At 45.5% G+C, this 57,671-nt stretch carries 50 protein-coding genes and 2 pseudogenes; 29 read left to right on the top strand and 23 right to left on the bottom strand.

Annotated elements, in window-relative coordinates; genetic code table 11:
• Window positions 1-91: 91 nt before the first annotated feature.
• The gene (locus tag QUB08_RS07920) at window positions 92-280 is read right to left on the bottom strand and encodes a hypothetical protein (protein WP_333224226.1); all 189 of its coding nucleotides are present in this window, start codon (window positions 278-280) and stop codon (window positions 92-94) included.
• A 202-nt stretch (window positions 281-482) separates the two neighbouring features.
• Between QUB08_RS07920 and QUB08_RS07915 the strand changes: the two genes are divergently transcribed.
• The 6 genes from QUB08_RS07915 to QUB08_RS07890 all read left to right on the top strand — a co-directional run bounded on the left by QUB08_RS07915 (window position 483) and on the right by QUB08_RS07890 (window position 7,482).
• Window positions 483-626, top strand: a complete 144-nt coding sequence (locus QUB08_RS07915) for a hypothetical protein (RefSeq protein WP_333224225.1) — start codon at window positions 483-485, stop codon at window positions 624-626.
• A gap of 44 nt (window positions 627-670) precedes the next feature.
• Window positions 671-1,258, top strand: a complete 588-nt coding sequence (locus QUB08_RS07910; RefSeq protein WP_333224224.1) for a Uma2 family endonuclease — start codon at window positions 671-673, stop codon at window positions 1,256-1,258.
• A gap of 371 nt (window positions 1,259-1,629) precedes the next feature.
• A complete protein-coding gene (locus QUB08_RS07905) occupies window positions 1,630-2,961 on the top strand; it encodes a class I SAM-dependent methyltransferase (protein WP_333224223.1) in 1,332 nt (443 codons plus the stop codon).
• A 108-nt stretch (window positions 2,962-3,069) separates the two neighbouring features.
• Window positions 3,070-3,612, top strand: coding sequence for a type IV pilin-like G/H family protein (locus tag QUB08_RS07900; protein WP_333224222.1), 543 nt, complete (start codon window positions 3,070-3,072; stop codon window positions 3,610-3,612).
• 196 nt (window positions 3,613-3,808) lie between these two features.
• Window positions 3,809-6,055, top strand: a complete 2,247-nt coding sequence (locus QUB08_RS07895) for an O-linked N-acetylglucosamine transferase family protein (RefSeq protein ID WP_333224221.1) — start codon at window positions 3,809-3,811, stop codon at window positions 6,053-6,055.
• Window positions 5,974-7,482: an FkbM family methyltransferase gene (locus QUB08_RS07890; RefSeq protein ID WP_333224220.1), complete on the top strand. Its 1,509-nt coding sequence runs from the start codon at window positions 5,974-5,976 to the stop codon at window positions 7,480-7,482. Before QUB08_RS07895 ends, QUB08_RS07890 begins: the two co-directional genes overlap by 82 nt.
• Here QUB08_RS07890 and QUB08_RS07885 read toward each other — a convergent pair.
• Both QUB08_RS07885 and QUB08_RS07880 read right to left on the bottom strand, forming a co-directional pair.
• On the bottom strand, window positions 7,466-9,109 hold the full coding sequence (locus tag QUB08_RS07885; protein ID WP_333224219.1) for a glycosyltransferase family 2 protein: 1,644 nt from the start codon (window positions 9,107-9,109) through the stop codon (window positions 7,466-7,468). The two genes, QUB08_RS07890 and QUB08_RS07885, sit on opposite strands and share 17 nt — an antisense overlap.
• A 64-nt stretch (window positions 9,110-9,173) precedes the next feature.
• On the bottom strand, window positions 9,174-9,599 hold the full coding sequence (locus tag QUB08_RS07880; RefSeq protein ID WP_333224218.1) for a tetratricopeptide repeat protein: 426 nt from the start codon (window positions 9,597-9,599) through the stop codon (window positions 9,174-9,176).
• A 69-nt stretch (window positions 9,600-9,668) separates the two neighbouring features.
• Here QUB08_RS07880 and QUB08_RS07875 point away from each other — a divergent pair, with 69 nt between their 5' ends.
• On the top strand, window positions 9,669-9,830 hold the full coding sequence (locus QUB08_RS07875; protein WP_333224217.1) for a hypothetical protein: 162 nt from the start codon (window positions 9,669-9,671) through the stop codon (window positions 9,828-9,830).
• Between the two features lie 217 nt (window positions 9,831-10,047).
• Here the strand turns inward: QUB08_RS07875 and QUB08_RS07870 are convergent.
• From QUB08_RS07870 to QUB08_RS07860, 3 genes and pseudogenes are all read right to left on the bottom strand, one after another.
• Window positions 10,048-10,801: pseudogene (locus QUB08_RS07870) on the bottom strand (Uma2 family endonuclease).
• A gap of 194 nt (window positions 10,802-10,995) precedes the next feature.
• The gene (locus QUB08_RS07865) at window positions 10,996-12,474 is read right to left on the bottom strand and encodes an MlaD family protein (protein WP_333224216.1); all 1,479 of its coding nucleotides are present in this window, start codon (window positions 12,472-12,474) and stop codon (window positions 10,996-10,998) included.
• A gap of 100 nt (window positions 12,475-12,574) precedes the next feature.
• Window positions 12,575-13,357, bottom strand: a complete 783-nt coding sequence (locus QUB08_RS07860; protein WP_333066584.1) for an ATP-binding cassette domain-containing protein — start codon at window positions 13,355-13,357, stop codon at window positions 12,575-12,577.
• A gap of 164 nt (window positions 13,358-13,521) precedes the next feature.
• Here QUB08_RS07860 and QUB08_RS07855 point away from each other — a divergent pair, with 164 nt between their 5' ends.
• Both QUB08_RS07855 and tsaE read left to right on the top strand, forming a co-directional pair.
• Window positions 13,522-14,922 (top strand): gluconeogenesis factor YvcK family protein, encoded by a 1,401-nt coding sequence (locus QUB08_RS07855; RefSeq protein ID WP_333224215.1) that lies wholly within the window; start codon window positions 13,522-13,524, stop codon window positions 14,920-14,922.
• Window positions 14,923-14,998: 76 nt separating this feature from the next.
• The gene (gene tsaE, locus QUB08_RS07850) at window positions 14,999-15,448 is read left to right on the top strand and encodes a tRNA (adenosine(37)-N6)-threonylcarbamoyltransferase complex ATPase subunit type 1 TsaE (RefSeq protein WP_333224245.1); all 450 of its coding nucleotides are present in this window, start codon (window positions 14,999-15,001) and stop codon (window positions 15,446-15,448) included.
• 80 nt (window positions 15,449-15,528) lie between these two features.
• On the opposite strand, the gene QUB08_RS07845 is transcribed toward tsaE, so the two are convergent.
• The 3 genes from QUB08_RS07845 to QUB08_RS07835 form a co-directional block, all read right to left on the bottom strand.
• Window positions 15,529-15,861: a DUF5615 family PIN-like protein gene (locus tag QUB08_RS07845; RefSeq protein ID WP_333224214.1), complete on the bottom strand. Its 333-nt coding sequence runs from the start codon at window positions 15,859-15,861 to the stop codon at window positions 15,529-15,531.
• A gap of 3 nt (window positions 15,862-15,864) precedes the next feature.
• Window positions 15,865-16,206 carry a DUF433 domain-containing protein gene (locus tag QUB08_RS07840; RefSeq protein ID WP_333224213.1) on the bottom strand — a complete coding sequence of 114 codons (342 nt, stop codon included), beginning with the start codon at window positions 16,204-16,206 and terminating at the stop codon, window positions 15,865-15,867.
• Between the two features lie 61 nt (window positions 16,207-16,267).
• A complete protein-coding gene (locus QUB08_RS07835) occupies window positions 16,268-17,590 on the bottom strand; it encodes a dihydroorotase (protein ID WP_333224212.1) in 1,323 nt (440 codons plus the stop codon).
• An 89-nt stretch (window positions 17,591-17,679) separates the two neighbouring features.
• Between QUB08_RS07835 and lepB the strand changes: the two genes are divergently transcribed.
• Window positions 17,680-18,288, top strand: coding sequence for a signal peptidase I (lepB, locus tag QUB08_RS07830; RefSeq protein WP_333224211.1), 609 nt, complete (start codon window positions 17,680-17,682; stop codon window positions 18,286-18,288).
• A 179-nt stretch (window positions 18,289-18,467) separates the two neighbouring features.
• On the opposite strand, the gene QUB08_RS07825 is transcribed toward lepB, so the two are convergent.
• Together QUB08_RS07825 and QUB08_RS07820 are read right to left on the bottom strand one after the other, a co-directional pair.
• Window positions 18,468-20,003 carry a peptide ligase PGM1-related protein gene (locus QUB08_RS07825; protein ID WP_333224210.1) on the bottom strand — a complete coding sequence of 512 codons (1,536 nt, stop codon included), beginning with the start codon at window positions 20,001-20,003 and terminating at the stop codon, window positions 18,468-18,470.
• A 459-nt stretch (window positions 20,004-20,462) separates the two neighbouring features.
• Window positions 20,463-22,079 (bottom strand): glycosyltransferase family 39 protein, encoded by a 1,617-nt coding sequence (locus tag QUB08_RS07820; protein WP_333224209.1) that lies wholly within the window; start codon window positions 22,077-22,079, stop codon window positions 20,463-20,465.
• 316 nt (window positions 22,080-22,395) lie between these two features.
• Between QUB08_RS07820 and recA the strand changes: the two genes are divergently transcribed.
• The 3 genes from recA (at window position 22,396) to QUB08_RS07805 (ending at window position 24,378) form a co-directional block, all read left to right on the top strand.
• The gene (recA, locus tag QUB08_RS07815; protein WP_333224208.1) at window positions 22,396-23,532 is read left to right on the top strand and encodes a recombinase RecA; all 1,137 of its coding nucleotides are present in this window, start codon (window positions 22,396-22,398) and stop codon (window positions 23,530-23,532) included.
• A gap of 332 nt (window positions 23,533-23,864) precedes the next feature.
• Complete coding sequence (locus QUB08_RS07810; RefSeq protein ID WP_333224207.1) at window positions 23,865-24,119, top strand: type II toxin-antitoxin system prevent-host-death family antitoxin; 255 nt, start codon at window positions 23,865-23,867, stop codon at window positions 24,117-24,119.
• Window positions 24,112-24,378: a Txe/YoeB family addiction module toxin gene (locus tag QUB08_RS07805; RefSeq protein ID WP_333224206.1), complete on the top strand. Its 267-nt coding sequence runs from the start codon at window positions 24,112-24,114 to the stop codon at window positions 24,376-24,378. The genes QUB08_RS07810 and QUB08_RS07805 overlap by 8 nt, the downstream gene beginning before the upstream one ends.
• A gap of 719 nt (window positions 24,379-25,097) precedes the next feature.
• On the opposite strand, the gene QUB08_RS07800 is transcribed toward QUB08_RS07805, so the two are convergent.
• On the bottom strand, window positions 25,098-25,817 hold the full coding sequence (locus QUB08_RS07800) for a hypothetical protein (RefSeq protein WP_333224205.1): 720 nt from the start codon (window positions 25,815-25,817) through the stop codon (window positions 25,098-25,100).
• Between the two features lie 613 nt (window positions 25,818-26,430).
• Between QUB08_RS07800 and QUB08_RS07795 the strand changes: the two genes are divergently transcribed.
• The gene (locus QUB08_RS07795; protein ID WP_333224204.1) at window positions 26,431-26,640 is read left to right on the top strand and encodes a hypothetical protein; all 210 of its coding nucleotides are present in this window, start codon (window positions 26,431-26,433) and stop codon (window positions 26,638-26,640) included.
• A 293-nt stretch (window positions 26,641-26,933) separates the two neighbouring features.
• A complete protein-coding gene (locus tag QUB08_RS07790) occupies window positions 26,934-27,158 on the top strand; it encodes a response regulator transcription factor (protein ID WP_083888111.1) in 225 nt (74 codons plus the stop codon).
• 117 nt (window positions 27,159-27,275) lie between these two features.
• Here QUB08_RS07790 and QUB08_RS07785 read toward each other — a convergent pair whose 3' ends face one another.
• The 3 genes from QUB08_RS07785 to QUB08_RS07775 form a co-directional block, all read right to left on the bottom strand.
• Entirely contained in the window at window positions 27,276-28,172 is an 897-nt protein-coding gene (locus tag QUB08_RS07785) for an alpha/beta hydrolase (protein ID WP_333224203.1), read from the bottom strand.
• Window positions 28,173-28,389: 217 nt separating this feature from the next.
• The gene (dacB, locus tag QUB08_RS07780) at window positions 28,390-29,862 is read right to left on the bottom strand and encodes a D-alanyl-D-alanine carboxypeptidase/D-alanyl-D-alanine endopeptidase (RefSeq protein ID WP_445300901.1); all 1,473 of its coding nucleotides are present in this window, start codon (window positions 29,860-29,862) and stop codon (window positions 28,390-28,392) included.
• An 81-nt stretch (window positions 29,863-29,943) separates the two neighbouring features.
• A complete protein-coding gene (locus tag QUB08_RS07775) occupies window positions 29,944-30,270 on the bottom strand; it encodes a (2Fe-2S) ferredoxin domain-containing protein (protein WP_333224201.1) in 327 nt (108 codons plus the stop codon).
• 245 nt (window positions 30,271-30,515) lie between these two features.
• Here QUB08_RS07775 and QUB08_RS07770 point away from each other — a divergent pair, with 245 nt between their 5' ends.
• The 4 genes from QUB08_RS07770 (at window position 30,516) to QUB08_RS07755 (ending at window position 33,778) form a co-directional block, all read left to right on the top strand.
• The gene (locus QUB08_RS07770) at window positions 30,516-30,977 is read left to right on the top strand and encodes a CBS domain-containing protein (RefSeq protein ID WP_333153921.1); all 462 of its coding nucleotides are present in this window, start codon (window positions 30,516-30,518) and stop codon (window positions 30,975-30,977) included.
• A 145-nt stretch (window positions 30,978-31,122) separates the two neighbouring features.
• Entirely contained in the window at window positions 31,123-31,797 is a 675-nt protein-coding gene (nblB, locus tag QUB08_RS07765) for a phycobilisome degradation protein NblB (protein ID WP_333224200.1), read from the top strand.
• Between the two features lie 259 nt (window positions 31,798-32,056).
• Window positions 32,057-32,230: a hypothetical protein gene (locus QUB08_RS07760; RefSeq protein WP_333224199.1), complete on the top strand. Its 174-nt coding sequence runs from the start codon at window positions 32,057-32,059 to the stop codon at window positions 32,228-32,230.
• Window positions 32,231-32,587: 357 nt separating this feature from the next.
• Window positions 32,588-33,778, top strand: a complete 1,191-nt coding sequence (locus QUB08_RS07755; protein ID WP_333224244.1) for a CAP domain-containing protein — start codon at window positions 32,588-32,590, stop codon at window positions 33,776-33,778.
• A 70-nt stretch (window positions 33,779-33,848) separates the two neighbouring features.
• On the opposite strand, the gene QUB08_RS07750 is transcribed toward QUB08_RS07755, so the two are convergent.
• On the bottom strand, window positions 33,849-35,495 hold the full coding sequence (locus QUB08_RS07750; RefSeq protein WP_333224198.1) for an EAL domain-containing protein: 1,647 nt from the start codon (window positions 35,493-35,495) through the stop codon (window positions 33,849-33,851).
• Window positions 35,496-35,857: 362 nt separating this feature from the next.
• On the opposite strand from QUB08_RS07750, the gene QUB08_RS07745 reads away from it, so the two are divergent.
• A complete protein-coding gene (locus tag QUB08_RS07745; protein ID WP_333224197.1) occupies window positions 35,858-36,388 on the top strand; it encodes an adenylate kinase in 531 nt (176 codons plus the stop codon).
• A gap of 126 nt (window positions 36,389-36,514) precedes the next feature.
• Here QUB08_RS07745 and murQ read toward each other — a convergent pair whose 3' ends face one another.
• Window positions 36,515-37,429: an N-acetylmuramic acid 6-phosphate etherase gene (murQ, locus tag QUB08_RS07740; protein WP_333224196.1), complete on the bottom strand. Its 915-nt coding sequence runs from the start codon at window positions 37,427-37,429 to the stop codon at window positions 36,515-36,517.
• A 249-nt stretch (window positions 37,430-37,678) separates the two neighbouring features.
• Complete coding sequence (locus tag QUB08_RS07735) at window positions 37,679-38,053, bottom strand: DUF3110 domain-containing protein (protein ID WP_333153925.1); 375 nt, start codon at window positions 38,051-38,053, stop codon at window positions 37,679-37,681.
• A gap of 497 nt (window positions 38,054-38,550) precedes the next feature.
• Between QUB08_RS07735 and QUB08_RS07730 the strand changes: the two genes are divergently transcribed.
• The 4 genes from QUB08_RS07730 (at window position 38,551) to QUB08_RS07715 (ending at window position 48,235) form a co-directional block, all read left to right on the top strand.
• Entirely contained in the window at window positions 38,551-45,255 is a 6,705-nt protein-coding gene (locus QUB08_RS07730; protein WP_333224195.1) for a translocation/assembly module TamB domain-containing protein, read from the top strand.
• A gap of 56 nt (window positions 45,256-45,311) precedes the next feature.
• Complete coding sequence (locus tag QUB08_RS07725; RefSeq protein ID WP_333224194.1) at window positions 45,312-46,541, top strand: clostripain-related cysteine peptidase; 1,230 nt, start codon at window positions 45,312-45,314, stop codon at window positions 46,539-46,541.
• Window positions 46,542-46,706: 165 nt separating this feature from the next.
• Window positions 46,707-47,072 carry a hypothetical protein gene (locus QUB08_RS07720; protein ID WP_333224193.1) on the top strand — a complete coding sequence of 122 codons (366 nt, stop codon included), beginning with the start codon at window positions 46,707-46,709 and terminating at the stop codon, window positions 47,070-47,072.
• A 140-nt stretch (window positions 47,073-47,212) separates the two neighbouring features.
• Window positions 47,213-48,235 (top strand): Rpn family recombination-promoting nuclease/putative transposase, encoded by a 1,023-nt coding sequence (locus QUB08_RS07715; RefSeq protein ID WP_333224192.1) that lies wholly within the window; start codon window positions 47,213-47,215, stop codon window positions 48,233-48,235.
• A 71-nt stretch (window positions 48,236-48,306) separates the two neighbouring features.
• Here the strand turns inward: QUB08_RS07715 and QUB08_RS07710 are convergent, their stop codons facing one another.
• From QUB08_RS07710 to QUB08_RS07700, 3 genes are all read right to left on the bottom strand, one after another.
• Window positions 48,307-48,810, bottom strand: coding sequence for a DUF2243 domain-containing protein (locus tag QUB08_RS07710; protein WP_333224191.1), 504 nt, complete (start codon window positions 48,808-48,810; stop codon window positions 48,307-48,309).
• A 169-nt stretch (window positions 48,811-48,979) separates the two neighbouring features.
• A complete protein-coding gene (locus QUB08_RS07705; RefSeq protein ID WP_333224190.1) occupies window positions 48,980-49,336 on the bottom strand; it encodes a type II toxin-antitoxin system PemK/MazF family toxin in 357 nt (118 codons plus the stop codon).
• Window positions 49,330-49,578: an AbrB/MazE/SpoVT family DNA-binding domain-containing protein gene (locus tag QUB08_RS07700; protein WP_015174616.1), complete on the bottom strand. Its 249-nt coding sequence runs from the start codon at window positions 49,576-49,578 to the stop codon at window positions 49,330-49,332. Before QUB08_RS07700 ends, QUB08_RS07705 begins: the two co-directional genes overlap by 7 nt.
• Window positions 49,579-49,782: 204 nt before the next feature.
• Between QUB08_RS07700 and QUB08_RS07695 the strand changes: the two genes are divergently transcribed.
• Both QUB08_RS07695 and QUB08_RS07690 read left to right on the top strand, forming a co-directional pair.
• Window positions 49,783-50,013, top strand: a complete 231-nt coding sequence (locus QUB08_RS07695; RefSeq protein ID WP_333224189.1) for a prevent-host-death protein — start codon at window positions 49,783-49,785, stop codon at window positions 50,011-50,013.
• A gap of 74 nt (window positions 50,014-50,087) precedes the next feature.
• A pseudogene (locus tag QUB08_RS07690) lies at window positions 50,088-50,402 on the top strand (type II toxin-antitoxin system VapC family toxin); the annotation flags it as partial.
• Window positions 50,403-50,505: 103 nt separating this feature from the next.
• Here QUB08_RS07690 and QUB08_RS07685 read toward each other — a convergent pair.
• Window positions 50,506-51,933 (bottom strand): serine/threonine-protein kinase, encoded by a 1,428-nt coding sequence (locus QUB08_RS07685; protein WP_333224188.1) that lies wholly within the window; start codon window positions 51,931-51,933, stop codon window positions 50,506-50,508.
• A gap of 294 nt (window positions 51,934-52,227) precedes the next feature.
• Here QUB08_RS07685 and ispG point away from each other — a divergent pair, with 294 nt between their 5' ends.
• Together ispG and ctpC are read left to right on the top strand one after the other, a co-directional pair.
• Window positions 52,228-53,448: a (E)-4-hydroxy-3-methylbut-2-enyl-diphosphate synthase gene (ispG, locus tag QUB08_RS07680; protein ID WP_333224187.1), complete on the top strand. Its 1,221-nt coding sequence runs from the start codon at window positions 52,228-52,230 to the stop codon at window positions 53,446-53,448.
• A 325-nt stretch (window positions 53,449-53,773) separates the two neighbouring features.
• Complete coding sequence (gene ctpC / locus QUB08_RS07675; protein ID WP_333224186.1) at window positions 53,774-55,129, top strand: carboxyl-terminal processing protease CtpC; 1,356 nt, start codon at window positions 53,774-53,776, stop codon at window positions 55,127-55,129.
• 327 nt (window positions 55,130-55,456) lie between these two features.
• Here ctpC and QUB08_RS07670 read toward each other — a convergent pair whose 3' ends face one another.
• On the bottom strand, window positions 55,457-55,663 hold the full coding sequence (locus QUB08_RS07670; protein ID WP_332982785.1) for a DDE transposase family protein: 207 nt from the start codon (window positions 55,661-55,663) through the stop codon (window positions 55,457-55,459).
• A 300-nt stretch (window positions 55,664-55,963) separates the two neighbouring features.
• Between QUB08_RS07670 and QUB08_RS07665 the strand changes: the two genes are divergently transcribed.
• Window positions 55,964-57,671 (top strand): cation-translocating P-type ATPase (locus tag QUB08_RS07665; protein ID WP_333224185.1); only part of this gene is annotated, 1,708 nt, incomplete at its 3' end.

The raw sequence follows: 57,671 nt of genomic DNA, 5'->3' as shown, positions 1-57,671 counted from the left end.
GGTTGTGATAAGCTGTACGGGGAATTAAGATTTTGGCAAAAACATAGTCTTTAGACCTAGTGTAGATCGATCGCACTTTTTGATTGAGTCTCTACTGCTGCTGTTGGCGCGATCGCCAGCCGAGGATAGCAGCTAGGATGATACTGGGGGTAAAGACGGCGATTAGGGCGTTGAGGTCGGTAGAGGGGATGGATAAGCTAGGCCCTGCGTATTTGATGGCCAGGGAAAGGGCGGCGGAGAGGGTGAATACTTTGAGGATGGGTCTGATGTTGGTGCTCATGGAGGTGGTAGTTGGTTGTATAATTAGGCATTGAGATTATTATTATGCCAAGTCTCTGCCGTTATTGCGATCGGACATTACATTTTTTAACATAAAACTGACGATGAATGTTGTTTTAAACTCAGAATTATAACAGTTTATCCAATCTGAGTTAGATACGGGAAAATATGAAAATGTAGAAGCGGTGATCAGAGAAGCGTTAATGATTTTATCTGATCGAAAATGTCGCCAAATCCTTGCTCGAAAAGTAAATGATTTATTGGCTAAAACGCAAGCGATACCAGAAGCTCAAGAAATTACTGAGGAGGAGAATGCATTAGAGATTGAAGCTTACCTGGGAGGTTGATGAGGATTGTTTTAAAATGTTTCAGTAGTTTGATGGAGGTTCCCATGATGGCACAGACACTCTTACAGCCACTAGACCAAAGGTTCATTCAGTCCGGGATTAGCTGGGAACAGTTCAAGCTAATTGAACAGGGGTTTTCTGACTCCCCAGGGACGAGGTTGTTTTATTACAAAGGAGAGGTAGAAATATTGGCAGTTTCCCCAGAACACGAATTTTTTAGTCGGACAATTTGTACGCTGCTGGCTATCTACTGCGCCGAAAATGAAATTGAGTTTTTACCTACGGGAAGTTTTACCCAAGAAAAGGAAGGGGTAGTGTCTGCACAAGCTGATGAATCTTACTTTATTGGCCGACGCATAACCCCAAATTCTCCCCCAGATTTATGTATCGAAGTTATCTTCACTAGCGGTAATGTCAAAAAATTGCAGCGCTATCGAGTATTGGGAGTTTCTGAAGTCTGGTTCTGGGAGGATGGTGTATTGGCTATGTATCGCTTGGGCTCTGAGGATTATGAAAAAATTTATTCAAGTGTGGTTTTGCCAGATTTAGATATTAACTTATTGTGTCGCTGCTTGCTGATGGCTTCGAGTGTGGAAGCCATGAGGGAGTTTAGGAGAAGCATTTCTGGTTAGGGCGATCACACCTATTTTTTTTATGTTTAACTTGATTTGATTAGGTTGGGGCGATCGCCAGCTTAGCAGTGCGGCAAGGATAATAGTACGGGTAAACACGGCGATTAGAGCGATCGCAGCCGTTGAGGGTATGGATAGAATGGGGCCGCCGTACTTAATGGCGAGGGAGAGGGCGATCGAGATCGGGAATACTTTCAGGATAAATCCGGTGTTGGTGTTTATAGAATAGGTCTTTGGTGATACAATATGGCAGGAGGTGGGAAAATTTGGGGGCCATAGATTTTGCCCCAGACGGCGCGGCTCGAATACCTTTCTATTTTAGAAGAGGAATTTCCCACCAGGTAATTTGGTAATATTAGGCTTGATTGAGAATGGATAACCAAGAATCAGAGTTAATCGAGAAAATTCGTCAACAATTTGACAAAGCTCCTTACCCTAAAATTCCCCTCGACCACTCTCCCAAAACAGACTATCAATCTCTCTATATTCATAATCTGGTAACAGCTTACTATTTAAGAAATCAAAAAGTTATAGATACTGAAGGTAAAGTTATTTTAGATGCGGGCTGTGGCAGTGGCTACAAATCCCTGATGTTAGCAGAAGCAAACCCGGGCGCCAAAATTATAGGAGTAGATCTATCTGAGGAGTCGGTCAAGTTTGCCAGACAGCGGTTACAATATCACGGTTTCAATAACACTGATTTTTATGCTCTACCCATCGAGGATTTACCCGATTTAGGTTTAAAGTTTGACTATATCAACTGTGATGATGTCCTTTATTTAGTACCCGATCCTGTGGTCGGTCTTCAGGCAATGCAAGCCGTTTTAAAGCCCGATGGCATCATTCGCGCTAACCTTCATAGTTCTCTCCAACGCGCTTCTTATTATGCAGTTCAAAAAGTATTTAAAATAATGGGTTTATTAGAAGAAAACCCCAGAGAAATGGAAATAGGTATCGCTAAAGAAATTATAGAAGAATTACAAGATAATGTAGCAATCAAGGCAAGAACTTGGAATTTGCCAGTAGAAAAAAATGAAGAATGGCTGCTGGCCAACTATCTCCTTCAAGGCGATAAAGGCTACACGATTCCAGAAGTTTTTGCAGCTTTAAGGGAAGCGAATTTAGAATTCATCAGCATGGTGAATTGGCGACAATGGGAGTTAGCAGACTTGTTCAAGAATCCCGAAAACTTGCCCGCATTTTTGGCGATGAGCTTGCCGGATCTCCCTGTTGAGCTCCGACTACACCTATTTGAGTTATTGCACCCGGTCAACCGCTTGATTGACTTTTGGTGTGGTCATCCTAATCAAGCTTACTCTTTTAAAGAGGTGTATGAATGGACGCAATCTGACTGGCAGCAAGTTCGAGTTTATCTGCACCCTCAACTCAGAACACCTCAGTTAAAAAACGATCTAGTGAATGCTATCACTAATCACAAAGTTTTCGAGATAAGCCGCTACGTAAGTCTGCCTACGCGAGTACCAATTACGGTAGATAGTATGATGGCGGCTTGCCTACTACCTTTGTGGGAAAAAGATCAGCCACAGTCGGTCATGTGTCTTGTAGAGCGTTGGCTCAAACTCAGACCCCTAGATCCTATCACTCTTGAGCAAGTTAAGCCAGAAAAAGCTTTTGAGGAAGTTAAAGAACTCCTTAGTAGCCTCGAAGTCTTTCTATACATACTTTTCGAGCGTTTGGTTTGAGGCTGCTCAAAAATTTGGTTAGCGAGTGATATGAAAGTTATTGAAAAGGGGTAAGTTACTCTTAGGAGTCAAAAATCAAGCATCTCACACGATTTGGAGAAATAAAACATGAAAACTGAATTGAAAGCTAAATTTCTACAACACCTCAATCAGAAGCGGGATAAGGGTTTCACCCTAATTGAACTGCTGGTGGTTATCATCATCATCGGCATTTTGTCGGCCATTGCCTTACCCTCCTTCTTGAACCAAGCCAACAAAGCTAAGCAGTCAGAAGCTAAGCAGTATATCGGTTCCATGAACAGGTCTCAACAAGCTACCTTCGCAGAAAGTGGTAGATTTGCCACATCTGTTGGCGAGTTGAATCTTGGCATAAAAACGCAGACTCAAAACTATACATACGCGCTCGATCCTATAGCACCTGCTACAAATGCTACTGAGGTGGGAAATGTCGCAAAACCCATAGGGGAAGCGCTCAAAGCATACGCAGGAAAAGTAGCTTTAATTCAGCCTGCAGGAGCAACTGAAAGAACCACTGCGGCGGTATTGTGCGAAAGAACTGCGGCCGGTGCAGGAGCTGTCACGGCCTATGCAACGGTTGCCGCTGACAGTGTGGGTTGTACAGGTCCCGCATGGACGGAAGTTTCTAAGTAGGCTTGATCTAGCCTTTAAAGCTAGAATTGTTCCTGCAAGCCTCATCAGAAGCTGATGCAACAATGGGTAGTGTTCTGAACGCTACCCACTCTTGTAGCCAAATTATCACTAAATAGTTATTTTGTTTAGGTATGTTCTTTGCAGTATTTTTTTGCGACAAGATCATAACAATAAGGATAAAAAAGGAGACTTACTTATGGTGGTATTTTTAGAAAACACCTCGTCTACAGATTTAGCAGCCTTGGAAGAACAAGCACATAAATACTTAACTGAAGGACAGTACACTCTGGCTGCCAACCTATATGAGCAAGCAATTGCTACGGAACCAGATACCAAGTCTCACTACTGGAATTTGGGGCTAATGCTATTATTGCAGGAGCAAGAGCTAGAAGCTCAAGCTACTTGGCTGTTATGCATGGCAGAGGGTGAGCCAGAACAAATTGAGCAATGGACTGATCAGCTGATAATGGTTCTGCAAACAGAAGCAGAACGCAGGGAGGCTTTGAAAGAGGACTCGATTGCTTGGGCAATTCGGCACCACATCCGGGAGATTGATCCCACAAATATTAACAACCTGTTATACTTGCTTGAGCTTTCCGTCAGGCTGGGGACTTTTACGGCTGAGGAACTGACTTCTCTAGGAGTGATTAAACTTCTTAAATCAGAAGAATCTGGACAAGTAAACTTCGAGGTATTGATGCAGGTGTTAAAAAGCATTTTAGAATACGATCCTTTGCACCCATCATCCTTGGAATTGGCAGAAGCCTGCCTTACTCATGTCTGTGACTGCCAACTATATATTAACGCTGTAATACCAACGGCTTTTGGACTGTCCAATTTGTGGAAAAACTCCAGGCAAGCAGTACACTTTGCTGAATTGTGTTTACGCTTAGATCCAAAAAATCTAGATGTTATCTGTCAATTAAGTATTTTTTACCAGAATGCAGGTCAATATAATGAAGGGATAAAGACCGCTAAAATATTATATTCATCAGCAAAATCTTTGCCAGCTAAAATCTATGCGACGCATCTAGTCCTTCGGGGGTTAATGAGCGCCGGTGGATATTGGGAAGAAGCTGTCTCAGTCGTTAATCGCCTCCAATTTCTCCAAGAGTCCTTGATAGCTGAACAGCCAATTTCATTGGACTTAATTACAGCTAATAACCTATTTCTTACCCCCTTCTTTTTCCCTTACTTTCGAGATGAACCAAAAAATTACAGAAAAATCAGTAACGAATTAGCTCAAATATGCCAAGTCAATATTCAAAACTCTGCTAAAAAGCAGATTGAACTATACAGGCAGCGCCAGTTTACTCATCGCAAAAATATTAGTAGTTTAACCAAACCTTTGAAGATCGGTTATTTATCTCATTGCCTCGCGACCCACGCGGTGGGGTCGCTAGCTCGATGGCTAATCAAGTACCACGATCGGGAGCGTTTTCAACTGCATGCCTATTTAATTAATTATAGGAATATGCAGGACCCCCTACAAGAATGGTACGTGAATCAAGTGTCTAAAGCATATAGGTGCGGGATTGTCGGTACTGAAATTGCTGAGCAAATTTCTCAAGATGAGATTGATATTCTAATTGATCTTGACAGCCTCACCTCACATGTTAGCTATGAAGTGATGGCGCTTAAACCTGCACCTGTGCAAATAACATGGCTAGGATGGGACGCATCAGGGCTACCTACAATTGATTATTTTATTGCCGATCCTTATGTTTTACCAGAATCAGCTCAGGATTATTATTCGGAAAAGATATGGCGTTTACCTCAAACTTACATCGCAGTAGATGGTTTTGAAGTGGGGGTACCAACACTGCGACGCGAGCAGTTAGATATTCCTACTGATGCGGTCATATACCTTAGTGCTCAGAGAGGTTACAAACGGCATCCTGATACAGCACGGCTCCAGATGAAAATTATCAGTGAAGTCCCTAATAGTTATTTCATAATAAAAGGAGCCGCTGAGGAAGATTCAATTAAAAAACTCTTTAATGAATTAGCACAAGAAGAGGGTATAGATTTTAATCGATTACGATTTGTGCCAGAGGTAGTCTCGTCAGAAGTTCACCGAGCCAACCTTAGTATCGCTGATGTAGTTTTGGATACCTATCCCTATAATGGGGCTACAACCACTCTAGAAACTTTGTGGATGGGTGTTCCTTTAGTGACAAAAGTTGGAGAGCAGTTTGCGGCTCGCAACAGCTACACAATGATGATGAATGCTGGGATTAACGAAGGCATTGCTTGGACTGATGAAGAGTATATAGAATGGGGAATTCGTTTAGGGAAAGATGCGGCTCTGCGGCAGCATATATCCTGGAAACTGCGGCAGTCACGACAAACGGCTCCACTGTGGAATGGCAAGCAATTTACGCGAGAGATGGAGAAAGCATACGAGCAAATGTGGCGAAATTACGTAGAAGCTGGCAATTGAATGCTGCCCTAGGCATAACAGAGGAAAAAATTACTATGATGAATAATCACATTCCTAGAAGTTCAATGTTGGGGTCATTATTGAATGCAAAGCAGTTGGGTTTGGAACCGGAAACGGTTATTGACGTAGGTGCTGGATTAGGCACATTTGAAATTTATTATGCTTTTCCCAAATCAAGATATCTCCTGATCGAACCCATAGCCGAGAACGAACCATATCTCAAAAAAATCTGTCAACATCTTGAAAGAGCAGACTATATAATTGCTGCTGCTTCCACAGAGGCAGGACTTGTGCCTCTTCAAGTGAATGTGAGCAACTTTATCCACTCTTACATCTCAGAGGATGGTGAGGCTAGCTCCGAAAATTTTGAGCTAAGGACAATCCCGGCCGTTACTCTGGATGAAATTTGTAAAACTCGCCAGTTAGAAGGGCCGTATTTAATCAAAGTTGATGTAGATGGTAGAGAACTAGAGGTTCTAGCAGGTGCAACTCAAACTCTTCAAAATACAGAGTGGGTAAGTGTAGAAGTTAATTTATATGTAACAGCTAGATTTGCTAAGATGGCCAGTGTTATAAACTTTATGAAAGAGCAAGGTTTTGTAGCCTATGATCTTGTCAATCTTGCTTGTCGTTATTCAGACTTAGCTTTATTTCAGGTTGATATGGTTTTTGTCAAAGAATCAGGTCAGTTTACAAAAGAATCCCGTTATGTGGCAGGAAACGAGCAGGAAGAAAGACTGAGGGCGCATTTGAAAGCGTATCGAGAAACCTTAATCGCACAGATCGAAAATTTGACGCCCTTTGAAGTTTTACAAAAAACTGGATTGACTCAAGCAGAAACTATCCAGAATCAAGCTTATCAAAACTTACTTCAAGGAGATTACAGCCGAGCTGCCCATCTCTACGAAGAGGCTATTGAAGCTGAACCCGATAATAGGTTTCACTATTGGTATTTGGGGTTGGCGTTGCTATTAGACGCACAAGAGATAGAAGCTCAGGCGACATGGCTGATGGGGATGACGGGAGGAGATAGCGAACAAGTCGAGCTCTGGACAAAGGATTTAATGCAAGTCCTGCAAACAGAAGCGGAGCGACGGGGAAAATTCGGAGACTATGGAATTTCTTGGACAATCCGCCATCATCTACGGGAAATCAATCCGACAGACATTAATAATCTATTGCATTTGATTAACCTGTCTATTCTGATGGGGAGCTATACAGAAGCTGATCTCGATTCTTGGGGCGTAATCAAGCTTCTGAAGTCGGATCAATCCTCTGAGGTAGATTCTGGCTTATTGCTGCTAGTTGTGAAAAATGTTTTACAATACAATCTTTTGCACCCACTTTCTAGAGAATTATATGAGCAAGCGGGGACCAGGCTTTTTGGAGCTAGCCCACCGCCGGATACCCTTAAGAAGGAGAACTGATTTCATTACGGGAGTTGCTGATAATTAAGCTGTCTAGCTCACGAGTGGGAATGTGTTGGGCTTGTACTCTGGCGATCGCCTCTTTATTTTCAGACTGCAACACAATTCTACCATGCAGGCGAGGTTTCACAGCTTCCCACTGAATTTCGCTCAACAGTCCAATCACTGAAATTTCAGGCCCGTCGGAGACATCTAAGTCCTCTTCCATTAACAGGTTCATCACCACACTAGATAAAGCAAGATTAGCATCTTCATCAGAAATTTGGCTACTGTCTACCAGCAGAGTCATCTTATCTTTGTCTGGGTGAGTTGCTATCGCTCTTATTACCTGGGCAAACTCCTCATTTAAAGACGGTTCCGGCTGATTCCAGTCTGGAAATACGATTAAATTGATTTCTCTTAAGTTCAGGTTTTGGTAGAGATCACTTCTGTACTCTTTAGACAGATAGTTAACCCGAAAAAAGCTTAAATCAGGTAACATTCCCCATACCAGCCTCGCAGCTTGAGCCACATTAGATATTCCCGCTTGCTCTCCATTAATCGCCCAGGTACCTATTGAGCCATTTCCGTCCGACATGGGACCTTGATATGCTTGGGGCTGATGCGTCTGTCTTTCAGGAATATTAAACTGCGAAGGGGGAATTTTATGTTTTTTAGCCAATTCTTCAATTTCTTGCAAACGAGTGTCGTACTCGCCAATATCCATATTGATACTTGAAGCACCAGCCCTTACGACAGTTAAAATATCAAATTTAATTTCTTCATCCTCCGGAAAAAATAACTCTTTGGTTCTAACTTGCACGTCAGCAATGGCCATAAATGGGTTGATTGATGGTACTAAACTATCGTGCAGCAGTTTCTTGGTATCTTTTTTGGCATCGTTTAAAAAATCTTTAAATGGTTTCCCATCCAAGCTGGGGTAGCACGATGAAGTTCCCGTACTATGTCCAGAATTGCCCGCCACTGAAAGAGGGCGAAAAGAATATAAGTAATTTTCTAAATAATAGGCATTAATCACACCCGAATACACATCGGGAATAGATGACATGAAATATTTACCATGAACACATTTAATCTTTTCTATTAAGGCTCTAGGAATAAAAGCATTGTAGAGCATGGGGAGTTCACCATAAGAAACTTCAAAATTATAGAACTGCTTTAATTTTTGTCTTGCTTTAAAATTTACAGCTACCTGCTCCTGCAACTGAACGTACAATTTATTTTTATGCCAAGGGACGATCGCACTCTGCCACCAATATACAGTGCTCCGAGACCAAGCCACTGTCTGCACGTCATATTCCTGGAGAAGATTTAAACAAATTTCGAGGCAATCTGGCATTAAAGCATCATCATCTCCGAGAACAGTAATGTATTCTCCTGTAGCGTGAGATAACCCCAATTCCCAATTGTCAGACATGGAGAGTCTTTCAGGTGCGCGATAATACTTGATTCGCTCATCATTAAATGAAGCTACAACTTCGGCAGTTTCTGCACTACTAAAATTGTCCATAACCACCAGTTCAAACTCCTTATGAGTTTGATTAAGTACACTCTGAATCGAATGTTTTAATGTATCATGTCTCTGGCGTGTAGGGATGATAATAGAAAAGAAATTGTTTGATGACATTATTGATACCTAGGATAGATAATAAAATTGAGATTTCGCCAATTCTTAATTAACCGATCGCCCCTTACTTTCCCTTCGCCTGCCCCAACAATACCTTATAATCCGCCCGATCGGGATTTAGCTTCACTAACTTCTCCAAAGGCTCGATCGCCCCCAGCTTATTATTCATCTGCAACCGCACATTTGCCAACCCCTCCAGAGCAGTCAGATTCTGAGGTTCCCGCCGCAAAACCGTCTCATATCCCCGTTCTTGCGCCGCCAGCAGAGATTCCTGGGAAACAGCCACTGGCGTCTGCTTTTGCTGGTGCTGGCTGCTCAAACCGCTGCCGAACAGACTCACCATACCAAAAATTGCCGAACCACCAAAGCCAACCATTGATACTAACGCAAAAATCTGCTTAATTCGATCGCCCTTATTAACCGGACGAGCACTAGATTTTTTCTGTGTACTTTCCATTGCTAACCCTTTGCCTCGCTGTTTTCCAGGCACTCGCACTCGCACCTATCTCTAGATTGCCCAAGTTCGATCGCAAAACGATCGCCCTTCGCCATTTAAAATTTGAGACCTATTCTAGCCCAGCACACAACACCAGAGATTTGTCAAGGACATTTAGGTAACAATAACACGCGGGCGATCGAGAGCGGTGAAGCGCGATCGCACCCTTACTTTTTAGCCGTTACTCTCTGGCATTTCGCCAAACCGAGCTCGGTAACGCGGTAGCAAAGATGTGAGTTCAGGAACACGCTGGCGTTCCGCTTCTAGTGCTGAGGCTAATTCATCAGAAAGCCGATCTAATTTTTCTTCTAATGTTGTTGCAGTCCTGCAGATCGCTCCTTAATTGTGGTTATTTTTAATCTCAAACGCCCTTGCTGACTCGATTGTGCAATCAAAATGGGATTGGATTAAGGGCCGAAAGGTCGATCGACCTTTCACACCTTCAAATGCCATCAGGATCGATGCCTTGGCTTCTCAAGTATGCCATTAGTCGATCGGCCCTCTGGCGTTCCTCTTCGGCCCTCTGGCGTTCCTGTTCCACCCGTTCCGCACCCCACAGCAACAAATTGCCATTCTCATCCCACCAGCGCAAAATAACCCGTTCTCTGAGATTTTTCACCTTCCCAAACCCCCAGAAATAAACCCATTGATTCTATCCAGAATCGCAGATCAGCATCTGGTTCTTGCAATTCATATTCTCCCGATGTCGAGAGCTTGTACAGTTCCAATACTCCCGATTTCGGTTCAAAAATTACATAAATCGGTACTTGCAAAATTCGCTCATAAAACCGCCATTTCCCGTAAGGATATGTCGGTTTATTTGAATATTCACTGCCGTCAGTATCCGATAAAAATTCCATTACTACAGCAGGTACTTCTCCCTCAGCATTGCGCGTATAACTGCGGCGAACTTCTCCTGGTTCTGCTGGTAATACCGAGGGAACATACACCCAATCTGGGGCTTTTACTACTGTTTTGTCGTTGACTTTCGCACAGAGTCCAAAATTGGAAGCTATTAGCATTGAAGCTAGGATAAATCCTGCGATATCCAAGGCTTCTCGCAGCGCCGCAGCTAAAAGTGGTTGGTCGATGTTTTCCACGGGATCGTCGGGTAATTTAAAGTCATCTGGCAATTTTTCCCAAGTTACATTATATTGGGTTTTGGTTTCGTCAGGTTTCGATAATGTTTGCGTCATTGGTTTTCCTTCTTTTGATTGAAAGAGTTTTTTGTTAATAGGATTGGGACAAGAACTTTAAGGCCGGGGTGCGAAAGGCGCACCTTATGAACTAGCTGTGATCGGGGCGCGCCTTTTGCATCTTACTAACTAGAGTAGAGGGAGAATATTGTGCAATTGCAGTTATTCAATTATACCCAGTTTTTAGGGGTATTTTATGGCTCTACAGGTTCTGCTGACCTAGCAGTTTGAGAAGGTATAACAGGCGTTTTTTTCAGTTTCTGCAAGCTGGGATATCCAGGCTCTACTGATTGATTTCTGGGAGTTGTACTCTCATTTACTTTCTCAGAAAGGGGAGCTAATGTTTGAGTGACTTTAACTTGCTGTCGTAGTTGTTCTGTCGAACCCAATAAGCCTCCTAATCCGTTGAACAACCTGCGAATGTTGTTGCGGAAAGCCGGATCTCCCGTCAAATCATCCACGTCGGAAGTGATTTTCTGCACGTTCTGAAATGTAGCTCGTGCAGAATCTAAAGTTTGCTGCAATAATAGCAAAGTGGCGGGATTGTTTACCTGGCTGGATAAATCTCGCAAATTACTAGAAGCTTGGGCAGCATTTGCTGATAAAACTTCTAAATTGTTCAGCAATTGTCCTTGGTTGAGTCGATTAATTGTTGGACTCAAACTGCTGACAGCTACCCGCAGTTCCTGACTGCTTTGATTGATGTTATTCAGAGTTGAGACTAAACTGGCGCGGTTGGTTGTTACTAAAGAATTGAGTTGGTTGGCTGTTAATGTAACTTGATTGGCTGCTTGACTTACTGAATTAGCCGAACTTATTACAGATGCAGATACGGCTTTTGTGGAAGTGTCCGCCGTAGCTGCTACTTTAGAAACATCAGCGGCGACTACTGAGAGTTCCCCTTTGATCGATTGATTTAAACTGCTAGCTTCTCCTTTTAATGATTGATTCAAACTGCTGGCTTCTCCTTTTAATGATTGATTTAAACCTGCTATTTCGGTTTTTAACGATTGATTTAAGCTGCCCAGGTCTTCCCTTACAGATTGATTCAAAGTTTTTATTTCGGTTTGGGCAGTTTGAGTTAAATTCGATAAATCTTGAGTTAGTTTAGCTGCACCTTTAGCTGTGTTGGCTGTATTTTCTGCCAGGGATTTAATATTGTTGAACAGCGCGGGGTCAGTGTAGAAATTAGCTAGGCGGACTGTGGACTTAATTAGTTCGTCGATAGTGACTCCAGCTTGACCTTTTAAGCGCGAATTTTGGCAGATAATCTCAGGGGGACAGTCGGCACTAACGGGATTGGCGGTAAGTAACGATTCTGGCAAAATCGAGTTGGGGGTAATGTCGATCGACGATTCGCCAATTAAACCCGATTTATTCGCTTCGATCGTAACATCCCTGGGAATCACTAAAGTACCGGGGGCAATCTCCAGCGTCACGTCTACGCCGTTGGAACCCGGTTTGAGGGCGGTAATTTTACCGACTGCAACCCCACGATATTTGATGGGCGTGCCTATTTGCATTCCTTGGGCGCTGCCAAATTCTACGGCGAATTTGTAGCTGCGGTTCCCTAGCTGCACGCCCCGCAGCCAGAGCACTAAGCCGCCAAATAAACCGATTCCTACTAAAATTAAGAACCCGACAGAACCTTCTCTTACAGTTCGCGATCGCATATTACCTCCTTAGTCATTGGTCATTGGTTATTAGTCGTTAGTCATTGGTCATCGGTCATTTCAATCTAAAATCTAAAATCTAAAATCTAAAATTGGCTGACTATCCAAGCGCTTGAATTGGCCCAGTAACACTGCCGCTAAAAAATTGTCGGATTAGTAAATTATCTGTCGATGCAATGTCATTGACAGTTCCCTCCCACTGCACTTTGCCTCGATAGAGAAACACGATGCGATCGGCAGTGCGGCGGATGGTACTGTCTTGGTGAGTGACGATCGCATAAGTGCTGCAAACACCTTGGGCCGCCTGCAAGTCGCGGATTAAATCTTCAATTACCGTCGAAGCGATCGGATCTAAACCCGCCGTCGGTTCGTCGTACAGCAAAACCTCTGGATTATCCCTGTCATTATCAGGATTCGCCATGATAGCGCGGGCAAAACTTACCCGCTTCCGCATTCCCCCAGACAACTGCGCCGGATAGCGTTCGCCAATTCGCGGCAAACCCACCATCTCCAACTTTTCCTCCACCAATTCCCGAATGCGGCGGCGCGGCAGCTTAGAATGCTGGTAAAGTAAAAAACCGACATTCTCCTCCACCGTCAGCGAATCAAACAAAGCCGCTTGCTGAAAAACCATCCCAATTCCGATCGGATCTGCCACGTCGTCCACCCATCCGACTCTGCGCTGTCCCTGAACAAAAACCTCACCGGCATCCGGGGCCAACAAACCCGCAATTATCCGCAGAATCGTAGATTTCCCCGTCCCGGAAGGGCCAATAATTGCCAGGGCCTCTCCCCGATAAATCCTCAGATCGACTCGATCGAGGATCGGGTTCTGGCCGAAGGACTTACTTACCCCTTTGAGTTCGATTAGTGGCTCAGCCATAGGATGTTATCAATAAGTTGTCAGTCCTCAGTCATTAGTCTACCTAATGACTCATGACTCATGACTAATAACCAATTACTTAAATTGACTGCCAGAATCAAAACTCTCTTGTATTGTAAATTTGTCAGCTCGAGCTGTTCCAATACCCTTAAGACTAATTAACCATGTCAATTAGTTCACTTCCTAAAGCCCTCCGTGTCTTGGCTAAAGCCAAGCAGGTTTTTGCCCAATCCAGAAATCCTTACCCCCCTTCTTTGCGGAACGGGCGAGTTCACCAGTGGTTTAAGTGGTTAGCCCCCGGACTGTTAGTGAAACGGTGGCTGCTGATTAGTGCCAGCGGCGTGGTACTTGCCACTTTGGGTTTAGCGATTTGGACTGGGATGACTCCCATTTTCTTCTTATTGCAATTGTTGAGAAATTTTTTGGCGTGGATTGCGGAAGTTGTTCCTAATTACGTGTCGGGCCCGATCATCATTGCTGGCGGGATTTTATTAATTCTGTGGGGACAAACTCGCAGTTTGAACTCTATTACCCAAGTGCTGATGCCCGAAGGCAACGAGGAACTGGTCGATCGACTCCTCAACCACCGTCGCTTGCACCGCGGCCCGAAAATTGTGGCAATTGGGGGCGGTACGGGCCTTTCTAATTTGCTCAGGGGATTGAAGGATTACAGCGCCAAAATCACTGCTATTGTCACGGTGGCGGATGATGGCGGGTCTTCCGGGAGGCTGCGGCGGGAAATTGGGGTATTGCCGCCGGGAGACATTCGCAATTGTTTGGCTGCTTTGGCAGATGAGGAAAAGTTATTGACTGAGTTATTTCAATATCGCTTTCGGGCCGGTGACGGTTTGGTGGGTCACAGTTTTGGGAATTTGTTTTTGACGGCGATGAGCGATATTGCTGGAGATTTGGAACAGGCGATCGCGGCGAGTTCTAAAGTTTTAGCAGTTAGGGGAGAGGTGCTGCCGGCTACTCTGAGCGATGTTTCTTTGTGGGCAGAACTGGCGGACGGCCGCAGGATTGAGGGGGAGTCCAGCATTACAAAGGCTAACGGGCAAATCATCAAAATAGGCTGCACTCCTGCTAATCCTCCGGCGTTGCCCAAGGTAGCCCAAGCACTTCGGGAAGCGGATTTTATCATTATTGGGCCGGGGAGTCTTTATACGAGTGTGATTCCGAATTTGTTGGTGCCGGAAATTGCTGATGCGATCGCCAACAGCGAAGTTCCTCGCATTTATGTTTGCAATATTATGACTCAGCCGGGGGAAACTGACGGATACAGTGTTGCAGACCACATTCGGGCGATCGACCGCGCTTGCGGCCGGCCGCTGTTCGATGCTGTAGTAGTTCAAGGAAAAGTCCCTTCTGCAAAGGCTTTGATTCGCTATTCTCAGGAGGATTCTTATCCGGTTGTGCTCGATCGAGAAGCCGTAACGCAATTGGGGCGGCGAGTTGTCATCGCCAATGTCATGGATGAAGATCAAAATACGGGTTTAATTCGCCACAATTCTCAAAGGTTGGCGGGGATGTTGCTGCGTTGGTACGGCCGCGCCCAGAACATTTAAGCTGTTGACTGTTGAATGTTGACTGTTGACTGTTGACTGTTGACTGTTGACTAATGACTAATGACTAATGACTAATATGATACTTTCACTTCCAGATGCTGAAGCTACGCGCAAGTTTGGTTTTGCGTTAGGTCGATCGCTCCCCGCCGGCACTGTAATCTTATTACAAGGAGATTTAGGTGCGGGCAAAACTACCTTGGTTCAAGGTATCGCTGAAGGTTTAGGAATCTCAGACTCGATCGAAAGTCCTACTTTTACGCTGATTAACGAGTATTTTGGAGGGAGAATTCCGCTGTATCATCTAGATTTGTATCGACTAGAACCCCAAGAAGCCGAGGCTTTGCACTTAGAAAGTTATTGGGACGGGTTAGAAATGGATTTGGGAATTGTGGCGATCGAATGGGCGGAAATATTGCAGTACAAACCAGAAAAATATTGGCAAATTTATTTGACTTATCTAGATAACGGGCGGCAAATTGAAGTAATTGGTAATGGCGAGTTATTGGATTGGCAATTGGAAATTTGAGAAAAGGCGATCGAATTTAGATGTTGCACCATTCTCACTCAGCCTGTTAAGAGACAATGGTGCAACATCTCAGCGCGAACTTAATGCGGACGGTTAACACGAATCAATTTGCCTCTCAAAGTTTCTTCACCAGCAATAGCATCATTGATGCGTGTTGCCAACCTTTCTAAATCTTTATCGTCTGTACAGACGATAATACCAGCATGATTTGGTTGTTGAGCGTGCAAGCGAATGAAATGCCGACGATTTTGCGTCATAACCGCCCGATCGTTATTCACAGCAAAGCCTAATACTTCGGGGTCATCATCTCCGGCATTTCCTGCCTCTTGAATAGTCAGGGCATCGTGACCTAAATTTCGCAGCAATGCCACAACAGGAAACGGGAACTGTTCATCGGCATAGAGACGTGCCATAAATTATACTTCCTGCATCATTGCTGCTGCTTCTTCTCGGAGTGCTTTTTCAATTTCTTCGGAGTTAGCCTCAGCATAAGTCCAGACATTTACTAAGTTTGCAGCATTCAACTGGGGATAAAATTGTAGAAGTTCAGCATCACTTGAACCTTGACGGCGCAAACTCACGAACAGCCAAACGGGAAGTCTAGTTTTGGCAATGCAAGCATCGCCGCCGCACAGATCGGGAGTTTTGGTAATTCCTGGCCAACTATTGTTTAAACTTTGGGTTAAAAGCCGGATGGCTTCAGCTTTCTCAGTCGGAGTTAAGGCCAGGAGTTGTGTTTCTAGTTCTTCGAGAAGCATGGGTAAAATCGCCTTTGCGATGCAGGAATACCCAATTATAACACTTGAGTTAAATTCATGCTTAATCAGCGTCAAATGTCAAGGCTTCTCCCCTCACATTTGTATCCAATTTCCCCTTCTCAAAAACAACTTTTCCTCCCACAACAGTCACAACTGGCCATCCAGTCAAACTCCAACCTTCAAAGGAACTCCAGCCGCACTTGCTCGCCATCTCTGCTCCGACCACCGGGCGGTACTTCTCCAAATCAACTAAGACTAAATCGGCGTCAAAACCCGGAGCAATTGCCCCTTTGTTGGCAATTTTATAAGCCTTAGCAACGGCTGCCGACATCCAATTAGCAACTTGCGCCACTGTACATCTTCCCTCTACTGCTTGCGTCAGCATCAAAGGCAAAGAAGTTTCGACTCCCGGCATTCCAGACGGCGTATTCGGATAATCTTGAGCTTTTTCTGCTAATGTATGCGGCGCGTGGTCGGTGGCGATAAAATCAATTACGCCGTCGAGTAAAGCTTGCCAAAGTATTTCGTTATCGCGGGGCTCGCGCAAAGGCGGATTCATCTGAGCTAAACTGCCAATTTTTTGATAGGCGCTGGTATTTAACAACAAATGCTGCGGCGTAACTTCTGCTGTCACCCAACTCGGTTTTTCCTGGCGCAACAACTCAGCTTCATCCCCAGTTGAAAGGTGCAGAATGTGCAGACGGCGCTGATATTTATTAGAAAGTTTTAATGCTAGCTGAGTTGCCAATAAAGCTGCTTGATTGTCTTGAATTTGCGAGTGCACGGCAACATCGGAAATCCCGGCAAATTCCTGACGCCTCTGGTTGATTCTAGCTTGGTCTTCTGCGTGTACAGCAATTAGTCGATCGCCTGCAGCAAAAATCGCCTCTAAAGTTGCTTCTCCATCCACCAACAACTGCCCGTGCATCGAACCCATAAACACCTTAATTCCGGGAGTCGGATTCGCATTCAACAAATCCGGCAAATTCTCCGGCGTTGCACCAATAAAAAAGCCGTAGTTCACCAAACACTTCTCGGCAGCGCGACTTAGTTTATCATCTAAGGCAGCTTGGGTTGTGGTCAGAGGTCGCGTATTCGGCATTTCCAGAAACGATGTCACGCCGCCTTTAGCGCAAGCACAGCTAGCGGTAAATAAGTCTTCCTTGTGTTCTAAACCCGGTTCCCGGAAGTGTACCTGGGGATCAATTACTCCGGGTAACAGAGTTAAGCCTTTGGCATCTATTTCTCGATCGCCAGATTCGACAATTTCCGCAGCAACTTGGACAATTTTGCCATCGCATATTTGTACATCTCCTACCAAAAACTCACCATTGGGCAAAAGAATGCGAGCGCGACGGATTAACAAACTTGATTGGGTAGTCATAAGATATCCTTAATTCAGTAAACAGCGTGCTAGCATGGAAGCATTATTAAGTTTATAATTCGTATCCAGCTCAGTCACTACAATACCCTATGACTCGTCTAGACAAGTCAGCCGACGAAAAACCTCCGCAAGACACCGAAAATCCTTGGATCGAAGGAATTAAGACGATCGGCTTAGCAGCATTCTTAGCCTTTGGTATCCGCACCCTGGTTGCCGAAGCACGCTACATTCCCACCGGCTCGATGCTCCCAACCCTACAAATTAACGATCGATTAATTATAGATAAGGTAAGCTATCGATTCCAAGAGCCCCAGCGAGGAGATATTATCGTATTTATGCCTCCTGACCAGGCTAGTTTGTGCACGGGAGAGCCACCACCGATCAAAGATGCCTATATCAAGCGAGTGATCGGACTTCCAGGGGACACTGTGGAAGTCAGAGAGGGAAAAGTTTTTATTAACAAGCAGCCGCTACAGGAAAAATATATTGAAGAAATTCCACAGTATCCCTACGGGCCTGTAGTTGTAGCCCCAAATTCTTACTTGGTGCTCGGCGACAACCGCAACGCAAGCTGTGACAGTCATTACTGGGGCTTTGTACCCAAGCAAAATATCATCGGTAGGGCAATTGTGCGTTTTTGGCCACTCAACCGCACAGGTTCGATCGATCCCACGCCCATTTATCCCGCTAAAAATTAGCTCTAACGGAACCAAGAAGGCCAATTCAATAATAGCAATGATTTGGGTGATTAAGAACATCCTAATCGTCTTGCCAGTTGTTATACAAAACGCTAGGGATATTAGATCCCCGACTTCTTCAAGAAGCCGGGGATCTAAGGTGACTGACTGGATAAAATCTAAAATCTAAAATCTAAAATCTAAAATCTAAAATCCCCTGACGTTTCGCGATCGAGAACTTTTACAACTTTGTTATACATATCCTCAGCTTCTTGCTGCGAATTGCCAATACTCGTCACTCCCAATTTGCCAAACTCCGACAAACAACCCATTAAATGAAACACACTGCCCGTCTCAGTACCGCTGTCAAAGTGCAGTTGATTGTCAGCAATAATATCCATCAAATCGTTCGGTAATAATCCCCGATAGCGCTCTTTTTTCAAATTGTCCGAAGCCACATAATATTTCGGACGGCCCTGCTGGCTGTAAAATAATCCGGTAGTACGCTCGTACCGACCGTTTGTTAACAGTTTCAAAGCCATAAACGGATGAGTTGTGCCTCCTTTACGTAAGTTAATTTCTATTGCTTGAAGATCCCATTTCCCATCGGATTGCTTTACAGCGAGAAAATCTACTCCAAATCTCTCTAAAGCACCTTTTTTAGCTAAGTTTTGCCCGACTTTCCATCCCAATTCTTGCAACGCCAGCCGGTAAGATTCGTCCGCCGGAAATCGGCAACCCAAGAAAATTTGGCCGTCTGGGCCTCCTAAAATCTGGTCGTGAGTGGAGAGAATTTCTACTTCGCCACTGGGGACAATTCTGCCTTGAACACTGGGCGAGAACTTTTCTTCTCCTTCAATAAATGCTTCGGCAATGGCCCCTAATTCGGGAATCCGGCTGCTGAAATTTTCCCAGGTTTCGCTTGTTGCTTGAAAGCGCAAATTATGGAAGTGAGCGCCAATTGCCTTCGCTCTTTCTTTAGGCGCTTTACCTGCGAGGGAATTCAGATGTAAAATTGCATTTCCTTCCCCCGAAAAACCTTCATTTAACTTAATTACGATTCGTTGCAAATGCGGCTGCCTTTCCCACAACTCGGCCGCCGCTTCCGCTAAATCTTCCGCATTCCAAACCAACTCGGAACCGTCAGGATAAGGCACGCCACATTCTTTAAAAATTTGCCTGCTACCGCTTTTTGTTCCCCAGTATAAAAGATCGGGATCGCTAGCCCACAAAGGAATCCCCAATTTAACAGATAACTCGCGTTCTAAGGGCGTCGAGTTATAACAAACCATATAAGATTTTGTCGGCCGCACTGCTTGACGAATGCGCTCCATCAAGCGAGGACGATCTAAAATTTTCTGGGTGAGGGATTTGGCAGAAGCATCGTAAGCACTGAACAGCAAAAGCCGATCGCGCGCGTGAGAAAATGGAATTCCCGGCAGCAATTGCAGGTAATAATCCACAATCATCGGGTGCAAGGGCTCCGAGGTAATGTAAATTAAGCGAGTGCGCGGATTTCGCAGGCGAATCAATGAAAATAAATGCCGCTCTTCGTAGTGGTAAGCCCCCTCAACTTTCTGCATTTCTTGCTGATCTAAGCTGAGAGAAGGAATGATAATAATGTCACAATCTCCGCTGTCAAATTCTTCGATAGCTCGCCAACGTTCGCGTAATTCTGTCTGAAGATTGCGAAACTTCTGCGCGGATTCGGAAGATGAATTATTTAACTCTTGCATTGCTTTTTATCCTAAGTATTCAAATAATTATTGCTGATGATGTCGGGTGTGTCAGCCCCAATACTTGAGACAACTGACAGAGTTTTTTTGTCTGACTACAATTCTAAATCTTATACCAATTATTAAAACGAACAGTAGGGACTTAGGCCTTGCCGTGTCCCGAATCCAGGCGCCGGAGACGGCAATGCCCATAGGTGTCAACTTAAGCTTGAAAGCCTTGATAAATCTCGTTTTTACCTGAGTCCAGATCCCCCTAAATCCCCCTTAAGAAGGGGAGTAGGGGTTGACTTAAAGAGGCTTCCTGTCCTCCCCTTCGTAGGGGCGGTGCCCCCGTGCCCGCCCGCTCGCTAGGGGGGATCTGGCCTTAATAGTCAAACAGCCATCTATAACTAGGTTTGACGTTAAGTTGACACGCCTTGGGCTCTTGGAGTGTCCCTACAGCTACTTTTCAGAATTGCTCTAAGAAGCTCGCCGCGCTCGAAAAAGTCTGGCATACTGCAATATTGGCTCTAAGCGGCGTTGATTTTGCTTGAGTGCCGAGATCAATTTTTCCGAAGGGCCCAACACCAGGGGAGCCGAATATTTGTTCAGCATCTCGATTTCTGGCGACTGGCTCAGCAGCATCAGCCGCACGTCTTTGTCGAGCAAATAACTCAGAGACAGCAAATCTCCCATGTTCGTAAAATCGTTGCCGCGATCGCTAATTACAATTGTATCTTTAATCGATCGGTTAGCTATCGCCTCTTTGTTAATAATTTTCGCAACTTCAGCATTAAAATAGCTCAAGTCTTTGCTCCACCAAGTATCAGAAAAAGCGCTGACAGTACAGGATGCTATACTTGCTGTAAATACCAAGGCTAAAATGACTTGCCAAAACCGCTGCTGAGTTTTCACGTTACTGGCGATCAAGTAAGCAACTGCTAGCTGCACTCCCGGAAAGCAGGAAATCAGATAACGGCTGACGGCGGAACGTTTGCCGCCTAGGATTATATCCGGTAATGCCAGTATCAAAAAAGGTACAAAAATTGATGTTACAATAAATAGCCAAGTTGAACTGCTAGTGCGGCGGCAGATTGTGTAAATGGCTGCCACAATTAACAGCAAAAATGGCAATCTCAGCAGATAAGTCCAAATATTATCAAACCCGAAGTCGAAGTCAAAAAATAAAGCTGTAAAGCTGAGTGTCCACAATTTGACAAGATACAGCCAACCCGGAGATACTCGCGTCCAATCTGTCGTAGAGGAGGCACGTTCCAGGTTTGTCACCAGCACGTAAATCCAGGGGATATACAATATTAAAGCTGCTGTTACTGCTAAAAAAAATTGGGAATTAGTTACATGACCTCGCAATTTTGTTTTTTTGACAAACAACCAGTAATAAATTATAAAAACTCCGTGTCCGATGAGTGTTAAACTGAAGAAAGGGTGAGTGTAGAAACCAAGAGCGATCGCCAGCGAGTAAAATACCCAATTTTGCCAACCCCGCAACCGCACTGCTCTCAGCAGCAGCCAACTGCTGCCAAGAACTGTGGCTGTCAGCAAACTGTACTGTCTTGCTGTCTGAGCAAACAATATGTCAAAGGGTGATAAAGCCAAAAGTGCTGTTGCTAATAACGCAGCCAAATTCGAGGCGAAAAGTTCCTGAGCTAAAGCGTACATCAAAGGCAGCGACAGCAAACTCAATATTGCTGGCAAACTGCGCGATGCTGTTAGAGAACTGCCAAATTGCTGCATCCACCAACGAGCCATGAGAAAGTATAAAGGCGGATGCTGCGGGTCTTCTAGTGCTAAAGAACGAATTGTGTCTGCTTCTGTACTTCCCGGTTTAATCCGCTGATATTTTTGCAATTGTGGTGCGGGAACAATCCGGTTTTGGAATAGTTCGTCGTCGATTTCTTGGCGGGTGAAACCAGCGGCGCGGATTGATGTGTAAGCTTCGTCGTGCCAGTAAAGTTTGCGATCGATCTCAAAAAACCGAAATCCGATACCTAGTAAAATGCCGATCGCCAATAAGTTCATCAGCCAGCGGGAATTTTTGGTATTTACAGATGTGTCTTGATGTGTTGTAGATCCCATGCTTGTCCTAATTGTGGCGATTACTTGTTACCAGGCTCTGGCTGGTAACACAGATCCGGAGGCTCTGCCTCCAATTTTAATGTAAGCTTTTCGAGGCAGAGCCTCGCTTACATCGGTTCCCCGACAGAGCCTGGGAACCAGTTAAATATCTTCTACATCTTGGGCATTCTGAAGGCGGGAGCAGGCTGAACTACCCCAAAATCAAGAATCTTCAACCAAATGCTCCCAGAACCTCCAGACCCCAAAAATAACTGCTAACATACGTGTTGTACAGTTAATCAACAAGCTCCGCAAGGGGTCTACCCGCGTACCGCAAATGGCAAAAAAAGAAGCGTCTATAAAAACTTCCACTGAAAACTCAGAAAAGCAAAAAGCCCTAACTTCCGTACTTTCCCAAATCGAGCGCAGCTTTGGCAAAGGCGCGATCGTCCGATTGGGAGACTCCACTCGCATGAGGGTAGAAACCATTCCCACCGGAGCCCTGACACTGGACATTGCTTTGGGCGGCGGTTTGCCAAAAGGTCGAGTTATTGAAATTTACGGCCCGGAAAGTTCCGGTAAAACCACTCTAGCTCTCCACGCGATCGCCGAAGTCCAAAAATCCGGCGGTATCGCAGCCTTCGTCGATGCCGAACACGCCCTCGATCCCACCTACGCCTCAGCTTTAGGCGTCGATATTGAAAATCTCTTAGTTTCCCAGCCGGATACCGGCGAAATGGCCCTAGAAATAGTCGATCAACTCGTGCGTTCCGTCGCCGTCGATATCGTAGTAATTGACTCCGTAGCCGCCCTCGTCCCCCGCGCCGAAATCGAAGGCGACATGGGCGACTCCCACATGGGTTTGCAAGCGCGTTTGATGAGCCAAGCTTTGCGGAAAATCACCGGCAACATCGGCAAATCCGGCTGTACCGTCATTTTCCTCAACCAATTGCGGCAGAAAATCGGCATAACTTACGGCAACCCGGAAACAACAACCGGCGGTAACGCACTCAAGTTCTACGCCAGCGTGCGGCTTGACATTCGCCGCATTCAAAGCTTGAAAAAAGGTACAGAAGAATACGGCAACCGCACGAAAGTTAAAGTTGCTAAAAATAAAGTTGCTCCGCCTTTCCGTATTGCCGAATTTGACATTGTATTTGGCAAAGGCATTTCTACTTTAGGCTGTCTGACTGACTTGGCCGACGAAATGGGAGTAATTCTGAAAAAAGGTTCTTGGTATAGCTACAACGGAGAGAACATAGCTCAAGGACGAGACAAAGTGATCCAGCACATGGAGAAAAACATCGATTTCAAAAATGAAATTGAGGAGCTAGTTAAAAAGAAACTTGAGACTGGTGCTGTGGTTTCTGCTAATTCTGTCGCTCCTGTTGAGGTAGAGGATGTAGATGATGTAGAGGATGTAGATGATGTAGATGAGGTAGATGATGTAGAAGATTTGGACGAAGAAATCTAAGTTTTTTAGTCCTCAATTATTACTCCTTTACTGGTTGTTTACTCGTGTTACTCGTTACTTTCACAAAGAACGAAAGTAACGCTCAACAGCGACAAGCGAGCCTCGAATTTAATTTTCGCTCGGCTTCGGCTCGCTTGTCGCTTAAATGGGTTAAGAAGCACAGCCCGTAAACCAGTAAACCAGTAATATCAATTCCGGCTGCACCGGAATGATATAAACCAGTAACACAGCCATAGAACCAGTAAATTGACCGGACATCATATGAGATCGGGATTGCCGAATATATTGCGGATTGGTATACTTGTACAGTAAGTAGTACAAATGTCAAGTAGATGAATATTGTTTCTTTTAGCGAAGCGAGAAATAACCTCAAGGCTGTTTTAGACAGAGTAGTGGAAGATACGGACTATACCATCATCACTAGACGGGATGCGGAGGATGCCGTGGTGATGTCGCTAGAGTTCTTTAATAGTTTGCTGGAAACAGTTCATTTACTCAAATCTCCCACCAATGCTGCCCATTTGGAGCGTTCTATCGCTCAGTTTAAGCAGGGGAAAGTGGTGGAGCGACATTTGTTGGATGACTAGAAAGTTAGCATGGACGGATGAGGCTTGGGGCGATTATTTATATTGGCAAGGGCAAGACAAGAAAACGTTAAAACGAATTAACAAGCTAATTGAGGCAACAATCCGATTGCCGTTTGAGGGGATCGGAAAGCCAGAACCACTGAGGGAGAATCTGGCTGGTTTTTGGTCGAGGCGAATTGATGATACGAATCGATTAGTTTATGGTATGGATGACGAGGATCTAACGATTATCTCTAGTCGATACCACTATTCTGATTGACATCCTCCTTGGCAGGCTGTAGCTATGGTGCGACGTTTTTGTTTAACAGGAAAGTCGGCGATTCTTTGAGCAGTTTAATTTTAATGTTATGACCAGGAATTTCTTGATGCTACCCGCCACGTGATTTATCCGTGGAATCAATCCCAAATCGAAAATCGAAGATCCTCAAGCCCCCGCATTTATCCGTGAGGTTGCCTCTAAAATCTAAAATCTAAAATCTAAAATCGATTGACGCAATACGCTTGGGTTAGTGCTAAAAAAACCGATCGTGCGTAGGTTGGGCCCGTGGAACGAACCCTCCGTTTCACTCCGCCCAACATTTTCGCTACAATTTTCCTTAACTGAATCGTATTGACTTATAAACAGGTTTATTCTTGAGAAAATCCTGTGGAAAACAACCTGAATTATGAAAGGGATAAGCATATCGACGGTCTACATAACCCGTGCCTGGTAAAAACATTCCGTCCCCATCATATTCAATAACTTCCTGAACCATAAACCACGTAAAGTGATGCTCTATTCCAACAGAATTGTTTTCAAAATACTCCTTGTAAACTGGATTCATGTCTTTTGGTAAGCCGCGTGGCTCTGACAGCGGAACTGGGAGCATCTCATATTTGTAAAAATACTTCTCCTGGCTCCTTCCTTCTGCCTATTGCCTCAAAACTCCAATTTCTAGCTGGGCTGCTTTCATTGAGATCCTCCCTATTTACGAACACTTATTCAGGCATAGAAACTGGCTGAACGTATTGAGAATTAGCGCGCACATAACAGCCTTGTCTTGTCAGCAACCAGGGTTTACCGTTCGCCATCGTAATCGCATTTGCTCCCCTGAGTTCAGCAGCAATTGTATCTCTATCCGCGCGGTAAACTTGTTGAATTGCTCCGTTTGCGGTCTTGCGGCAGTTGAGTTGTCCATCTCGCGAGGTGACTCGCCAAGCAGGCCAAGTTACAAAACCATTTGTTGGACTCGACCAAGTATTAGCATTGCTAGAAGTATAGTCGCCACTTGCATTAGGACGCGGTAAAGCTTCGACTAAATTTACTTTAAATGTCTGGCCAATAGAAGGACAATTTTCTCCTGCTTTCACCTTCCAAGTAACTTCGGCTCCCAATTGGCTGCTTCTTCCAACTTGACGCCTGACAATGGCAATATCTCCAGAACAAACAATTTTTCTGCCAGGGCCGGTCGCACTGTCTTTGAAAGTTCCATTGTAATAGTAAGAGCCTGCTGCTCCTTCGGAACGGGTAATTTGAATGTTGCCCAAAAATTCCCGATTGCCTACTTTGGTTAAGTAAAAACCGCTGCGATTGTTTCCTTTTTCTGACAAGTTTAAAGTAGTTTTACCGTTAGGATTAACATAAGTGGTAGCGCTAGCAGCAGCGCACCAAATCAATGACACAACTCCTGTGGATAACAAAATGGAAAGTTTTTTCATAGTAACACCTTGTATGAATCTCTACTTTATTTGTAGCTGTTGGTGAACATATTTGACCAGTCGCTCAAATGAGTGACACTCATTTGAGCGGCATTCTAACGACATAGGGGCAATCGCCCATGATGACCACTACAAATTCGGCAACCACGGGGGATTGGCACTACTGCGTAATGCCGAAAAATCAACTCTGCATAACTTCACCTTACTTCAGCTCCCTTCTACTCTCTTCACTTGTATGCACCTGCATCACGAGGCCTGCAAGCTTCAACTTCTGACTCATTGCAGGTTCTAATAATTAGCAGCAGAATAAATTTATATACGTAAGTAAGGGAGTTCCAATCACCGCTAAATACTGTGGATTTTACGGGTACTTCCCGGTGGGTCAAGTGGCGATTAGAAAAACTAGGGCGATTTTTACAGGTAGCAGATTTCAAATCTAAGAATCCTTGTAAAGAAATGTAAAAGCTCCTGATAGCCGATTGGTTTGACAGAAAGTACGATTTCTAAGCTGAGTCCGTAAAAAAAGTCGTCTTGATTCATCGCAAAAATGAACTTCACAAACACAAATTAAGTTTGCCAGAGAGTTAAATCATTGTTCGAGGGAGAATAAATCATGGCTGACGGTCAATTAGAAGTTATATTAAAGATTGCTCAAACAATTAATCCTCAAATTGAGAGCGATCGACACTTTGAAATAGACTTGGCAAAATTGCGCCAACTGCCAGCAGGAACATTAGGGTGCTCAGTGGCGCGATTTCTAGACGAACAAGGCTTTGAGCCGAGCGCATCGGGAGACTGGATTCAGCGAAACCACGGCGTTTAACCGGTTCTGACCGGTCTATCGGCTTCAACAGAAGATGAATTTATACTTCAAGCGTTTACTCGCGCTCAAGTATTTCGTCCTTCTTGTGCGATTTTAGTGTTAGTTGGACTGATCGGCGGCCAATGCGCGATCAGACAAATTATCAAAGGCTTAAAACATGGAAAATTAGCCACTCGGTTAATTAATTGGGACGTTCCATCTGATTGGGAAACTCCTTTATCTGAAGTTCGAGAGAAACTCGGAATTCTACCCTTAATTGATTAGATTTTAACTCGTTACCTCATTGCAAAAGTATGCAAAGCACAAGTTACAAACCGGAAATTAGCCTGAGTCCACGGGAAAGAGCGATCGCGCAATTAGTAGCCCAAGGCCTGCCAAACAAATGTATTGCCAAAAATTTAAATATCAGTCACTGGACGGTTGCTACTTACGTGAGGCGGATTTTTATCAAACTCGGTGTTTGTTCCAGAACTGCGATGATTGCACTGCTGATCCAAGAAAATTTGCTCTGGGACTGATAAATAAGTAGGGTGCGTCAGATATTAAGAACGGGCAAGATGCCCGTTCCACAAAAATTAAATGTTCTTGTGGAACGGGCATCTTGCCCGTTTTTATTTGCAAGCGTTAATTTTTTTCTATGCCAAAGCCAAAGAAGGAGAAGAATTTCTTAGAAAACTCAGCAATTCTCGATTCACCGTCTGCGGCGCTTCCTGCTGAATCCAGTGGCCGCAGTGAGGAACTAATTTCAACTTAAACGGAGCCGTAATTAATCTGTCTAAACCTTCTACAAGTTTGTGGCTCAAAAACGCATCTTCTTCTCCCCAAAGTACTAAAGTAGGCACTGTCACAGGTTCTAATTTCTGCCCCAAATTCCAAAGCCTCTGCGGATGAAACATCTGCCGATAATAATTGATAGCGGCGGCTAATACTCCCGGCTTTTCTAAAGCAGTCTGATAAATCTTAGTTTCCTCAGCGCTAAAAGCTCCTTTGCGAACAGCTTGTCCTTGGAAAACATTGTGAACAAAATCTTTCAAGTTTTGCCGGATCAACCATTCGGGAATGCCGGGAACCTGAAACGCCAAAACGTACCAACTGCGGCGGATTTGATCTAAATTGCTCGCCATTTCCTGCACGAATCGCTGCGGGTGCGGAGCGTTTAAAATTGCCAAGCGGTTGAGTTGTTCGGGAAATTTTTGAGCTAAGTGCCACGCAATCGCCCCTCCCCAATCATGACCTACAACGTGAGCTTTTGTATAACCGAGGCTCGCAATCAAACCGCGAATATCCGCGCTCAGCGTATCTAAATCATACCCGCTTTCCGGCTTATCGGAATCGTTGTAGCCCCGCAAATCCGGCACTACCACCTTGAAATGACGCGCTAAAGCAGGGATTTGATGACGCCAAGAGTACCAAAACTCTGGAAACCCATGCAGGAGAAGAACAAGCTCGCCTTCTCCTTGAGAAACGCAGTGCAGGCGAATGTTATTGGTTTCGACAAAGATGTGTTGCTGTTCGGAATCGAAAGAATTCATAGTGGGAAAGTTAGACTTATTTTCGGTCAGTACAGAACCCGCCGACTGGTAGCAGGCTAAAACGTCCCAATGGTGTTAATTTTTCTACTTTTATTGTAGCTGCTTTTCGATCCCCGCCGCTGCAATCTAATTAAACTTAAAACTTGTAAGGTTTTGGGGTGTCCTGTGTTTTAGGTGTAACTACTGAGTTCAAGTTTATCACCTTAAATGTATTGTTTTAACAGCGGCGCAGGCGATTCAATAATAGCACAATTTCGTCCGTTGCCGATCGCATTTTTGCAGCCGATAGGTCAGATTGATTGACAATAATGCTAAACACCAGCGGTTCGTAATTCGGAACTTCGATATATCCCGACAGCGCCGAAACTCCGCTCATAGTTCCTGTTTTTGCTTGCATAATTACGCGATTTGGTGTAACATTAAAGCGATTTTTCAAAGTGCCGCTCTTGCCAGCGATCGGCAGTGACTGGCGGTAAATAGATGCAGCAGGTGAATTGGCCATAAATCTCAAAGTTTGCACCAAGGCTTCAGGGCTAATTAAATTGTGGCGGGAAAGTCCCGAACCGTCCGCTAATATGTAGCTGTTTGGACTTACTCCTAATTGAGTTAAAGCGGTTTTTAACTCTTTCAAACCCATTTCACCTGTATCCTCTTGTGGCACAGGCATCTTGCCTGTGAGTGTTTGTGGCAGGGGAATCTTGTCTGTAACTTTCCCCAACAATCTCAATAAAACTTCTGCATAAAGATTGTTGCTTTCGCGATTAGTTTCTTTCACCAATTCCGCTAGCGGCGGCGATTCAACGGTCGCTAATTCTTGATTTAAATTGCGAGAAGCCGAGGCAACTAAAGCCTGTTTAACAGGAATTCCCTCCGCCGCCAGAACTTGCTGAAACTGCTGCAAAAAATTATTAGCAGGGTTGACAACTGCGACATAAGCTGATTCAGGTTCTGCACCAACTTTCAACTGTCCGCTGACTCGAATTATAGGTCGATCGAACTCCCTGCCAACTTCAATAAACTCGGATTCGTTTTGGGCGACTGTTACTGAATTGTTCTGAAGTTGCCACTGATTTGCCAGCTTTGCTTCGGCAAAAGTAACTTTCAGAGGTTGTCCGATCGCCTGTGGGGACAATAGAAGGTCGATCGCGTTTTGATTGAAAATTAAACTGTTAATTGGCGCTCCGTAGCCAGCTTGCGCGTCTTCCCATTCCCAATTCGGATTGACTGCACTGCCTTGAAAATAGCTGTCATCGCCAATCAATTGGTTAACTTGACTGATTCCCCGCTGCTTCAACTGCTGCGCCAAGGATTTCAACTGAGGCTCAGCAATGCTCGGATCTCCCCTGCCGGCCACGTACAAACTGCCATTTTCGCCGCTGTAAACCGATGTCTTAATCCGAAAATCTGCACCGAGTTTCTGTAAAGCAGCGGCTGTGGTTAGCAGCTTGGCATTTGATGCAGGAATAAAATATTTTTGGGCGTCGCGGCTGTAGAGAGTAGCAGTAGAAGATAGAGGTTGAATCAAAATGCCCCAGCGCGATCGGCTAAATTCGGGACGGTTGGCGATCGCATCTACTTGCGCCCCCAATTCCCCAGGACAAATATCCCCAGCAACCGCCGACGTTTGAGCAGCAACCGCCGACGGACGCCCCAGAATTAGGACTAACAAACTCAGCGCAATTCCTTTGATTTTCAAAGTGCCAGTTCCTTAACAATAACTATTAAAATTAGATGCGCCAGAGCTTGGAAGTTTCACCGAATTAAGTCCATACTAATAATAATAACGCGCATGAATTCTCGGATTAAACAGCGCCTCTACAGGTTTTCCCCCTTTGAGGTGCTCTTCCACAATTAACGGTACATCACTCGGTTTAACTCGACAATACCAAATTTCGTCCGGGGTAACTCGTACAGTCGGGCCAGTGGTGCACTGTCCCTGACAACTACAGGCCTCCACTTTCACCCCTGCAACTTGTTGAGCTTCAAAAGCAGCTAGCACTGCTGCTGAACCATTTTTCAGGCAAGATTGATACTGGCAAACCAATACACAGCGCGTTTCTGGTTGGGAGTCTGGTTTTCGGGCTGGAGATTCGGGCATTGGTAAGGATTTATCCGCTCTTTAATATATCTTAACAATCTTGTCAGGTCGATCGCTCGCCGGAAAGAGGCAAACGGCAGAATTTTATAGTGCGATCGAAAAAAACAGCAAAATTCTGGCATTCAAACTTTTTCCTTCTTTACTACCTTCAAACGAATCCCTTCGGCAGAGCTGCCTTTCTTCAGTCTGTGTCACGCTTTCCCTATATGATCGATAAGGAGAGATAACTCAATCAACCGCTAATCATGCCAAAAACAGTAGCCGATGTAATGAGCCGCGAGCCGATTTTGGCGCGACCCGAAATGCCCTTGAACGAAGCGATTAAAATTTTAGCCGAACGACGCATTAGCGGTCTTCCCGTCGTAGATGAGAATGACTTGTTGGTAGGAGTCATCTCCGAAACCGACTTGATGTGGCGGGAAACCGGCGTAACTCCGCCCGCTTATATCATGGTGCTCGACAGCGTAATTTATTTGGAAAATCCCTCTCGTTACGAGCGAGAACTCCACAAGGCTTTAGGACAAACAGTAGGAGAAGCCATGAGTACAGAGCCAGTTACCATCGGGCCCGACAAATCTGTCCAAGAAGCAGCCAAACTGATGCACGATCGCAGTATCCATCGATTGCCGGTGCTTGATACTGCGGGCAAAGTAATCGGCATCCTCACTAGGGGAGATATTATCCGATCGATGGCGGCGGAGTCTTAAATTAACTGTTGCAGTTCTAGGACGGTACCCGAAAATGAGTCGTGAAGCGAAGCTATCCCGTAGGGAATCGCTCCTTAAATCTCGTTCGCTTTTGGCAATTACCAATTACCAAATCTAAAATCTAAAATCTAAAATCTAAAATCCGATGAGCATTACCCCTGAGTCTGTCGAACAATTGCTGAATTCCGAGGATTTTGGCGAAAGGCTGCGAGCAGTCAACCAACTGCGGCAACTAGAACCCGCGATAGCCTATAAACTGATTCAAATTGCGATCTGCGACAACAACGTCCGGGTTCGCTACGCAGCAGTCAGCCAATTATCAACCCTCGGCACGCAGAATCTGCCGAACGCTTTAGAGGTACTGCGAAACTGCTTGAACAACGACCCCGAACCCGACGTGCAAGCAGCAGCAGCCGATGCTTTGGGCGCATTGAAATTAACCGATGCTTTAGAAGATTTGCAGCAAGTTTACAGCAGTACCTCTGAATGGCTGGTGCAACTGAGCATCGTTGCGGCTTTGGGAGAAATGGGAGATCCGAAAGCTTTTCCGATGTTAGAAAATGCCCTGACTTCTGAAAACGAATTGATCCAAACCATTGCCATTAGTGCATTAGGTGAATTGGGAGATAAACGGGCGCTGCCGCTGCTGCTTCCCTACACTTCCAATGCAGATTGGCAGATCCGTTACAGAGTCGCTCAAGCTTTGGGGCGGTTGGGCGGTGCAGAAGCACAGACAGCTTTGGAAATTCTCGCCAAAGATGAGGTTGAGCAAGTTGCTCAGGAGGCTAGAGGCGGACAAGAAAATAGTTTGAAATCTTGAGATTGCTTTGGCGATCCGGAACAACCCTGCGCGGTTGTGAATTTTGAATTTATTTAGAATTTTTTGTGATGATTCTACTAAAAACTTAGTTTGCGATCGCACACAGAATTCAGAAACCCGGTTTCTTCCTATATTTGTCGTTCCTGTCCGCAAAACTCGTAGAAACCGGGTTTCTAGCCAGCCAGCCAGCAGGCTTGGTGGGTAGCGTAAACCTTACTAATCAGGAAAAATCTAAAATCTAAAATCTAAAATTGTCTTGATGCCACGGGCGATCGCGAATTCCTTGAAAACTCTCCTCAAAGTCGATCGCACTCTTCCCTTTCCCAACCAGAGCCGGTATCTTGACATCCGCACTTTGAGAACAGCTATAATCAAAATAGATAAAGCAGCGGCAGGGACTAAGACAATTATTAAATTGTACCCAGCCAGCTAGCGATCGGGGAAACTATCGTTAAGACGGTAAGCAATCTACCAGCAAAACCAAGTCTTAAAACTGTTTATCATCCCCATGCTTGAACACCTACAAAATTCCGGTTCTCAGTCTTTGGACATTTTAACAGGAGAGCGATCGGCCTCTCAAGTCGCACCACCTTCAACCAATCAAAACTTTATTTATAGAGTTTTAGAGCTTACTAACATAGCAGGGTAAGCGCATCTTGTCAATAACGAGGGGTTTTAGGACAATAACTCGGCTTTATTGTTGTTTATTGAGAACGGCTTTTCCACCTATAGCGCTTTTGTCTCTACTCAAACGCTATATACGGGAATGTAGAAATTAGATGCGCTTACCCTGACTAACATAGAACGCAGCAAATTAGGTTTGTCCCCCCTAACCTTAAATACTCAGTTACTAAATGCGGCGGAAAATCACACCCAAAACATGGCACTGCAAGACTTCTTTTCCCATATCGGAAAAGATGGTTCGTTATTAGGAACCCGGATTACTGCAACGGGCTATAAATTCTCAGCGGCTGCTGAAAACATCGCTGCTGGATCTTCTACACCCGAACAAGTTGTATCATCGTGGATGAACAGCAGCGGCCACCGGGCTAACATTATTAACCCCAATCTCAAAGAAATTGGCATCGGTTACTATTTCTTAGCCGACGATACTGGCACAGAAAATTTCAATCACTATTGGACGCAGGTTTTTGCGACTTCTCTTGACGGTAGTGTCAATCCCGCACCGACACCGACTCCCACACCGACTCCGACACCAACTCCCACACCAACTCCTACTCCTACTCCCAACACATTAGTATCGATTACTTCGCCAATACCCAATGCTATAGGGGACGGCAGCCCGACAACAGCACCCAAAAATACAGCCAGCGACGGCAATTATTTCCTATCAGATAGTGCCGATAGTCAAATACCGCAAAATGCTGCGGAATTGCCAATTTTTGCCCTTTCCGGCAAAGACAATCTCACCGGGGGAGAAGATGTTGATAGCATTAATGGGATGCAAGGTGCCGATACAATTAATGGCGCAGGCGGCAATGACAGCTTATCCGGCGGCAAAGAGTCGGATTCAATTGATGGCGGTGTGGGCAATGATTTTATCAGCGGCAACAACGATAACGATCAACTAATCGGATCTGACGGTAACAATACTATTCGCGGCGGCAAAGAAGATGATGTCTTGATGGGCGGTAACGGATCTGATTTGTTGGCGGGCGATCGCGGGCAAGATATTCTGACGGGCGGTGGTGGAAATGATACGTTTATCTTAGCAGGAGGTTTGTCTGCTACGGCTACTTTAATTAGTGCCGATGTAATTGTCGATTTTGGGGCTGGGGATAAAATTGGTTTGACTGACAGTATCGGATTTGCCAACTTGACTTTTGAAGCTGTGAGTTTGCAGTTGGATGGAGGCGCAAGTGTCGCTTCTACGGCGATTAAGTCGGGCAGTAATTATTTAGGAATCGTGCAGGGTGTCAGTCAAAGTCAGCTTACATCTTCTGTTTTTGTTAACGCCTAAAAAACAGCATATCGAGATTCCCGACTTTTTGGAGAAGTCGGGAATCTAAAAACAAGAGCGCTTTAGTGGTTCAGCTTAAAATGTGGGTGGCAAGAGGGATAGATGCTGCATCAGACTCAAACGACTCGTTTAGCAGTTTGGCGATCGTGTCAGCGTTAGCAGGGCGACTGAAGTAAAACCCTTGACCTTCATCGCAGCCTCGCGCTTGCAGGTAGTCACGCTGCTCCTTGGTTTCAATGCCTTCTGCGGTGATCGTTAACCGCAGACTTTTTGCCAGAGCAATGATCGCATCAGTAATGGTGGCGCTGTCCGGGTTAGACAGTACATCTTGGACAAACGATCGATCGATCTTGAGCATATTAACCGGAAACCGTTGCAGGTAGTTGAGGGAAGAATAACCTGTGCCAAAGTCGTCTAGGGCGAGGGACACGCCAAGTTCTCGCAGTTGCGTTAAGGTTTTGACCGATCGCTCAATATCAGTCATCAAGGCACTTTCAGTCACTTCCAGTTCTAAATACGCAGCTTCGAGTTCGGTCTCGGCCAAAATTTGGCGAACCATCTCAACCAGATTCGTTTGCTCAAATTGTCGAGCCGAAAGATTCACCGAAATCCGCAGGGCTGGCAGCCCAGCCAGTTGCCAGCGACGGTTTTGAGCGCAAGCCGTTCGCAAGATCCATTCACCAATGGGCACGATCTCGCCATTGGCTTCGGCGATCGGAATAAATTTTGCCGGAGAGACCAAACCCTCTGTAGAATGCTGCCAGCGAACCAGCGCCTCCGTTGCTGTCACCCGTCCGCCGTGCAGGTCAATCAGCGGTTGATAGTAAACCAGTAGTTCGTTACGCTCCAGCGCTCCGCGCAGGCTATTTTCTAGGGCCAGTCGCTCCTGTAACTGAACGTTCATTTCGGGTGAATAAAACTGATAGTGACTCCGCCCTTGCTGCTTTGCCTGATGAAGTGCGAAGTCGGCTTGCTGAAGAAGTTTCTCTACAGAATTCGTATTTTCTAGATGGTTCAATGTAATGCCAAGACTGGCGGTGATGTGGATCGGGTGGCCCTTGATAGAGAAAGGTTTGGTCAGCGTACTCAGCAGCAGTTGGGATAGCTTGACCACACTCTCCAGCGAGGGGAGTTCGCTGCGAGCGATCGCAAACTCACCGTCGCCCAAACGCGCCAAGACATCTGACCCATCCATGCACTGTACCACCCGTTGGGAAACGGCCCTAATTAGTAAGTCGCATATCCCAGGCTCCAACGCATGGCGTATCCCTGTGAAATCATCGATACCCAATACCAGCACTGCGACCAAGGATGAGTGATTTTGAGATCGGGTTTGATTCACGCGATCGCAGAATAAGTCACGATTTGGCAATCCAGTCAGTTCATCGTAGTGGGTAATGTAATGAATTAATTCATCTAGTTTGTAAAGCGTTTGTGAGGAATTTGCCATCAGCGTACCGACTTCATCAGTAAACTCTGTGGGTAAGTTCGGCAATGTTCTTGTATCGAAGTAGTTTTGTAGAGCCTCCGAGGTTAAGATTATCGGAACCAGGAGGTGGCGTAGCGTATAAAGCGTTGCTCCCGTACCCGCTAATGTCGCCAGCAGAGCAATCACCAGAACCCGGACTGATGTCTCTACAGAGTAAGCGTTTGAGGTAAGAAACCAGACCATTAAGGTTAGCAAAGGAACGTGCGTGCCTAAAAATGCAACCAGCATAATTTTGGCAGTGTAGCTTTTCTTCAGCCAGGGGAGATGCGCCAAGGATGAGTATAGGTTAAGGTTACGCTTTGGTTGCATAGGACTCGGTTTGAAATTTCAACGTGGGTAGAGTATCCGTCTCGTACTAGGTGCGTTGGCTTCAGAAACGGCTTTTTTAACTAAGGAGCGAGCGCCAAACAACAAATATATACACTGACCCTAATCGCCTTGTTCAACAACGTCAGTGATCCACGCCACAAATCACCGAACTTGACTTTTTTGAAAGCTACAAAGTAGATCGAGCTTCAGCTTTTAGTCTGCTACTGATAACTAATGACTAATGACTAATGACTAATAACTAAATTACTAAAAGGGGAACTATGAAAAAAGTAGCCGTGTTTGGCAATACTGGAGGCGGTAAATCAACTCTAAGTAAGAGATTATCGGAAATTACTGGTTTGCCACTTTACATCTTGGATAAGATTCAATATCAATCTGGGGGCGCTGAGGTTCCCTATGAAGAATATAAGCGTACCCACGATCACATTTTGGCTACTGACCGATGGATTATTGACGGGTTCGGTTGCATGGAAACTCTCTGGCCGCGACTCAATGAGGCGGATAGTCTGGTTTATGTCGATCTACCCCTATACGTGCATTTCTGGTGGGTGACTAAACGGCTGATTTCAGGTAGCTTGATACCGCCAGAAGGCTGGCCTGAAAACAGTCCGATATTGAAGAGTTCAATTAATAGTTACCGCGCTCTTTGGTTGTGTCACAAGTATTTGACTCCCAGATATCGCGAATATGTCGATCGCACTCAAAATACCAAAAGTGTTTATCACATCAGATCCACTAAAGAGATTTCACAATTTTTGGAATCGATATCGCAAATGACAGTTGACAACTGAAGGGGGAATGGGGCATGGGGAATGGGGCATGGGGCATGGGGCATCATCGCCGAAAGGCATTGTGCTAACAAATCACCACTCACTAATAATTAATGACTGATGACTAATGACTGCTGACGGTGCAGACTAATGACTAATTGATGCTACAGCCGATCGCAAATTCCCTTTAAACTCTCCCAAAATTCGATCGCACTCTTCCTTCTCCAAACCAGTCCAGTGCATCATCAAAGCTAATTTAACCGACTTGCCGCTTTTTTCGAGCAAAAAACCCGCCTCATCCCGGTTCAAATCAGTCAAATCCTGCAACATCCGCACAGCCCGATCGCGCAATTTCTTATTAGTCACCGCCACATCAACCATCCGATTGCCGTAAACCTTCCCCAGCTTCACCATTACCCCAGTCGAAATAATATTCAAAGCCATTTTTGTCACCGTGCCCGCTTTCAAGCGCGTCGAACCCGCCACTATCTCCGGGCCAACCAACAACCGAATATCAACATCAGCCTCAAAATTCACTTGTTCCACAGGTACGCAGGCCATAAACACAGTCTTCGCCCCCCGCTGGCGTGCCGCCTGCAAAGCGCCCGCCACAAAAGGCGTCGTACCCCCAGCCGTAATCCCGACAACTACATCTAAGTTGGTAATGTGACGGTGGGCGATCGCCTCACCCCCATCCTCAGCCCGATCCTCCAAATCCTCCGAACTCCGCACCAAAGCCCCCGCACCCCCGGCAATTATGCCCTGTACGAGTTCTGGCGGCGTGCAGAAGGTGGGAGGACACTCGGCGGCATCCAGCACCCCCAAACGCCCGGAAGTACCCGCACCGACGTAAAACAGGCGGCCTCCTTGACGCAGAGACTCGGCTGCAATGTCGATCGCATGGGCTAAATCTTCGCGGGCGCGGGCGATCGCGCTTAAGGTTTGGGCGTCTTCCCGGTTGAACAAGTCCACTAATTCGATCGAACTGAGTTGGTCTAAATTCTCGCTGTTGGTATTCACCTGTTCAGTCAGCAGATGGCCCCGTTCTTCTAAATTTTTCATGTTTTTTGATGAGTCATTAGTCATTGGTCATTGGTCATTGGTCATTGGTCATTGGTCATTAGTCATTAGGTGTACAAAATAGGGTACGCATTGCCTGCCCGCTGGTGAGCTTGGTGAAGTCGTGACTCAAAGGCTCGAAATTTCCGGTTCTGGCGATCGGGTAAATCTACTTCCGAGAGAGAGGCAATTACCCATTACCCATTACCCATTACCAATAACTGCTGACTAATGACTAATGACTAATGACTATTACAAAAGTCCTTCGAGTCGGCGGCGAATAGAATCCAGTTCGTTTTGGGAAACCTCAGAATCCGGATCGGGATCTGGTTTGGACTCCGGCTGCCACTGAGTCTGTGTTACATTGTCTTCTGGCGGGATCGCCAGCGCGCCCGCGGGCACAAGTTCCCAATCATAATCAACACTGTTGCAGAACTCCTTAATTTCCTCATCGTCGATCGCCTCGACAGCGGGTTCGGGAAAATCCTGAGCTTCCAACATCACGCCAAAGCGGGTGGCGTCGTCTTCTGACTCAAACATCAGAACTTTATTGCGATCGCCGAGTTGAATGGTATGAATTCCCTCATTCTCGGTGCGGGCATTGAAGAGTAAGACGAACACTCGCATAAGTTTTAAAGACCTTCTTAACCACCGTTTTTTTATCTTAGGAGCGATCGTGCGATTTTAGATTTTAGATTTTAGATTTTAGATTGACTGTCGGTTTTAGGTGGTGTTGCGTGTTTTGATTAAGTTCGCTAAAGGTTTCTGGAGTCTACCCTGGAGGGGGACGTGTTTAGATTTTAGATTTTAGATTTTAGATTGACCACCGAGCCTGCACTAGCGGGATCGAGAGGATTTAGGGGAGTTGGAGGACTTGGTATTAGGTGGTGTTGCGTGTTTTGATTAAGTTTAGTAAAGGTTATTGGACTCTGCCCCGGAGTGGGACGTGAATCTTGAAATTCGATCCTCTGCTGCAAGCTTCGCTAACGCCCGATCGGCACTTCCGACCTCACTTGTGAGTCTACCAAAGGCAGAAGCCACCCAGGCGAATCACAGAAATTATACCTGTCTAAAATCGGCTGATTCCCTTAATTCCTGAATTCTCTGATTTCTGAGAAACACCCATGACTAACTCGGACGATAACAAAAATCAACTCGCACCCCGCCCCCACCGCCGCTGGTGGCGTCTGCTGCTGCTTAGCGGTACGGGATTGGGCCTTATCGCCTTGGTTGGGGCGGCGGTAGGATACCAGTGGGTGCGGGAAAAGTTAGCTCCTTTGGTGGAAACTGAAGTTAGTCAGTTGCTGAAGCGGCCTGTACAACTCGGACGTTTGGAGGGATTTTCTCTGACAAGTTTGCGGTTTGGTCGATCGACTTTACCTGCAACTGCTACCGATCCCGATTATGCTTCTACAGAAGCAGTTAAAGTAAAGTTTTCGGTTTTGCAACTGCTGTTCACCCGCACTCTCAAATTAGATATTACTTTAGTTAAACCCAACGCTTATATCGAACAGGATGCTCAAGGCCGATGGGTTAATCTTCCCACTGCAGAGCCAAAATCTCCGGGTTTATTTAAAACAGAAGTTGAAGCAATTCGAGCTGAAAATGCCAGGGCGCTTTTGGTGCCGAGTCCCCCAGTCGGACAGAAAAGTTCGGCTCCGATTTCTGTAAATTTGAAAAATGGCAGTGCTCTATTTCGCGACCAAAATCAGCGCGTTCTCTACGAAGTAAACGGTCAGTTTACTAACAGCGATAATTTTATTATAAAAGCGGATTCTCTGTTACCTGCTGCTCAAACTAACGTGCAGTTGCAAGGTCAAAACTTGCCTTTGCCCGACCTCGCTCGCTTGCTAAGACTTTCCGGTATTTCTTTACAAAAAGGTCTGGCTAATGGAAATTTGACCGTGCAATTGCGAGACAATAAAGTATCGGAAATTACCGGAGCGGCTAGTTTTGGAGGAGTGCAAGCGAGTATTCGTCCGCTGAAACAAATCATACAAAATAGCAGCGGTCAGTTGCGGTTTCAGGGAACTAATTTGATTGTGGATAGTCTGGCCGCTAATTACGGTTTAATTCCGCTGAGAATAGCAGGAACAGTTGCCACGGGAACTAATTTTAATCTCCAACAAGCTAGCTTCAATCTGATAACTAACGTGCAACCAGTCGCTTTGGCAAGTGTTGTCAGTACGGTGGAAACAGAGTTAGGGCAAAAAGTAGTATTACCCGTGGCTGTGGCGGGGGAAGTGAAGGCGGATGCCAAGCTGACTGGAACAGTTGCAATGCCTGTGCTGACAGGTACGATCGCCTCGACAAAACCCGCTACGGTCGATCGACTGCAATTAAACAATATTAGCACTAATTTCAAATTGGAACGCGGGAGAATGGCTCAAAGCCCAACTCCTAATTCTCAATCTTCTCTTCCCCCGTTTTCCTCTTTAGCTTTGACTTTGAGCGATATTTTGGTAGTGCCTGCAGCGGGGGGTAAAATTGGCGGCAAAGGTGAAGTTGATATTGCTTTAAAAAGTAAGAATTCGCCATCTGGTTTGGTGTTTGACTTGCAAGCCGAAAACTTGCCCGCAGATAATCTCGCCCAAATTTACGCTCTCCCCATTCCTGCTACTGTTACAATTGGCAGTGTCTCCGCCAAAGCTCAAATTTTCGGCCCGTTAGACAACATTCAAGCGAGAGTTCAATGGCAAGCACCGCAAGGGACTTTCCCCGCTGCGGGCGAAATTCGAGCCGCAAGGAATTCGGCAGATTTGCAAAATACGGTTGTGAAAATTGGCGACGCTTCTGTTAACGTGGATGCTGCGCTAAAAGACCGTCAATGGCAAGCTTTGATCGAGGGCGATCGCGTGGATCTCAACAGTTTGCAGCAAGTCGTACCTGAGCTTAATTTGCCTCCTGAACTAGCGGGTTTGTTCAGCGGAACCGTCGAAGCAGCAGGAAGTCTGGACGATTTAAGTTTAAATGCGATCGCTGCGATGGGCAAAGGAAGGCTGAATATTGCTGACAGTATTGTTAATGTTGATGGCGAACTAGAATCGGGCAGGTGGCAAGTTTTTGGCAATACTGAAAAAGTTGCAGTCAATCAATTGATTGATATTGGGTTGCCGTTATTAACACGGGAAACGACCGCAGATATAGACAATCTAAAATCCAAAATCGAAAATCTAAAATCGCTCGGCGGACAGCTAGCAGGTGAATTTCAAGCTGCGGGAAATGTTGACAATTTGACTGCTGGCGCAATCAATGCTAGCGCCAACGGTCGGCTCAATATTGCCGACAGCAATGTCAATTTCAAAGGAGAATTGGTAGCGGGAAACTGGCAAGCAACAGCAGAAACCGATCGCACTGACATCAGCCGCTTGGTAGATTTGACACTGCCGATTTTAGATGTGGCTTCAGCATTCAATCCCGAAAATCAGCAAGCGGCCAATCTCAACAATCTAAAATCCAAAATCCAAAATCTAAAATCGATTGACGGAGTGTTATCGAGTCAATTTACAGCATCGGGAAGTCTTGACAATTTGACGGCTAGCAGCATCAATGCCAGCGGCAGCGGCAGACTCAATCTTGCCGGCAGCAATGTTAATTTTAAAGGAGAATTGGCAGAGGGAAATTGGCAGGGAACGGCAGAAACCGATCGCACTTCCATCAGCCGTCTGGTAAATTTAGGATTGCCGCTGTTAGATGTTGGCTTGGCTTTCACTGCTGACAATCCCCAAACAGTCGCCAATATCAACAATCTAAAATCCAAAATCCAAAATTTCAAATCGCTTGACGGACAAATATCCAATCAAATTCAAGCCCGCGGCAATCTTGATAATTCAACCGCCGCCGATATTTCTGTCAACAGCAGCGGCAAACTCAATATAGCCGACGGTGCTGTTGCTTTTAGAGGTAAATTAGAAGACAGACGCTGGCAAGCTTTCGCCGATGCCGATCGAGTTATTCTCAGCCGCTTAGAACAAACTGTTCGCAATCTCCAACTGTTTCCGCTGACGGCGACTTTGCCTAAAGGATTTGACGGCAGAGTTAACGGCCAATTCCAAGCAGCGGGCAGTTTGGATAACTTGACAGCGAAGGGAATTAGTGCTAGCGGAGAAGGGCGGATTTTGGTCGATAGACTCGGGGCGATCGATACTACAGCCAGATTAGAAAACGGCAACTTGCAAGCATTGCTGGAAACCAACGGAATTGCCGTCAGTAATTTAGAACAAACCCTCAAACAAACAGGTTTGCTGACAGCGGATTTACCGCCAGAAATTGACGGAACTCTCGACGGAAAAGTCCGCATTTTGGGAACAGTAGATAATCTAACCGCCAACGGCATCACCGCCAACGGCGACGGACAAATTCGACTCGCCAACGGCGGAGGAATTGTCAATGCGGTTGGCAGCGCCGCATCGGGGAATTGGCGCGCGTCTATCGAGGGCGAGCAAATTGCTCTAAGTCGCTTCCAGCAAGCCTTTGAAGCCCAGCGCCAAAGCTTGCAAGCCCAAGGTGTAGCCTCTGGTGCCCAAAATCTCCCCCAGCTTGCAGGACTGTTTAACGGCAATATCAATTTATCCGGCCCGATTGGGGCGGGCACGGGGGCACCGCCCCTACAAAATGTTCGCGCCGGCGGCAGTTTCCGCATCTCGGAATTGCCGTTTTTGAAACAACCTTTTGAGGCAGTATTTAATTGGGACGGCCAACGGGTGGAAATTGAGAACGCCACAACTCCCGGTTTGACAGCAAACGGCTTTGTTAACGTTGAACTCGCAGGTCAAGGAGGGCCCTCAATTTCCAACTTAGATTTGGATGTCAAACTCGCCAACTTTAACCTGGAAGCCTTACCAGCAGAACAACTCGGATTTTTGACACCCATGGGTGTCAAAAATGCTTCCGAGAATAATCTTCCCCTGCGCGGCAATGTCGATTTTAGCGGCAGCCTCAGCGGAACCCCCGCCGCCCTCAGCTTAGTTGGCGACGTGGAAGTGCGGGGTTTAGCAGTAAATCAAATCGCTTTTGACCCGGTACTGGCGGGGACTGTGAATGCGGATGCTGGGAAAAGTGTAGATTTGCGTTTGGCCGGCGCCAGCGACAAAATTGAAGTAGCTTTAAATCAATCTTTTCTGCCGACATCTTTCTTAATTCAACGCGGGGAATCTGTCGCTAGGGGCCAAACTGAGGGAGAAACTTTGCGAGTTAATTTAAGCGATTTTCCCCTGGCTGCTTTGAATCTATCACCCGGTAAAGAGGCCGGTTTGGGGCCGATAACCGGTACGGTTTCGGGACAAGTAAATGTGCCCGGTTGGAAGATGCCGTTAAATCCGGCGACTTTGCAAGCAAGCGGACAAATTGCGATCGCCCAACCGGCGATCGGCTACATTAAAGGTGACAGTTTCCAAGCCGAATTTAGCTACGCTAACGGCAGCGCCACTCTCACAAATGGCATATTCCGCCAAGGCAGCGGTCAATACTTAATTTCCGGTAATGTTCAAACAGGCGCCAACCCGCAATTTGCCGGGAAAGTTAACGTCCAGCAAGGCAATTTGCAACAGGTTTTAACCGCTTTGCAATATTTCAATTTAGGCGACTTGGCCAGAGGCCTAAAACCTCCCGTTTACGGTGACAGTGGCGACGTGCAAACTGTGGCAGTGGGAGAACCAGAAGCCCCGCTAATCGAACAGTTGCGCCGTTTGGCAGAAATTGAAATACTTTTGCAGCAACAGCAGGCCGTGAAATCATCAGAAAAATTGCCTCCCTTATCCCAATTGCAAGGCACTTTTGGTGCGGAAATTGCTGTCGCCGGTTCTTTGCAAACGGGTGTGCAAGCTCAATTTAATGTGAAAGGTGATAACTGGCAGTGGGGACAATATGTCGCTGAAAAGTTCAGCATTGAAGGCAGTTTTCAGGACGGGATTTTAACTGTTTTGCCTTTGGAAATTCGATCTGGCAAAAGTGCGATCGGCTTTTCGGGACAACTCGGGCAAAAAGCTCAATCCGGGCAGTTGCGCGTAGAAAATGTGCCCGTGGAAGAGTTGGCAAAACTGGTGGAATTGCCTTTGGTCGATGTCACAGGAAATTTGAATTTGCGCGCGAATTTGGCCGGCAGTTTGGAAAACCCGCAAGCCACCGGGGAATTGAGTTTGCTTGAAGGTACGCTAAACGGAGAACCGATTAAACAAGCCGACGGCAGTTTCAGCTACAGCAACGCCCGCCTGAATTTTGGCGGCAGCGCTTTGGTAACTCAAACTGAACCGATTGAAGTCGCCGGAAGTTTGCCTTTTGAGTTGCCGTTTGCAGCCGTGAAAGCTGACAGCAATCAAATTGATTTGAGGGCGAATTTGCAAAATGAAGGTTTGGCAATTATTAATGTATTGACTCCGCAAGTTGCCTGGGTCAGCGGCCAGGGACAGGTGCAAATTCGCGTCGGAGGAACGCTGCAAGACCCTGTAGCGCAAGGAATTGCGAATTTTGAAAATGCAACCGTCCGCGCGCAAGCCTTCCCAGAACCGCTGACTGGGCTGACTGGGACGGTGCGCTTTGAGGGCGATCGTATTCGGGTAGAAGGAATTCGGGGACAGTTGAGTCAGGGAGAAGTTGTCGCCGCTGGCGTGATTCCGCTGTCTGTGCCTTTTGCGGAGGGCGATGTCGATGCGGATAATCCCCTGGCTGTGAATCTCGACAAGTTGGCAGTGAACCTCAGAGGATTGTACAGCGGCGGCGTAGTCGGTCAAGTGCAGGCAAGGGGCACGGCTAGGCGTCCGCAGTTGAGCGGTAATATTGAACTGTACAACGGTGAAGTATTTCTCCGAAGTCCCGGCGGCGGCAGAACTGAGTTAGCTTCTTCCTCTTCTGCTTCTGATTCGGATTCGACATCTTCCCCTTCTGCTGCGACTGAGGTTTCTGATTCCCCTTCTGCTGCGACTTCCCCTTCCCCTTCCCCTTCCCCTTCCCCTTCCCCTTCCCCTTCCCCTTCCCCTTCCTTTGAAGTTGGATTAAACGATTTGCGGCTGAATTTGGGCCGGGGAATTCGGGTAACGAGTGCGCCGATATTGAGTTTTCAGGCGACTGGAGGCTTGACGGTGAATGGAACTTTAGATGACCTTCGCCCGGAGGGTACGATTCGGTTGACTTCCGGGTCGGTGAATTTGTTTACGACGCAGTTTAGACTCGATCGAGGATACGCGCAGACTGCTACCTTTATACCAACACAAGGACTCGATCCGACACTGGATGTGAGATTAGCAACTTCGGTGCAGGAGGTAACGCGGTTCCGCACTCCCGGCGCCTCTGTAGCCTCTGAAATAGCAGACGAACCGACAAGTTTCGGCAATGTGCGGAGTGTCCGAGTTCAAGCGTTAGTGCAGGGAAGGGCTTCTCAGTTGGCGGAAAGTCTGGAGTTAAGGAGTTCTCCGAGTCGATCGGAAACAGAGATTGTAGCGTTGTTGGGCGGCAGTTTCGTGCAGACTTTAGGACAGGGAGACAGTACACTGGCGATCGCAAATTTAGCCGGTGCGGGTTTATTGAACAACCTTCAATCTGCGATTACCAACGCCACAGGATTGAGCGAATTTCGCTTATTTCCCACTCGGATTAGAGGGAACGAAGCACAAACTGCTAGTTCCAGTTCTGGTGCGGGTTCTCTCGGTTTAGGTTTAGAAGTTGGGTTTGACATCACGCGCAATATTTCAGCCTCAATTATTCGAGTTTTGTCAGCAAATCAACCAACTGAATTTACTGTGCGCTATCGATTGAGCGATAAAATTTTACTCAGGAGTTCGAGTAATTTTCAAGGAGACAATCGCGTCACTGCTGAATATGAATTGAGGTTTTAGATCGCAAAAAATACAGTATACAAAAAGCTGACGACCTTCAATCAGGAGCAGAGAACGTGAAAAGAAGAGAAGCAATCAAATTGATAACGGTAAGTATTAGTTCTTTAATAGAGACCATATATTACTCGGCAAACCAATATATGCTTGGAAGTACGGTCAAAAATCATTATGACTGGGTATTACTATACTGGATGCCCTATGACAATAATCTCTCAAGATTCGGGCAACCAATTCTTCAGATGCTAAGTAAAGGTGTAAAAAATGACAAAGTTTTGGTAGTAGTACAATCAGATTTTAGTGGAACAGCACAAGTTTCTAGAAGCATCATTAGCCAAGATAAAGTTGATACGCAATACTTAGAAACAGCAGATAGTAGTAGTGCAGAAGTATTGAGTGAGTATCTGACCTGGGCACAATCTCAATTTCAAGCCAGACGCTGGGCTATTGTGTTTTTAGGTCATGGTGGAACGCTTATGGAAATCAGTCCCGACGAACATCCCACCTCCCCTTCAATTTCAGAAATTAGATGGATGAATCTTCAAAAAATAAATCAAGTTATATTTAAATTTAACCAATCTGTAAAGGGAAATCTAGAATTATTATTTTTCCAAAATTGTAATAAAGGAAATATTGAAGTACACCATACCTTCCAAAATACTGCTAAGTATACGCTTTCATCTCAACTCCAACTTGGAGTGCCAAATTACTATTATGAGCAATTGTTAAGTCATTTGAGCGATGATCCAGATATTGATGGTTCTCAGCTAGCTAAAAAAATCATGGATTATGAACAGCCTGATATGTACCATAGTTTGACATTAACTAACAATCATTATTTCCGCTATTTTGCCGAAAAAGTTAATGTTGTGATTGATTCTATTTTGCAAGCAGATATTGCGCCAGTGAAAGTTTTTATATCCTCAATTTTATGGCCTGAAGTCAATTTTTCCAATAACACTACTGTAGTAGTTTATCGTAGCTTTGGAGAAACCTTTGTTGATTTCGCAAACTTTTTACAAAAACTTACCCAATTATCAGGTGCAAGTCCGTCAGCTTGTAACGATTTACTGTTATTTTTAAATAATTTTCTGATTCAGAGAGTGCAACAGCATGGTGAATTACTTGATTCAACAATTAGAGATAAGTATAAAAACTTATCAGGCTTAGGTTTATTTTTACCTAGAAATCCGCAGCAACTGGAAAAGTATTTGTATTTATCGGTTTATTCAGACTTAAAGCTTGTAGAGCTTTTTGAGGCCGTTGTATTCGAGACAAAAAAGAACTAAAGGTATTGGGGATATTTTACTTTACCGACTTCACAGAAGCAGTCTGGGAAGTAAAACAACAGCCAGCATTCGCTCCCAATTCCCACTTCCCAATGCTATAATATAAATAGCAGAATTAAAGCCCTGCTGCTAACCCCGCGCACAAGGTTATAGGAGTTAAGTCAAATGGCAAACAAACTCCAAGTTAATACACAGTCGATCGGCTACAGCGACTTTTACTGGAACCGCTTTAGTCCGAGAGTCGCGACTATCAGCAGTGTCCGCAACGCCAATCACTGGGACGGCGGATTTATCACTTATATTGCATTTTCCACCAAAGTAGAAGCTACAGCAGCAATGAAATATTTGCTCTTGAATCAAAAAGCTGCTGATGTCGATATGCGGAAAGCCAAGCGAATGAAAGCAAAAGGCATTCGGTGGGAACTCAAAATTCGGGGTTTAGCTTTTAATGAAGTGCTGAAGCTAGCAACAATGGATATAACTGGAAAGCTAGTTATGTCACCTGCAACTACTACTGAAGCCACAGGCTGATAAAAGCATTCAGATAACAGGTTGGGTTGAGACAACAAAACCCAACCCTTCCAATATTAGCCAATATCCATCTTCCTCTCTTTTCTCCTCCTCTGTGTCCTCAGCGCCCTCTGCGGTTAAAAAAAAATCCTCTAAAATATATGCGTTTCATCAGCCCCAAAACCGACTTTGCATTCAAAAAAATATTCGCTTCTTCCGAACATCCAGAAATTCTCATCAGCTTCCTAAATGCAATGCTGTATAACGGAGAACCAACAATCCAAGAATTAGAAATCATTGACCCTTATTCAGCCGGAAGCGTTACAGGATTGAAAGACAGTTACCTGGATGTCAAAGCCAAGATTACCGGCAACAAAACCGTGATTGTGGAAATGCAGGTACTCAACGTTGCCGCCTTTGAAAAACGGGTAGTGTACAATGCAGCCAAAACCTATTCAACTCAACTCAAAGCGGGAGACGGTTACTTAAGATTAAATCCAGTCATTGCTTTAACCATCACCGACTTTATCTTATTTGAAAACACCGAAAAACTAATTTCTAAGTTTGAATTCACAGAAATCGAAGAGAAATTCGTCTATCCCAACTGCGAGTTAAAGTTAGTGTTTGTCGAGTTGCCGAAATTCAAAAAAGAATTGAATGAACTCGAAACTCTGCCGGAAAAATGGATTTACTTTATGAAAAACGCGCCCTCTTTGGAAGCAGTACCAGAGACATTGGAGTCTGTTGAAGAGATTAATACCGCGCTGGAAATTGCCAACCGAGCTAATTTGACAGTCAAAGAAGCGGCAGATTTGGACAAGCGAGAAATGTTTATCCAAGATCAGCTTGGATCGGTAATGAAAGGGATAGAAATTGGTATACAACAAGGACTAGAACAGGGAATACAACAAGGAATCGAACAAGGAATCGAACAAGGAATCGAACAAGGAATCGAACAAGGAATCGAACAAGGAATCGAACAAGGAATCGAAAGGGGTAAAATTGAGGGGGAAATAGGATTAATTATGCGTCTACTGGTGCGACGGGTGGGTGAGGTTACACAGGAAGTTCAAACTAGCATCCAGGGGTTATCTGGGGAACAGTTAGATGATTTGGGAGAGGCTTTGTTGGATTTTAGGAGTCAAGAAGATTTGATTGGGTGGTTGGATTCGGCGGCGGGATGAACTGATGAGTTCAACAGAGAGTCAGGGATTTTTAAGGCGGATTTTGTATAATTCCCAATCTTTGCATTCATTTAAACTTTACTATCTGCTGGAACTTCACTCTGTACCAGCATCCAACCTAACAGGGCTAAAAAAAGACCTACAGCGAGAAATCCTAAATCCCAAGCTAACTCGTTGATACCGGGTTTGACGTGGTGGATTCCCAAAATTTGATGGTCAACAATGCCTTCAACAAAGTCAAACAATCCAGCACCGATTAATATTGAACCCAAAAAAGTTTGAGTTGACAAAGGAACATCTTTGCGCTTCACAGCACCCCACAAACAGAATATTCCCGCCACTGTTACTAACCAATCCGCAGCGTGAAACAATCCATCTCCGAGGGTATTTAATTCTAAACCGGCAACGGTAGTATCGGTTTTAACGCTGCTAAACATATGGTGCCACTGGAGGAGTTGGTGCAGCACAATGCCGTCAAAAAACCCGGATTGACCGATACCGAGGAGAATTCCTGCGATAATTAGAGGTCGGCGGTTGTTAGCTGTGGTGGTTGGTGGGTTTGTGCGATCGTCCAATGGAAAACCTCAGATTATTTAATTGCTGAGCCTGGGTTTGTGAAGGGATTTGCCAGTACATTTTTTAGTTTTGCTGGGGATGAAGGGCGATCGCATCATCCGCGAGAGAGATTTCTGGATACTCTTGATGCTTAATGCCAACTACAAATCTAGTTTATAATTTGATTAACTATTGATCAACAGTCATATTCTCAAACAAAATAGGTTGAATTCGCCTCAAAACTTCCTCAATTATATCTGAGCGACATTCACTAAGAAAACTTGCCTGCCTTGCGCGATAATCTAAAGAACGGAGTTGATCCGTCATAATTACACCTGTTATCGCTTCACCTTCTGGAATGGGAACATAAAACGGATTTTTGCGTTGTGTGTTGCTGATGGGACAGACGAACACAAACCCCATTTTTCGGTTAAATTTAGTTTGACTCACCACCAGTGCAGGTCTAGTCCCCATTTGTTCGTGTCCTGCTTGAGGATCAAAATTGAGGCGAATAAAATGACCTCGTTCGGGGATATAGTTTACCAAACTTCCTCTCCTTCTGGTTTTCCCCAAGAGACTTCTTCGCTAGATTCTATTTCCCCTGCCAATAATTCATCTAGGGTATATTTGGATATTTTATTATTTACAGGCTCTATGACCAGTTTCCCATTTTCTATGCTGCAAATTACTGAATCTTCGGCTTTAAGGTTGAGAAACTTTACTATGTAGTCTGGTATTGGCAAAGCCAAGGAATTACCTAATTTGCTGATGTGTATTTTGGCTGTCATACATTTGCGATGTTAACACTCAGGTTGATTTATTGTAACACTATATTGTTCAGTTAAAAAAGTAATTATTCGATGGCGCACCTCAGCTAATTGAGAACTGAGCAAACTCTCGGCGATTACTTTCCCGTAGCGCAATGGCAGGCTTAGCTAAGTGAACCGTCTTAAGATATAATAGAGTTTGAACACAACACCAATCATTGTCCTATGAAGACCATAGACAAAAGTCAATTAACAGCTCAAATACTAGAATTTTTGCGACTTGTCGAGCTGGAAGGCGAAGAAATTTTAGTGATGGATGGGACTAAACCAGTTGTGATAATTTCTCAGTATGAAAAGTCTCTTTCAACTGAAGAATTATTTAAGGATATGCGGGGTAAAGTAAAATATTTTGAAGATTTAACTACGCCAACAACTGAAGAATGGCAGGAAGTATGACAGTTGTCCTTGATACCTGCGCTCTCATCTGGTGGAGTTGAGATCCAGACAAACTTTCTCAACGGGCAAAAGAAGCTTGTCAGCAGATGGAACAAGAAAAAAATGGTTTAGTTCCATCAACGGCAATCTGGGAAATAGCTATCAAGATCAAAAATCATAAGTTAGATTTAGGAGTAAGTATTGATGACTATATCGCTACTTTAAAAAAGTCTAATGTTATTCGGCTCGTTCCAATTGATGAGGACATTTGGCTAGAAAGTGTCAAATTAGAATGGGAACACCGAGATCCAGCAGATAGAGTGGTTGTAGCAGTTGCCAAAAGAAGTCAAGCTGCTATTATTACAGCCGATCAAAAAATAGCTAGTTTCTACTCTTTAGTAATTTGGTAAATTGAATGTGCCAGGTATCGGAAACGTAGAACAGGCGCGGTTTCGTGGTTAAAGCCTCTGTTATAAATCTTCACGAAACTCTGTAATCTTTAGATGTTACACTCTACAAGTCTCGACGCAAGAGAAGACAACCCCACACTTCATACTCTCTTTTACTCAACTCTCCCCCTTCTATCCATCTCCCCTGTAAATTATACAACCACCCCTCCTCCGCATCCCACTTATACACCCTCGCCCTTGCTGGGAGGTGCCCCCCTGGTGCATGGGTGTAAAATTTTAGCTCGTTGTAGTACAACCATCTCTTATTCACCCAACCTACCCGCCCCCGCCAACCTACCCGATCGCCAAAAGCTTCCCATATTTCCTCATCATATTCCCTGATTCCCCCCAGACTTTCATAGATGCGTTTCTGCACTGAAAAGCCGAAACGTCCGTTACTGTATTTTACCCAAAGTTGGTCAATAGTTCGTAAGTCTTCACAGGGTAATCGATCGATATCTACTCTCCTGAACCTCCACTTCTCTTTTCTGCTATCTGCTGCTTCCTGCATCTTATTCCACGTTTCCTCATCCGCCTCTTTCCATTTTCCGCTAGCCAACAGCCGATCGAGTTTACGATAATCCACTCCTTTTGCTGAAATCAAATTTACAGGTTGTGGCGGTGGCGGCAAGCAAGGAATCGTTGGAAAAACACTCGCTCTTTGCCCCCAATTACTAAGGGTAGGTTGTGGAAGCATATCCAACCATTTTTCCACCGACTGAGGGCGCTTTGTCTCATTCATTTCCATCCCTTCCATAATTGCCCGATGCACCGCATCGCTAATATTAGGATTAATCTGAAATGGCGGCTTTAAAGGATGATTTAAAGCCCTCAAGAATGCAGCGGTTGGTGGAATTTTGGTTAGCAAATAGTATAGCGTTGCTGCCAGAGCATAAACATCTGTATACTCAGCAAATCTGCCAATCTCCCCGTACTGTTCGGGAGGTGCAAAACCGTGTGTTAGCCCCAAAGTCATTTGCTGAGTGCGATCTGGAATAAAACCCCGTGCCAAACCAAAGTCAATCAAAACTGCATCAAAATTGTCGCGTACCATAATGTTTTGTGGCTTGATATCCCGATGTAGCAAACCTTTTTCGTGAACAACTATTAGCGCTTCTGCCACTTTGCGGATGTAGTTTAAAGCTTCGGTTTCCGACAGGATACCGCGCTTTTCCACCCATTTGCACAAATCTTCTCCAGCCACATATTCCATTGCAATACAAGGCAAATTATCGTGAGGGAAGTAGTTGTCTATTTGCACAATATTGGGATGCCTGCACAAAGATAGCAGTAGCGCCTCATCCCGGAATTTGTCCCGATACCAGCCAAAATTTGGATCGCTCAATAAGTCGTCTTTCAGCGTTTTGATGACAACGCGCTGCCTGTTTTGCGCCTTCTGTGCTAGGTACGTGGCCCCAAAACCACCCTCACCTAACTTGCCTTCAATGATATACCGATCGCCATTTAACCCCTGCCCCGGTGTCCAAACCATTCCCCTCACCGCCAACCAATATTAATTTTTATCTCGGCCTAGCCTGTATTTTAACTATATTTTGTAAGTTGGGTTTAACTCCACGGGCCCAACTTCAGTTCGCCTTCCCGGTGATGGTTGGCTTTTAGTTCGATCGCGCTTTTCCGACATAATTCGATCGACAAATTCGCAGCAATCTCATTAAGAATCATAAATTGCAAAACCTCTTTGCCCAAACAGACCCTTTCTGTGCAAACCTAAAAAACAGCAGACACAATTTTATAAACTCTAATTACAGAACCCTAGCAACCAGTTATGCAAACTCTGCCGAACCCCACTAAAACCCCCACCACCGAACCAATCTTCGACACCACCATCAAACGCCGCAAAACCCGACCAGTCAAAGTCGGTAGCGTCACCATCGGCGGCGGCAACCCGATCGTCGTACAATCGATGATTAACGAAGACACCCTCGACATCGACGGTTCAGTCGCCGGAATTCGGCGCTTGCACGAGATTGGCTGCGAAATCGTCCGCGTCACCGTGCCCAGCATGGCCCACGCCAAAGCATTAGCCGAAATCAAGCAAAAACTGCACGCCACCTACCAACCCGTGCCCCTCGTCGCCGATGTCCACCACAACGGCATGAAAATAGCCCTGGAAGTCGCCAAACACGTAGACAAAGTGAGAATCAATCCCGGACTGTACGTGTTCGAGAAGCCGAAAGCCGACAGAAGCGAATACACACCAGCCGAATTTGCCGAAATTGGCGAAAAAATCCGCGAAACCCTCGAACCTCTGGTAATTTCCCTGCGCGACCAAGGCAAAGCTTTGCGAATCGGCGTCAATCACGGTTCCCTCGCCGAACGGATGCTGTTTACCTACGGCGACACGCCCGAAGGCATGGTAGAATCCGCCCTGGAATTCATCAAAATTTGCGAATCCCTCGACTTCCGAAATATCGTACTTTCCCTGAAAGCCTCCCGCGCGCCGGTGATGGTGGCTGCTTACCGCTTGATGGTGCACCGGATGGACGAACTCGGCATGGATTACCCGCTGCATCTCGGCGTCACGGAAGCAGGAGACGGCGAATACGGCCGCATCAAATCCACCGCAGGCCTGGCACCGCTGCTGACTGACGGTATCGGCGACACCATCCGCGTCTCGCTGACAGAGGCCCCAGAAAAGGAGATTCCCGTTTGCTACAGCATTCTGCAAGCCTTGGGACTGCGGAAAACGATGGTTGAGTATGTCGCTTGTCCTTCCTGCGGTCGCACTTTGTTTAATTTAGAGGAAGTGTTACACCAAGTGAGAGAGGCGACCAAGCATCTCACGGGTTTGGATATAGCAGTAATGGGCTGTATTGTCAATGGCCCGGGAGAAATGGCTGATGCTGATTACGGCTACGTCGGGAAGCAACCGGGTTATATTTCGCTGTACCGGGGCCGGGATGAAATTAAGAAGGTGCCGGAAGACCGAGGCGTGGCAGAATTGATTGACTTGATTAAATCGGACGATCGCTGGGTCGATCCTTAATTGCTGTCGATCGTCCCTAATGCGTGTTTTTAAACCCGGAGATCCCCCCTAACCCCCCTTAGTAAGGGGGGGACAAGAGCGCTCACAGTCCTTGTTAAGGGGGGACAATAACGCTCAAAGTCAACCCCTACTCCCCTTCTTAAGGGGGATTTAGGGGGATCGAGACTTTGATACAAACGAAAGAGATAGAGGGTTTCAGTCTTAAGTTGACACCGCAGAACTCGGCAAAGTTGAATAATATATGTACGCCAACTACGACAGGGCCTTGCCTGTGTTAGATTGAGCGTAATTATTCTGAACTCTTTTCCTCCCGCGCGTCAGACAAATGGTTATAACAAAACGAGGGCTTGTTCTAAGTGCAGCAGCAGTGGTACTCACTGCTGTAACTCTTGCGAACGCTGGTTGCAGTTCTAAATCTCTGGCTTCTTTTCGGGGAAGCCCTAAAGAGTTGGTTGATGAAGTTTGGCAGATTATTGACAAAAGTTATGTTGATGGCACTTTTAACCAGGTTGACTGGAAAGCGGTGCGGAATGAATATTTGAACCGGACTTATACCAGCGACGACGAAGCTTACAAAGCAATTCGGGAAATGCTGAAAAAGCTGGACGATCCTTATACGCGGTTTATGGACCCTCAAGAGTTCAGAAATATGCAGGTTGACACTTCTGGGGAACTGACAGGAGTTGGGATTCAGTTGACTCAAGATGAGGAAACCAAAAAGTTGGTGGTGATTTCGCCGATTGAAGATACCCCTGCTTTTAGTGCTGGTATTCTGGCAAAAGATATCATTACTAAGATTGACGGCAAGAGCACAGAAGGCATGGATACGAATCAAGCGGTAACTTTGATTCGCGGCCCGGTAAATAGTGAGGTGACTCTGACTATTTTGCGGGACAAAAAGGAATTAGAATTTAAGCTCAAACGCGCTAAAATAGAAATTCATCCTGTGCGGCAGTCGGTGCAGAAAAGCCCGATCGGAGAAATCGGCTATATTCGCTTAAATCAGTTCAGTGCGAATGCTGCATCGGAAATGCGAACGGCAATTAAGGATTTGGAACAGAAAAAGGTGACAGGCTATATTTTAGACTTGCGTTCCAATCCCGGCGGGTTGCTGTACGGAAGTATTGAAATTGCTCGGATGTGGCTCAAAGAAGGTACGATCGTCTCGACGGTCGATCGAGTCGGTGAGGCCGATAAACAAACGGCAAATAAGGCAGAGCTCACAGACAAACCGTTAGTTGTACTGGTAGACGGCGGTTCAGCAAGTGCTAGCGAGATTCTATCCGGTGCTTTGCAAGACAACAAACGCGCGGTTTTGGTGGGAACAAAGACCTTTGGTAAAGGTTTAGTTCAGTCAGTACGCGAGGTGGGAAATGGTTCCGGTTTGGCGGTGACAATTGCCAAGTATTTTACTCCCAACGGCACTGATATCAACCACGCCGGGATTGAACCAGATTTCAAGGTAGAACTCACCGATGCTCAAAAACAGGAATTGAGGCGCGATCGCGATAAAATCGCTACGACGGCCGATCCGCAGTACGCCAAAGCTATGGAAGTTTTGACAAAGCAAGTTACTGGCAAAACCGGGAACAATAAGGCGGAGTCGAAACCGAATGTTGCGCCACCTAAGCCGAGTGCGGCCCAAGCAAAACCGAGTGCAGCGCCTTCTAAATCGAAGTAGAAAACCTGTCTGGGGTTTCAGTAAAAAAAAAGCATTCGCGGGAAGAATTACGGCTAAAAGCCAACATTTTAAACTCGAATGCTTCGTTATTTTTTGCAAACAGTCAACCACGGACCGTGCAACCGAAATTGATCTAATTAATCTGCGTTAATCTGTGTTTATCTGCCCTCATCTGCGGTCAAAAAAAGAGAATGTATTAACCGCAGATGACAATGGATTCACGCAGATTCACGCAGATCAAGACAAGACAGATATCAATAATTCCACTGCTAACAGATTTGATATCACGTTAGCTTTCGCGATGCAGAGGAAAGTAATAGTAATTCGTCATTGCGGCTGGCATTTGCCGGCGCGAATTAATCCGATGCGACGGGCGATGGCATCTTCGGGCGAATCGTAAGGGCCCCACTTTTCAATAATACTGGGGTTTTGTTCTTCGAGTTGGGCGATCCTCTGCGAGGGCTCCGCCAACGGCAAAATTTCGCAATTACCCGCAGGACGCTTGATAATATAAAATTTGGGTGTTTCTGTCATAGCTAAATTCGTCAAATAAAAGCTGGATACTAACTAGGCAATTGGCTCATTATATCAAATAAGGAAACGGCAGTGCCGTGTCCCAAGCGTGTCTTAGCATTAAACTCGCATTCCAGTAGTGGCTGAAACCCCTTCTGGGCTGCGGATTTAACCGCCTGCAACTAATAAGAATTAAAAAAAACTAACACTTTGGGAAGATGCCACAAAATTTATCTATGATAAAAATATAGACATTTGTCTAAACAGTGCATTAAACCCTTTCAGAACTACCCAAATATTCTAATCAATACCAAAAAAACCATGCAATTTTTGCCCAAAACAATTCCTGAAATTCAACCAGAAATTCAACCAGTTAACGAATCACCGCCAGAACTTGTTACTTTCGATGTCGGCGGGATGAAATGTGCCGGCTGCGCTAAAGCTGTGGAACGCCAACTCATGCAGCATTCAGGCGTGATTTCAGCTTGCGTTAACTTGGCGGTAGAAGTCGCGACGGTTGAGTGTCAACCGGGGGCTGTCGATGCAGAGGCTTTAGCGAAAAAGTTGACTGATAATGGATTTCCCTCTCAGTCTCGTTTAGGGGAAAATCAGCGGGAAGCAGAAGCGGCAACAATTGAACGACGGCGACAAGAAATTCGACAGCAAATCAAGCAATTGACGATCGCCCTTATCCTAATTATTCTATCCGGTTTAGGTCACGTACTCGGCACAAAAGCCCCAATTCTCAGCAATATTTGGTTTCACTGGGGACTTGCCACCCTAGCTTTGCTGCTACCGGGCAGCCCGATTATCGTTGATGGGTGCCGCAGTTTGTGGCGAAATGCACCCAACATGAATACTTTGGTAGCTTTAGGCGCTGTTACAGCTTACACCGCTAGCAACGCGGCGCTGCTGTTTCCACGAATGGGATGGGAGTGCTTTTTTGACGAACCGGTGATGCTGCTGGGCTTTATTTTGTTGGGCAAAACTCTCGAACAGCAAGCCAGACGGCGCGCTGCCTCTGCTTTGCAAGCTTTAATTGCATTGCAACCGGCGAAAGCCCGCTTAGTTGATTTTAAACTTTCGAGTTTAGATTTGCGATCGCAAGAATTGCCTTTAAATTCGACATCAGAGGTCTACGATCCACAATACATTGAAATTCCCGCCGATCGCGTCCGAGTCGGAGAATGGCTGCAAGTTTTGCCAGGGGAAAAAATTCCGGTAGACGGTGAAGTCTGCGAAGGCAAAACAACCATAGATGAGTCGATGCTGACTGGCGAATCGATGCCGGTTTTGAAGCAACCAGGAGATACAGTTGCCGCCGGAACTATCAATAAATCCGGGGCAGTTGTGATGCGGGCAACTCGTACCGGTAAGGAAACAACTGTAGCTCAAATGGTGGCTTTGGTGCAGGCAGCCCAAACTCGCAAAGCGCCGATTCAAAATTTAGCTGATACTGTCGCGGGATATTTTGTGTATGGGGTAATGGGGATATCGGTTTTAACTTTCCTATTTTGGTATTTTGCCGGCACTCATATTTGGCCTTCTGTGCTTTTAGGACACGGGGCAATGGATATGGGACACGGGGCAATGAATATGGGAAATGAATTGCCAATTATCCATTATCAATCGCCTTTGCTCTTAAGTTTGAAATTGGCGATCGCAGTTTTAGTGATTGCTTGTCCTTGCGCTTTGGGACTGGCTACCCCAACTGCAATTTTAGTCGGTTCTGGCATCGGGGCGGAGCGCGGACTTTTAATTCGCGGTGGTGATGTTTTAGAACGGGTGCATCAATTAGATACGGTGGTTTTTGATAAGACTGGCACTCTGACAACCGGAAATCTTATACTCACTGATTATTTGCCGATTTTCCAGAATTCGGAGTGGGATTTGAACTCAGATATTAATGTTGGGAACAGGCAAGATGCTTGTTCCACAATTGATGGGGTTTCTGGGAACAGGCAAGATGCTTGTTCCACAATTGATGGGGTTTCTGGGAACAGGCAAGATGCTTGTTCCACAATTGATG

Origin of the sequence: Microcoleus sp. BR0-C5 (assembly GCF_036705045.1) — a bacterium.
Taxonomy (GTDB): Bacteria; Cyanobacteriota; Cyanobacteriia; order Cyanobacteriales; family Microcoleaceae; genus Microcoleus.
This window is presented reverse-complemented; position numbering and strand designations above follow the sequence as displayed.

Excerpts from the sequence above, each read along its gene's own strand:
- QUB08_RS07775 (WP_333224201.1), bottom strand. The coding sequence starts at position 30,270 with ATGCCCGAATCTCCAGCCCGAAAACCAGACTCCCAACCAGAAACGCGC.
- QUB08_RS07720 (WP_333224193.1), top strand. The coding sequence starts at position 46,707 with ATGGCAAACAAACTCCAAGTTAATACACAGTCGATCGGCTACAGCGAC.
- murQ (WP_333224196.1), bottom strand. The coding sequence starts at position 37,429 with ATGAAAAATTTAGAAGAACGGGGCCATCTGCTGACTGAACAGGTGAAT.
- tsaE (WP_333224245.1), top strand. The coding sequence starts at position 14,999 with ATGATACTTTCACTTCCAGATGCTGAAGCTACGCGCAAGTTTGGTTTT.
- QUB08_RS07685 (WP_333224188.1), bottom strand. The coding sequence starts at position 51,933 with ATGGTTTGGACACCGGGGCAGGGGTTAAATGGCGATCGGTATATCATT.
- QUB08_RS07715 (WP_333224192.1), top strand. The coding sequence starts at position 47,213 with ATGCGTTTCATCAGCCCCAAAACCGACTTTGCATTCAAAAAAATATTC.
- QUB08_RS07735 (WP_333153925.1), bottom strand. The coding sequence starts at position 38,053 with ATGCGAGTGTTCGTCTTACTCTTCAATGCCCGCACCGAGAATGAGGGA.
- QUB08_RS07920 (WP_333224226.1), bottom strand. The coding sequence starts at position 280 with ATGAGCACCAACATCAGACCCATCCTCAAAGTATTCACCCTCTCCGCC.
- QUB08_RS07885 (WP_333224219.1), bottom strand. The coding sequence starts at position 9,109 with ATGTCATCAAACAATTTCTTTTCTATTATCATCCCTACACGCCAGAGA.
- QUB08_RS07805 (WP_333224206.1), top strand. The coding sequence starts at position 24,112 with ATGACTAGAAAGTTAGCATGGACGGATGAGGCTTGGGGCGATTATTTA.
- QUB08_RS07840 (WP_333224213.1), bottom strand. The coding sequence starts at position 16,206 with ATGCTTCTCGAAGAACTAGAAACACAACTCCTGGCCTTAACTCCGACT.
- QUB08_RS07860 (WP_333066584.1), bottom strand. The coding sequence starts at position 13,357 with ATGGCTGAGCCACTAATCGAACTCAAAGGGGTAAGTAAGTCCTTCGGC.
- lepB (WP_333224211.1), top strand. The coding sequence starts at position 17,680 with ATGACTCGTCTAGACAAGTCAGCCGACGAAAAACCTCCGCAAGACACC.
- QUB08_RS07750 (WP_333224198.1), bottom strand. The coding sequence starts at position 35,495 with ATGCTGGTTGCATTTTTAGGCACGCACGTTCCTTTGCTAACCTTAATG.
- QUB08_RS07795 (WP_333224204.1), top strand. The coding sequence starts at position 26,431 with ATGGCTGACGGTCAATTAGAAGTTATATTAAAGATTGCTCAAACAATT.
- ispG (WP_333224187.1), top strand. The coding sequence starts at position 52,228 with ATGCAAACTCTGCCGAACCCCACTAAAACCCCCACCACCGAACCAATC.
- QUB08_RS07770 (WP_333153921.1), top strand. The coding sequence starts at position 30,516 with ATGCCAAAAACAGTAGCCGATGTAATGAGCCGCGAGCCGATTTTGGCG.
- QUB08_RS07825 (WP_333224210.1), bottom strand. The coding sequence starts at position 20,003 with ATGCAAGAGTTAAATAATTCATCTTCCGAATCCGCGCAGAAGTTTCGC.
- QUB08_RS07855 (WP_333224215.1), top strand. The coding sequence starts at position 13,522 with ATGTCAATTAGTTCACTTCCTAAAGCCCTCCGTGTCTTGGCTAAAGCC.
- QUB08_RS07910 (WP_333224224.1), top strand. The coding sequence starts at position 671 with ATGATGGCACAGACACTCTTACAGCCACTAGACCAAAGGTTCATTCAG.
- recA (WP_333224208.1), top strand. The coding sequence starts at position 22,396 with ATGGCAAAAAAAGAAGCGTCTATAAAAACTTCCACTGAAAACTCAGAA.
- ctpC (WP_333224186.1), top strand. The coding sequence starts at position 53,774 with ATGGTTATAACAAAACGAGGGCTTGTTCTAAGTGCAGCAGCAGTGGTA.
- QUB08_RS07865 (WP_333224216.1), bottom strand. The coding sequence starts at position 12,474 with ATGCGATCGCGAACTGTAAGAGAAGGTTCTGTCGGGTTCTTAATTTTA.
- QUB08_RS07790 (WP_083888111.1), top strand. The coding sequence starts at position 26,934 with ATGCAAAGCACAAGTTACAAACCGGAAATTAGCCTGAGTCCACGGGAA.
- QUB08_RS07800 (WP_333224205.1), bottom strand. The coding sequence starts at position 25,817 with ATGAAAAAACTTTCCATTTTGTTATCCACAGGAGTTGTGTCATTGATT.
- QUB08_RS07905 (WP_333224223.1), top strand. The coding sequence starts at position 1,630 with ATGGATAACCAAGAATCAGAGTTAATCGAGAAAATTCGTCAACAATTT.
- QUB08_RS07695 (WP_333224189.1), top strand. The coding sequence starts at position 49,783 with ATGAAGACCATAGACAAAAGTCAATTAACAGCTCAAATACTAGAATTT.
- QUB08_RS07730 (WP_333224195.1), top strand. The coding sequence starts at position 38,551 with ATGACTAACTCGGACGATAACAAAAATCAACTCGCACCCCGCCCCCAC.
- QUB08_RS07670 (WP_332982785.1), bottom strand. The coding sequence starts at position 55,663 with ATGACAGAAACACCCAAATTTTATATTATCAAGCGTCCTGCGGGTAAT.
- nblB (WP_333224200.1), top strand. The coding sequence starts at position 31,123 with ATGAGCATTACCCCTGAGTCTGTCGAACAATTGCTGAATTCCGAGGAT.
- QUB08_RS07745 (WP_333224197.1), top strand. The coding sequence starts at position 35,858 with ATGAAAAAAGTAGCCGTGTTTGGCAATACTGGAGGCGGTAAATCAACT.
- QUB08_RS07895 (WP_333224221.1), top strand. The coding sequence starts at position 3,809 with ATGGTGGTATTTTTAGAAAACACCTCGTCTACAGATTTAGCAGCCTTG.
- QUB08_RS07820 (WP_333224209.1), bottom strand. The coding sequence starts at position 22,079 with ATGGGATCTACAACACATCAAGACACATCTGTAAATACCAAAAATTCC.
- QUB08_RS07915 (WP_333224225.1), top strand. The coding sequence starts at position 483 with ATGATTTTATCTGATCGAAAATGTCGCCAAATCCTTGCTCGAAAAGTA.
- QUB08_RS07700 (WP_015174616.1), bottom strand. The coding sequence starts at position 49,578 with ATGACAGCCAAAATACACATCAGCAAATTAGGTAATTCCTTGGCTTTG.
- QUB08_RS07810 (WP_333224207.1), top strand. The coding sequence starts at position 23,865 with ATGAATATTGTTTCTTTTAGCGAAGCGAGAAATAACCTCAAGGCTGTT.
- QUB08_RS07900 (WP_333224222.1), top strand. The coding sequence starts at position 3,070 with ATGAAAACTGAATTGAAAGCTAAATTTCTACAACACCTCAATCAGAAG.
- QUB08_RS07835 (WP_333224212.1), bottom strand. The coding sequence starts at position 17,590 with ATGACTACCCAATCAAGTTTGTTAATCCGTCGCGCTCGCATTCTTTTG.
- QUB08_RS07785 (WP_333224203.1), bottom strand. The coding sequence starts at position 28,172 with ATGAATTCTTTCGATTCCGAACAGCAACACATCTTTGTCGAAACCAAT.
- QUB08_RS07760 (WP_333224199.1), top strand. The coding sequence starts at position 32,057 with ATGCCACGGGCGATCGCGAATTCCTTGAAAACTCTCCTCAAAGTCGAT.
- QUB08_RS07845 (WP_333224214.1), bottom strand. The coding sequence starts at position 15,861 with ATGGCACGTCTCTATGCCGATGAACAGTTCCCGTTTCCTGTTGTGGCA.